Source organism: Vibrio sp. L3-7, assembly GCF_963898195.1.
Taxonomy (GTDB): domain Bacteria; phylum Pseudomonadota; class Gammaproteobacteria; order Enterobacterales; family Vibrionaceae; genus Vibrio; species Vibrio echinoideorum.
This window is the reverse complement of sequence record NZ_CAWQUW010000005.1, coordinates 57,672-115,342: the sequence shown is the minus strand read 5'-3', so window position 1 is coordinate 115,342 and position 57,671 is coordinate 57,672. Positions and strand designations below refer to the sequence as shown.

53 protein-coding genes, 4 pseudogenes and 1 riboswitch (2 of these 58 cut by a window edge) are annotated in these 57,671 nt (G+C 42.1%); of the genes and pseudogenes, 18 read left to right on the top strand and 39 right to left on the bottom strand.

From position 1 onward, the window contains the following. Nucleotides 1–1,160: the 3' portion of an alanine/glycine:cation symporter family protein gene (locus tag AACW75_RS05800; RefSeq protein WP_017072705.1), read on the top strand. 382 nt of this gene lie to the left of the window's left edge; 1,160 of the gene's 1,542 nt are visible here — the last part of the coding sequence; the start codon falls outside the window, past its left edge; its stop codon occupies nt 1,158–1,160. A gap of 229 nt (nt 1,161–1,389) precedes the next feature. Here the strand turns inward: AACW75_RS05800 and AACW75_RS05795 are convergent, their stop codons facing one another. The 3 genes from AACW75_RS05795 to AACW75_RS05785 form a co-directional block, all read right to left on the bottom strand. Then, nucleotides 1,390–1,554 carry a hypothetical protein gene (locus AACW75_RS05795; RefSeq protein WP_186437092.1) on the bottom strand — a complete coding sequence of 55 codons (165 nt, stop codon included), beginning with the start codon at nt 1,552–1,554 and terminating at the stop codon, nt 1,390–1,392. A 430-nt stretch (nt 1,555–1,984) separates the two neighbouring features. Continuing rightward, entirely contained in the window at nt 1,985–2,719 is a 735-nt protein-coding gene (locus tag AACW75_RS05790; protein ID WP_145564441.1) for a chromosome partitioning protein ParA, read from the bottom strand. 145 nt (nt 2,720–2,864) lie between these two features. Continuing rightward, a complete protein-coding gene (locus AACW75_RS05785; protein ID WP_017072708.1) occupies nt 2,865–3,023 on the bottom strand; it encodes a hypothetical protein in 159 nt (52 codons plus the stop codon). Nucleotides 3,024–3,324: 301 nt separating this feature from the next. Beyond that, nucleotides 3,325–3,458, top strand: a riboswitch (glycine riboswitch). A 128-nt stretch (nt 3,459–3,586) separates the two neighbouring features. Between AACW75_RS05785 and AACW75_RS05780 the strand changes: the two genes are divergently transcribed. From AACW75_RS05780 to AACW75_RS05765, 4 genes are all read left to right on the top strand, one after another. Continuing rightward, complete coding sequence (locus AACW75_RS05780; RefSeq protein ID WP_145570217.1) at nt 3,587–4,957, top strand: alanine/glycine:cation symporter family protein; 1,371 nt, start codon at nt 3,587–3,589, stop codon at nt 4,955–4,957. A 381-nt stretch (nt 4,958–5,338) separates the two neighbouring features. After that, nucleotides 5,339–6,124, top strand: a complete 786-nt coding sequence (locus AACW75_RS05775; protein ID WP_135456380.1) for a winged helix-turn-helix domain-containing protein — start codon at nt 5,339–5,341, stop codon at nt 6,122–6,124. Further along, nucleotides 6,121–6,582, top strand: a complete 462-nt coding sequence (locus AACW75_RS05770) for a hypothetical protein (RefSeq protein ID WP_102552869.1) — start codon at nt 6,121–6,123, stop codon at nt 6,580–6,582. The genes AACW75_RS05775 and AACW75_RS05770 overlap by 4 nt, the downstream gene beginning before the upstream one ends. 381 nt (nt 6,583–6,963) lie before the next feature. Continuing rightward, the gene (locus AACW75_RS05765; protein WP_145570215.1) at nt 6,964–8,439 is read left to right on the top strand and encodes an aerolysin family beta-barrel pore-forming toxin; all 1,476 of its coding nucleotides are present in this window, start codon (nt 6,964–6,966) and stop codon (nt 8,437–8,439) included. A gap of 154 nt (nt 8,440–8,593) precedes the next feature. Here AACW75_RS05765 and AACW75_RS05760 read toward each other — a convergent pair whose 3' ends face one another. Further along, entirely contained in the window at nt 8,594–9,229 is a 636-nt protein-coding gene (locus AACW75_RS05760; RefSeq protein WP_145570213.1) for a LysE family translocator, read from the bottom strand. A gap of 312 nt (nt 9,230–9,541) precedes the next feature. Here AACW75_RS05760 and AACW75_RS05755 point away from each other — a divergent pair, with 312 nt between their 5' ends. Further along, nucleotides 9,542–11,014, top strand: a complete 1,473-nt coding sequence (locus AACW75_RS05755; protein WP_237297669.1) for a carboxypeptidase M32 — start codon at nt 9,542–9,544, stop codon at nt 11,012–11,014. A gap of 133 nt (nt 11,015–11,147) precedes the next feature. Here AACW75_RS05755 and AACW75_RS05750 read toward each other — a convergent pair whose 3' ends face one another. Next, on the bottom strand, nt 11,148–12,152 hold the full coding sequence (locus AACW75_RS05750; RefSeq protein ID WP_145570211.1) for a metal-dependent hydrolase: 1,005 nt from the start codon (nt 12,150–12,152) through the stop codon (nt 11,148–11,150). 269 nt (nt 12,153–12,421) lie between these two features. Then, the gene (locus AACW75_RS05745; RefSeq protein WP_145570209.1) at nt 12,422–13,231 is read right to left on the bottom strand and encodes a sulfite exporter TauE/SafE family protein; all 810 of its coding nucleotides are present in this window, start codon (nt 13,229–13,231) and stop codon (nt 12,422–12,424) included. A gap of 343 nt (nt 13,232–13,574) precedes the next feature. On the opposite strand from AACW75_RS05745, the gene AACW75_RS05740 reads away from it, so the two are divergent. Both AACW75_RS05740 and AACW75_RS05735 read left to right on the top strand, forming a co-directional pair. Next, entirely contained in the window at nt 13,575–14,552 is a 978-nt protein-coding gene (locus tag AACW75_RS05740) for a DUF1852 domain-containing protein (protein ID WP_029224723.1), read from the top strand. Nucleotides 14,553–14,597: 45 nt separating this feature from the next. Further along, entirely contained in the window at nt 14,598–15,626 is a 1,029-nt protein-coding gene (locus tag AACW75_RS05735) for a methionine synthase (RefSeq protein WP_017081032.1), read from the top strand. A 94-nt stretch (nt 15,627–15,720) separates the two neighbouring features. Here AACW75_RS05735 and AACW75_RS05730 read toward each other — a convergent pair whose 3' ends face one another. Continuing rightward, a complete protein-coding gene (locus AACW75_RS05730; protein WP_017072718.1) occupies nt 15,721–16,158 on the bottom strand; it encodes a MarR family winged helix-turn-helix transcriptional regulator in 438 nt (145 codons plus the stop codon). 84 nt (nt 16,159–16,242) lie between these two features. Here AACW75_RS05730 and AACW75_RS05725 point away from each other — a divergent pair, with 84 nt between their 5' ends. Further along, nucleotides 16,243–16,689, top strand: a complete 447-nt coding sequence (locus AACW75_RS05725) for a hypothetical protein (protein WP_135456400.1) — start codon at nt 16,243–16,245, stop codon at nt 16,687–16,689. A 44-nt stretch (nt 16,690–16,733) separates the two neighbouring features. On the opposite strand, the gene AACW75_RS05720 is transcribed toward AACW75_RS05725, so the two are convergent. The 16 genes and pseudogenes from AACW75_RS05720 to AACW75_RS05650 form a co-directional block, all read right to left on the bottom strand. Next, the gene (locus tag AACW75_RS05720) at nt 16,734–17,216 is read right to left on the bottom strand and encodes a tetratricopeptide repeat protein (protein ID WP_145570206.1); all 483 of its coding nucleotides are present in this window, start codon (nt 17,214–17,216) and stop codon (nt 16,734–16,736) included. Nucleotides 17,217–17,237: 21 nt separating this feature from the next. Next, nucleotides 17,238–17,789, bottom strand: a complete 552-nt coding sequence (cyaB, locus tag AACW75_RS05715) for a class IV adenylate cyclase (protein WP_145570204.1) — start codon at nt 17,787–17,789, stop codon at nt 17,238–17,240. Nucleotides 17,790–17,792: 3 nt separating this feature from the next. Next, the gene (locus AACW75_RS05710) at nt 17,793–18,167 is read right to left on the bottom strand and encodes a hypothetical protein (protein ID WP_145570202.1); all 375 of its coding nucleotides are present in this window, start codon (nt 18,165–18,167) and stop codon (nt 17,793–17,795) included. Beyond that, a complete protein-coding gene (locus AACW75_RS05705; protein ID WP_017072723.1) occupies nt 18,160–18,609 on the bottom strand; it encodes a GNAT family N-acetyltransferase in 450 nt (149 codons plus the stop codon). The genes AACW75_RS05710 and AACW75_RS05705 overlap by 8 nt, the downstream gene beginning before the upstream one ends. Before the next feature lie 85 nt (nt 18,610–18,694). Then, a pseudogene (locus AACW75_RS05700) lies at nt 18,695–19,201 on the bottom strand (GNAT family N-acetyltransferase). Nucleotides 19,202–19,283: 82 nt separating this feature from the next. Then, complete coding sequence (locus tag AACW75_RS05695) at nt 19,284–19,865, bottom strand: DJ-1/PfpI family protein (RefSeq protein ID WP_145570200.1); 582 nt, start codon at nt 19,863–19,865, stop codon at nt 19,284–19,286. 106 nt (nt 19,866–19,971) lie between these two features. Then, complete coding sequence (locus AACW75_RS05690; RefSeq protein WP_135456411.1) at nt 19,972–20,397, bottom strand: hypothetical protein; 426 nt, start codon at nt 20,395–20,397, stop codon at nt 19,972–19,974. Between the two features lie 185 nt (nt 20,398–20,582). Then, the gene (locus tag AACW75_RS05685) at nt 20,583–20,990 is read right to left on the bottom strand and encodes a GFA family protein (protein ID WP_145570198.1); all 408 of its coding nucleotides are present in this window, start codon (nt 20,988–20,990) and stop codon (nt 20,583–20,585) included. A 54-nt stretch (nt 20,991–21,044) separates the two neighbouring features. Next, nucleotides 21,045–21,167: pseudogene (locus tag AACW75_RS26550) on the bottom strand (opioid growth factor receptor-related protein); the annotation flags it as partial. Nucleotides 21,168–21,245: 78 nt separating this feature from the next. Then, nucleotides 21,246–21,599 (bottom strand): YkgJ family cysteine cluster protein, encoded by a 354-nt coding sequence (locus tag AACW75_RS05680; RefSeq protein ID WP_145570196.1) that lies wholly within the window; start codon nt 21,597–21,599, stop codon nt 21,246–21,248. A gap of 244 nt (nt 21,600–21,843) precedes the next feature. Next, nucleotides 21,844–22,374 carry a GNAT family N-acetyltransferase gene (locus tag AACW75_RS05675; RefSeq protein WP_145570194.1) on the bottom strand — a complete coding sequence of 177 codons (531 nt, stop codon included), beginning with the start codon at nt 22,372–22,374 and terminating at the stop codon, nt 21,844–21,846. A gap of 120 nt (nt 22,375–22,494) precedes the next feature. Then, a complete protein-coding gene (locus AACW75_RS05670) occupies nt 22,495–22,968 on the bottom strand; it encodes a GNAT family N-acetyltransferase (protein ID WP_145570192.1) in 474 nt (157 codons plus the stop codon). 82 nt (nt 22,969–23,050) lie between these two features. Beyond that, the gene (locus AACW75_RS05665) at nt 23,051–23,431 is read right to left on the bottom strand and encodes a hypothetical protein (RefSeq protein ID WP_186437184.1); all 381 of its coding nucleotides are present in this window, start codon (nt 23,429–23,431) and stop codon (nt 23,051–23,053) included. Nucleotides 23,432–23,785: 354 nt separating this feature from the next. Continuing rightward, nucleotides 23,786–24,247 carry an RDD family protein gene (locus AACW75_RS05660; protein WP_145570190.1) on the bottom strand — a complete coding sequence of 154 codons (462 nt, stop codon included), beginning with the start codon at nt 24,245–24,247 and terminating at the stop codon, nt 23,786–23,788. A 146-nt stretch (nt 24,248–24,393) separates the two neighbouring features. Next, nucleotides 24,394–25,020, bottom strand: coding sequence for a LysE family translocator (locus AACW75_RS05655; RefSeq protein ID WP_017072731.1), 627 nt, complete (start codon nt 25,018–25,020; stop codon nt 24,394–24,396). Nucleotides 25,021–25,327: 307 nt separating this feature from the next. Then, nucleotides 25,328–25,678 (bottom strand): annotated as a pseudogene (locus AACW75_RS05650) (NUDIX hydrolase). 9 nt (nt 25,679–25,687) lie between these two features. On the opposite strand from AACW75_RS05650, the pseudogene AACW75_RS05645 reads away from it, so the two are divergent. Beyond that, nucleotides 25,688–26,029: pseudogene (locus AACW75_RS05645) on the top strand (transposase); the annotation flags it as partial. Between the two features lie 128 nt (nt 26,030–26,157). Here the strand turns inward: AACW75_RS05645 and AACW75_RS05640 are convergent. The 6 genes from AACW75_RS05640 to AACW75_RS05615 form a co-directional block, all read right to left on the bottom strand. Beyond that, nucleotides 26,158–26,631: a response regulator gene (locus tag AACW75_RS05640; protein ID WP_010438444.1), complete on the bottom strand. Its 474-nt coding sequence runs from the start codon at nt 26,629–26,631 to the stop codon at nt 26,158–26,160. Beyond that, entirely contained in the window at nt 26,618–27,973 is a 1,356-nt protein-coding gene (locus AACW75_RS05635; protein ID WP_145570188.1) for an ATP-binding protein, read from the bottom strand. The genes AACW75_RS05640 and AACW75_RS05635 overlap by 14 nt, the downstream gene beginning before the upstream one ends. Nucleotides 27,974–27,979: 6 nt before the next feature. After that, complete coding sequence (locus AACW75_RS05630) at nt 27,980–29,398, bottom strand: SLC13 family permease (RefSeq protein WP_145570186.1); 1,419 nt, start codon at nt 29,396–29,398, stop codon at nt 27,980–27,982. Between the two features lie 413 nt (nt 29,399–29,811). After that, complete coding sequence (locus tag AACW75_RS05625) at nt 29,812–30,702, bottom strand: hypothetical protein (protein WP_145570184.1); 891 nt, start codon at nt 30,700–30,702, stop codon at nt 29,812–29,814. 164 nt (nt 30,703–30,866) lie between these two features. Next, entirely contained in the window at nt 30,867–32,195 is a 1,329-nt protein-coding gene (locus tag AACW75_RS05620) for an SIR2 family NAD-dependent protein deacylase (RefSeq protein ID WP_237297667.1), read from the bottom strand. Nucleotides 32,196–32,319: 124 nt separating this feature from the next. Continuing rightward, nucleotides 32,320–33,756, bottom strand: coding sequence for a DUF2971 domain-containing protein (locus tag AACW75_RS05615; RefSeq protein WP_145570182.1), 1,437 nt, complete (start codon nt 33,754–33,756; stop codon nt 32,320–32,322). 611 nt (nt 33,757–34,367) lie between these two features. Between AACW75_RS05615 and AACW75_RS05610 the strand changes: the two genes are divergently transcribed. After that, nucleotides 34,368–36,191, top strand: a complete 1,824-nt coding sequence (locus AACW75_RS05610) for a M4 family metallopeptidase (RefSeq protein WP_145570180.1) — start codon at nt 34,368–34,370, stop codon at nt 36,189–36,191. A gap of 325 nt (nt 36,192–36,516) precedes the next feature. Next, nucleotides 36,517–37,737, top strand: coding sequence for a DUF3103 domain-containing protein (locus AACW75_RS05605; protein ID WP_145570178.1), 1,221 nt, complete (start codon nt 36,517–36,519; stop codon nt 37,735–37,737). Between the two features lie 183 nt (nt 37,738–37,920). On the opposite strand, the gene AACW75_RS05600 is transcribed toward AACW75_RS05605, so the two are convergent. Both AACW75_RS05600 and AACW75_RS05595 read right to left on the bottom strand, forming a co-directional pair. Further along, a complete protein-coding gene (locus tag AACW75_RS05600) occupies nt 37,921–38,238 on the bottom strand; it encodes a Dabb family protein (RefSeq protein WP_135456439.1) in 318 nt (105 codons plus the stop codon). Nucleotides 38,239–38,473: 235 nt separating this feature from the next. Continuing rightward, the gene (locus AACW75_RS05595) at nt 38,474–38,713 is read right to left on the bottom strand and encodes a hypothetical protein (protein ID WP_114633641.1); all 240 of its coding nucleotides are present in this window, start codon (nt 38,711–38,713) and stop codon (nt 38,474–38,476) included. A gap of 272 nt (nt 38,714–38,985) precedes the next feature. Here AACW75_RS05595 and AACW75_RS05590 point away from each other — a divergent pair, with 272 nt between their 5' ends. Continuing rightward, nucleotides 38,986–39,861 (top strand): LysR family transcriptional regulator, encoded by an 876-nt coding sequence (locus tag AACW75_RS05590; RefSeq protein WP_145570177.1) that lies wholly within the window; start codon nt 38,986–38,988, stop codon nt 39,859–39,861. A 135-nt stretch (nt 39,862–39,996) separates the two neighbouring features. On the opposite strand, the gene tnaA is transcribed toward AACW75_RS05590, so the two are convergent. The 3 genes from tnaA to AACW75_RS05575 all read right to left on the bottom strand — a co-directional run bounded on the left by tnaA (nt 39,997) and on the right by AACW75_RS05575 (nt 45,002). Beyond that, nucleotides 39,997–41,466 carry a tryptophanase gene (gene tnaA, locus AACW75_RS05585; RefSeq protein WP_145570176.1) on the bottom strand — a complete coding sequence of 490 codons (1,470 nt, stop codon included), beginning with the start codon at nt 41,464–41,466 and terminating at the stop codon, nt 39,997–39,999. Between the two features lie 772 nt (nt 41,467–42,238). Beyond that, nucleotides 42,239–43,903 carry a GTPase family protein gene (locus AACW75_RS05580; protein ID WP_145570175.1) on the bottom strand — a complete coding sequence of 555 codons (1,665 nt, stop codon included), beginning with the start codon at nt 43,901–43,903 and terminating at the stop codon, nt 42,239–42,241. Continuing rightward, nucleotides 43,890–45,002, bottom strand: coding sequence for a YcjF family protein (locus AACW75_RS05575; protein ID WP_237297666.1), 1,113 nt, complete (start codon nt 45,000–45,002; stop codon nt 43,890–43,892). The genes AACW75_RS05580 and AACW75_RS05575 overlap by 14 nt, the downstream gene beginning before the upstream one ends. A gap of 236 nt (nt 45,003–45,238) precedes the next feature. Between AACW75_RS05575 and AACW75_RS05570 the strand changes: the two genes are divergently transcribed. Beyond that, complete coding sequence (locus tag AACW75_RS05570; RefSeq protein ID WP_145570173.1) at nt 45,239–45,763, top strand: peptide-methionine (S)-S-oxide reductase; 525 nt, start codon at nt 45,239–45,241, stop codon at nt 45,761–45,763. Between the two features lie 180 nt (nt 45,764–45,943). On the opposite strand, the gene AACW75_RS05565 is transcribed toward AACW75_RS05570, so the two are convergent. After that, nucleotides 45,944–47,560, bottom strand: a complete 1,617-nt coding sequence (locus AACW75_RS05565; protein WP_145570172.1) for a polysaccharide lyase 6 family protein — start codon at nt 47,558–47,560, stop codon at nt 45,944–45,946. Between the two features lie 85 nt (nt 47,561–47,645). Beyond that, nucleotides 47,646–49,418: a sodium:solute symporter family transporter gene (locus AACW75_RS05560; RefSeq protein ID WP_145570171.1), complete on the bottom strand. Its 1,773-nt coding sequence runs from the start codon at nt 49,416–49,418 to the stop codon at nt 47,646–47,648. 529 nt (nt 49,419–49,947) lie between these two features. Here AACW75_RS05560 and AACW75_RS05555 point away from each other — a divergent pair. Together AACW75_RS05555 and AACW75_RS05550 are read left to right on the top strand one after the other, a co-directional pair. Continuing rightward, entirely contained in the window at nt 49,948–50,559 is a 612-nt protein-coding gene (locus tag AACW75_RS05555) for a toxin-antitoxin system YwqK family antitoxin (RefSeq protein WP_145564505.1), read from the top strand. A gap of 1,161 nt (nt 50,560–51,720) precedes the next feature. Beyond that, a complete protein-coding gene (locus AACW75_RS05550) occupies nt 51,721–52,470 on the top strand; it encodes an oligogalacturonate-specific porin KdgM family protein (protein WP_135456453.1) in 750 nt (249 codons plus the stop codon). Between the two features lie 163 nt (nt 52,471–52,633). On the opposite strand, the gene AACW75_RS05545 is transcribed toward AACW75_RS05550, so the two are convergent. The 3 genes from AACW75_RS05545 to AACW75_RS05535 all read right to left on the bottom strand — a co-directional run bounded on the left by AACW75_RS05545 (nt 52,634) and on the right by AACW75_RS05535 (nt 56,199). Next, entirely contained in the window at nt 52,634–53,350 is a 717-nt protein-coding gene (locus AACW75_RS05545) for a 3'-5' exonuclease (RefSeq protein WP_017076726.1), read from the bottom strand. Further along, nucleotides 53,350–55,212, bottom strand: a complete 1,863-nt coding sequence (locus AACW75_RS05540; protein ID WP_017076727.1) for a DUF294 nucleotidyltransferase-like domain-containing protein — start codon at nt 55,210–55,212, stop codon at nt 53,350–53,352. Before AACW75_RS05540 ends, AACW75_RS05545 begins: the two co-directional genes overlap by 1 nt. A 267-nt stretch (nt 55,213–55,479) precedes the next feature. Continuing rightward, nucleotides 55,480–56,199, bottom strand: coding sequence for a FadR/GntR family transcriptional regulator (locus tag AACW75_RS05535; RefSeq protein ID WP_135456459.1), 720 nt, complete (start codon nt 56,197–56,199; stop codon nt 55,480–55,482). 342 nt (nt 56,200–56,541) lie between these two features. On the opposite strand from AACW75_RS05535, the gene AACW75_RS05530 reads away from it, so the two are divergent. After that, the gene (locus AACW75_RS05530) at nt 56,542–57,318 is read left to right on the top strand and encodes an SDR family NAD(P)-dependent oxidoreductase (protein WP_145570170.1); all 777 of its coding nucleotides are present in this window, start codon (nt 56,542–56,544) and stop codon (nt 57,316–57,318) included. Between the two features lie 257 nt (nt 57,319–57,575). After that, nucleotides 57,576–57,671, top strand: partial view of a FadR/GntR family transcriptional regulator gene (locus AACW75_RS05525; protein ID WP_017076730.1) — the 5' portion only. The gene runs 627 nt beyond the window's last position; the window shows 96 of its 723 coding nt (coding positions 1–96); its start codon is at nt 57,576–57,578; its stop codon lies beyond the right edge, outside the window.

Here is a 57,671-nt window from a genome sequence, read left to right as displayed (position 1 = left end):
GTAATATTGCAGGTGTAGGTGCTGCACTCGCGATTGGTGGCCCGGGTGCAACATTCTGGATGATCTTGTGTGGTCTTCTAGGTATGGCGTCTAAATTTTGTGAGTGTACTTTAGGTGTAAAATACCGAACTATCTTACCTTCAGGTGTCGTTTCGGGTGGTCCAATGTACTACCTAAGCCAAGGCCTGAGCGAAAGAGGACTTGGTGGACTAGGTAAAGGTCTTGCTATTGGTTTTGCATTAATGTGTATTTTAGGCGCATTGGGCGGCGGTAACATGTTCCAAGCTAACCAAGCACATGCAATGTTAACTTACGCATTTGATGTACCGAGTGAATACGGTGTTATCACAGGGCTTGTACTCGCTACCTTAGTATTTTCCGTTATTGTTGGCGGTATGCCTTCTATTGCCTCTGTAACAGAAAAAGTTGTTCCTTGGATGGCTGCTCTGTATATCGGTATGGCTCTCATCGTTATCGGTTCTAACCTTGATCAAGTTGGTCCTGCGTTCAATGCAATCTTTACAGGTGCATTTACCGGCGAAGGTGTGGTTGGTGGGTTTATTGGCGCCTTAATCCAAGGCCTGAAACGTGCTACGTTCTCAAACGAAGCGGGTGTAGGTTCAGCAGCAATTGCTCACTCAGCAGTAAAAACAAAAGAACCAATCACTGAAGGTCTTGTATCACTACTAGAACCGTTCGTTGATACGGTAATCATTTGTACAATGACGGCATTGGTCATCACTATCGCTGGCTTAAACGTAGGTCCATATGATGGGACTGGTTTAACGGGTGTAACGCTTACTGCTGCATCGTTTACTGAAACTGCAGAAGTGTTCAAATACACACTCGCTCTCGCAGTAATCATGTTTGCATTTTCGACAATGATTTCTTGGTCGTACTACGGTCTTAAGGCGTGGACTTACCTATTCGGTGAAGGCAAAACAACTGAGCTGATTTTCAAAGTCATATTCTGTGTGTTTGTTGTTATTGGTGCCACAATTCAATTTGGTGCGGTAATCGACTTCTCTGATGCGGCTATCTTTGCGATGTCTATCTTCAACATTCTTGGTCTGTACTTCTTGATGCCTGTTGTGAAGAAAGAACTGCAATCATTTGTTGCGCGTGTAAAATCAGGCGAAATCAAGACTTACGATAAATAGATTTTCATCAATAAGTTATAGTCAAATAACACTGTTCTAAAAATTTTTGTAATACCCTTTGCTTGAGAAAGCGAGAACAGTACTGCTACTAATCTAAACTCCCTACTGGCTTATGACTTAGCTCGTAGGGATTTTTTATGTCTGAATCAAAATCTACAATATGCCTATCCGTTTTAGTACCTATCTGTTTTGGGTACCTATCCGTTTTGGTACCTAGCCATTTTAATATCTAACTAACGTCTATACTGTCTTGTTCAAGCCGATCAGGATCTTCGCTTACTTTTTTTCGGTCAAGTGACTCTTCGACTTCAATCATTTCTCTTTTTGCTAGCAACGAATGACAATCATCAAAGCAATAAGCTACGGTACAAGTCTCACACAGGTATTCAGGCATAGCTCCCTCCTTTGCCCATGTCCATTGAGATGGTCTAATCACAGAATGACATCAGACCGCGTGTTCATCCTAGAACACCACCATTATGCTATTTACCCAACGTATAAATATGCGAGCAAAATCATCAAATACTCAACCAATCACATATAAAAGGCAATTTTACGGTTCTAATCACGGATAGCCTTGGTAACTGGTTGCAAACGGATCTTAGCTACCCGTGACGAAACGGTTTAGTTATCTGTGAAAAAAGCACTTAGCTACCTGCGACGAAACGAGATAGCTATCTGAGATAAAACGGCATAGCAATACAAGACCACACGTTTAGAACGAAATACGCCCACACCATTTTCATGATGTGGGCGTTTGAATATTTGCTATCACGCATTCATTAGCACACAGGCTTACCTATGAGTGGACTAAGCGTTTAAGCTTACAAACCCATCTCTTCGGTTAACGTTTTGATTTGCTTGAGATCCATAGTATGAACTTCAATCATTTGTCTGATATCACTCAATCGAGAGTTAGCATTATCTTGTTTCTCACAAGCATCAGATTTAGCGTCCCATGACGTGCCATCTAAGAAGACATCACACGCTTGCTTCAAAGGGCCAAGTTTCTGTTCGATGTCATCTCTTTCCTTCTCAAGTTTTTCAAGCTCTTGGGATATCTGTAATTCTTTACGGAAAAGTTCACGCGAGCGTTCAAACAAAGTGGACTGCATATCAGCCTGATGATTGAGTTTTTGATTGTTTTGCTGAGTTTGTTCTAACGTTTGCTTTTGTTCATTTAACTGCTGTTCTAACGAGTAGTTCGCCTTTTCTAAAACCGAAGATTGTTTGGCTAAATCTTGAAGTTCTTTTTGATGCTCTTCTGCCTGTTTCGCTAGCGCAGTTTCTACTTTTTTATCGATTTCTGTATCGACTTTCGCCACCTTCGCTTCAACTGACGTCATCAACTGTGTTTTACTGTCGCTCAGTTCTTGGTAACGCGTTTCGAGTACCTGATAACTGGACTCCCACTTCGATGCCGTGATTGTAGAACCGACCAAGCCACCTAAAGCCAGACCAATAACCGCAGCAATGCCGATATAAAGCTGACTACGCTTATCGCGTTCTTCAATAACAACCACTTCATCTTGTTCGCTTTGTCCAGATTGCTGGTTCACTAGCGGGCACTCCCAAAAATATTTTTAACGTTACACTGTTACTGATTTTGACGGCTCAGTTAAACCGAACACGGCCACTTAAACCGTTCAATACATCGCTTAGGTTTATATCCGCTCGTCCGCTATCGTTTGAACGTCACCGCGTCTAACGAGTTAGCTCCGAAATCATCAAGCTAGCCGTATACAAAAGGAAACTGCTAACGATAACTATCACCACCCCTTTCTGCACCTTTTCGTTCGTCCGGAAACGAAACAGCACAAATGCCAAAGCCAATAAAAAAACAATCGCTATCAATCGAGTCATAACTCCTCCTTGTTTCTCTATTTTATACCATTTAAATAAGCAAGTTACGTCAGAGACTCGTTGTTTGATCATTTAGTTGAACAACATTTGAGCAAACAGATATTTTGTAGCTGACATCACATTTTATATGATCTAGGATACGGCTACAGATTACCTAATTATTTAGGCAATTGTTCCGATGAAGACTGCAGGAGAGTGGTTTTTAACTAAATATTAACATTTAGTTAGATTAACCCGCCGAAGAAGTAAATCTTTCAGGCGCTTTATGCTGGAGAAATCCAGAAAAGTGAGGACTGTCGTTGGAGGAACCTCTGGAGAGAATCGTACTACTTTGTTGTAGAAAACGGTCGCCGAAGGAGCAAGCTTAGTGCCCGTTACTTATCTATAAGTGATTCGCTAAGTGAAACTCTCAGGCAAAAGGACAGAGGAGTGGAAAGCAACAGCCTTAATTAACAAAAGAATTCTATCTAGAAATCCGTATGTATTAAGTGGTGTTATCGATCCCTGTGATCTGCACTGCCTTCCCTCTTCTCCTTAAATTTTTAATTTATTAAGGGGAAACCATGAACCATCTACAAGCTACACTTCAAACCATCAACCAATTCGTTTGGGGACCACCGCTACTCATCCTATTAGTTGGCACCGGTGTTTACTTCACTTTTCGTTTAGGCTTACTCCAGTTTAGACATCTTCCAACTGCGCTAAAAATGGTGTTCACCAAAGACAAATCCGGCACGGGTGACGTATCAAGCTTCGCCGCTTTGTGTACTGCGCTTTCCGCAACGATTGGCACAGGTAATATCGTAGGTGTAGCGACCGCAATCAAGATTGGTGGCCCTGGTGCCCTATTCTGGATGTGGCTTGCCGCTGTCTTTGGTATGGCGACCAAATACGCAGAATGTCTACTTGCTGTTAAATACCGTAGAACCGACAGCAATGGTGAAATGGTTGGCGGTCCAATGTACTACTTGCAATACGGTGTCGGCTCACGAATCTTAGCGGTGATGTTCGCTGTCTTCGCTTTGGGAGTTGCCTGTTTCGGTATTGGTACTTTCCCACAAGTTAACGCTATCTTAGACGCGACTGAAATTTCATTCGGTGCGTCTCGTGAAATGTCTGCTGTTGTTCTTACGATATTAGTGGCGGTTGTCACTCTTGGTGGTATTCAATCGATCGCTAAGGTGGCAGGAAAAGTCGTGCCTACCATGGCTATCATGTACATCGTTGCGTGTTTAAGCGTTCTGGCTTCAAACGCCGATCAACTACTGAATGCTATTACCCTTGTGGTTACCTCTGCGTTCACCAACACAGCGGCAACAGGTGGTTTCTTTGGTGCTAGCATCATGCTTGCTATCCAATCAGGTATTGCTCGCGGTGTATTCTCGAACGAATCAGGTCTGGGTAGCGCGCCTATGGCAGCAGCAGCGGCTAAAACCGACTCGTGCGTGAAGCAAGGCCTTATCTCTATGACAGGTACCTTCTTTGACACCATAATCATCTGTACGATGACGGGTTTGGCGCTTATCTTAACGGGTGCTTGGCAAACCGATCTCTCTGGTGCTGCAATGACTACTCATGCATTCGCTGTGGGTTTGAACGCCGATACTTTAGGCCCAATGCTAGTTTCTGTTGGCTTAATCTTCTTCGCATTTACGACCATCCTAGGCTGGAACTATTACGGTGAGCGTTGTGTTGTATTCCTGTTGGGAACGAAAGCGGTCCTACCTTACAAAATCATCTTCATAACATTGGTTGCTTCTGGTGCGTTCTTAAAACTCGACATGATCTGGCTAATGGCTGATATCGTGAACGGCCTAATGGCTATTCCTAACCTAATCGGTCTTATCTTGTTACGCCACGTTGTAATCGAAGAAACAAAGCTATTCTTCAAACCTTTAACTTCTTCAAATGATTGTGAAGCCGTTAAAGCATAACTTGAATTGATTGAACACCAAGCCCGTAATAAAATGCGGGCTTTTTTGTATTCATTCAATCGTTAAACTGAACAAATCATTACTAACACTTATACCCCTACATATAGCAGGATATTAATTAGACTGTTGTACGAATTAATACCCCTAATAGAAAGCTAATAAAAGGGCCACTAATAAAACCAACACTTAATTAGATATTACTTATATTTAACAGACTATGTATAGATGGCCGTTTTTTAGTCATAAACGAATAAATAGCATTTTGTTTCAACCACACAAAAAAACACTAGATTGGAAAATGTGACTTTAATTCATATATTAGTAAGCTTATAGTCATCTACATTGTTGAGAGAATTATAATAAAAATAAAACGTTGGTTATATGATCAGATTCGACCCAATTAAAAACCGTATTTATAACGACGAACGTTCTATTAAAATAGGATATCGTGAGACTCGCGTTTTAGAGTTATTACTTAAAAACTCGCCCGAAATTGTTAGCAAACAAGATATTATTAACTTCGCATGGGGAAGCGAATTCATAGGGGATACTTCACTTGCGAAAAGCATAAGTTTAGTTCGCCAAGGGTTTGTTAGACTCGGCATCAAAGAGACTCCAATTGTAACTGTGCCAAAGATCGGTTACCGCCTTATCGATGAATGCGTATTTGTCGACTCGCAAGCAAGTAGCGTAACCTATATTCCTCTAGTACCCGTAAGCGACCATGTACCCATCAATACTCACGAGATTGACGCTCTTAGTGTTGAACAAACTTTATCTGACCACCAGCAATCCGTCTCCAACCGAAATAGGCTGTGCTACTTCACAACGGGTTGTTTACTGCTGGCATCGGCACTGCTGGCTTTTGCTAAAATTAACGATAGAAGCCTCGGTGATATCTACCCCGTCAACCGACTCAATGAACAGTGGATTGGTCAGATACAGGTTTTCCAAGAACACGATATCGTGTTAAGCCCTGAATTAGAAGCCATTCTCTATAAGTATCAATGCGATTGTGTGGCTTATATTAGCGAAGAACCGGGGCATTCTGAACTTTCCTTACTCGATAAAGCCACACGTCAATCCGTCAATATTTTTTACACACCTGCGCAATCGGACAGAGTCAGTGCTGAAATAGCATTATTCCTAAAGAGAGGCCAATTATGAAGCCATTCGTTGCGCTATCTTCTGCGTTACTTTTATTCGTTAGCATATGGCTTATCCCTTCCCCCCAACCACAGAAAGAGCACCGCTATCAGCATAGTGTGGTAGACCTTATGTTAGAAGGAAACGTATTACGTACCGATGGATTAACAAAGATAAGCAGCAATACCGTCTTACATCTCGTATCAGTTCAAGACGATCACATGCCCGATCCCATCGTTTTTCGATTCAAAGGTAGAGCAAGGCCTTCTCAATCATTATATTTTTCCATTTTAGGTACCATCGACTTAGTCTCTGTACAAAAAATAGAGAAAGCGATGAATGACACTCAATTCTCGCCTTACCTCCTGCTTAATAATGACCCATTAACGTTGAATATTGATGTTTTAAGTTCAAATGAATTATTTGCCATAATTCGAACCTGTAATACGGGTCGAACACAACTTCTAGCTAAGCGATAACTTAAGTTAATACCTATTATATTCATTATCAACTCTATTTAAACGCCGCGTTTCTTGGAAAGAACACCTCCTCCTCTCTTTAACCATTCATATAAAACGCAACAGGATTACGTCAAAATAAAATGACGTTAGAGTGCAGGTAATAAAATATAATTTTTCTAAAAATGGTTTGAGCTTTATCAAAAAAATTTTCTTTAGTTGCATACCCTTTCATTTAAATACAAAAACAACATTACAAGCCATTGAATTAAATCGGTAAATTAATTCAACCCTTTTCAGTATCTATCTATTTATCAACATGAAAAAGTGAACTTGTCTTGTTAAAAGCACGACGCACAAAACATTATCAAAATAGAAAAATTACAATAGAGGGAATTGTTAATGATTAGTATAAACAGAAGTCTCTTAGCAACCGCAGTGTTGTCTGTTCTATCAACCGGTGTAAACGCAAAGGTTTACCCAGACCAAATAGTGTTTGACCAACTTGGTGAAGATGTATGTCGCTCTGGTTATCGCCCTTTAGACCGTTATGAGGCTGAAGAACAAAAGAGTGCTTTGGTCGCTCGTATGGGCACTTGGCAGATCACAGGGCTGAAAGGAAACTGGGTGATCATGGGGCCTGGCTATCATGGCGAAATTAAACAATCGAGCAGCGGATCAACGTTCTGCTATCCCAACAATGACCAATCTGAAATTCCAAACTACTCTGCTAAAGCCGTCACAGAAGGCAGCGAGATAGATGTTGAATATGACTTAGTAAACAACCGCAATGATTTTGTACGCCCTCTTAGCTATCTGGCTCACAACCTAGGTTATGCGTGGGTTGGCGGGAATAACAGTCAGTATGTTGGTGAGGACATGACGATTAACCGCTCAGGCGACTCTTGGGTAATACAAGGCAACAACAGTGGTTCTTGTGATGGTTATCGCTGTAACGAAAAGACTAAGATCACCGTCGACAACTTTACCTACACCGTCAACGACAATAACTTTTGGCACGGCGATGTCGTCGAGTCCGATCGTGAACTGGTTAAGACCGTTTATGCAACGGCCAGAAACAGAAGTAACATCGCGCAACAAGTCGTTGTCGACCTCAAAGTTGATGAGTCAACAAACTGGTCTAAAACCAACAGCTATGGGTTCTCCGAAAGTGTTCAAACAGAGAATACATTCAAATGGCCTTTAGTTGGCGAGACTAAGCTAACGATTAAGTTAGAAGCAAACCAGAGCTTCGCTGAAACCAATGGCAACTCCACTAGCGAGCAAGTAACACTTCAAGCTCGTCCTATGGTTCCTGCGAATTCAGAGCTTCCGATTCGAGTTGAGCTGTATCGTTCAACCATCTCTTATCCTTACCGATTCAACGCTGACATCAGTTACGATGTTGAATTTAACGGCTTCCTTCGTTGGGGTGGTAACGCATGGCACACCCACCCAGACAACCGCCCGTACAAAGCTCACACCTTCACTATGGGCCGTAGCAGCAATGAATCAGCCGATATTCGCTACCAATGGGATCACCGATACATCCCAGGCGAAACGAAATGGTGGGACTGGGGCTGGGCTATCAAAGAAGCCGGTTTATCAAGCATGCAGTACGCGACTGGAGGAAGCTTACGCCCATTCCACTCTTACGTATCTGGCGATTTTAACGCTGAATCTCAATTTGCAGGCACCATTGAAATTGGCCAAGCAACACCAATTACCAACAGTGTTCGTAGCAAAAGAAGCGTTGATTCAGTCAATGAAACCACTGAGCGCATTGGCGATATCGAGGTTACTACCAACTTCAATGCCGATGAGTTGAGTGACTTAGGTTTCGAAGGCGCTGAGATGAACATCAGCGTTGTTGAATAACGCAGTAGCTCACATCTAACACTCGGTTTAGCAGTAACAAAAAAGCCCACGGCAGTGTTTATATACAAACCTAACGTGGGCTTTCTTCTTTTTAATTCAATTGTGTAGAGCCTTTAGGACGACTCTCAATAACCTATACCCAAAACGGTTCAGGTTATACTGGCTCTTCCATCAGAAGTTTAACGCCAAGCCCCACCAGCACCATGCCCGTCACACCTTCCATCCATTTCATGAAACTCGCATTCTTGAGCAAATTTTTAGCGGAGTTCAATGCACCTGCTAGGCTGCATTGCCACACCATCGCAATCATAAAGTGCACCGAAGCCATCACCATGGATTGCAATAAAGGTGAACCTTCAGGGTTTACGAATTGAGGCAGAAAAGCCAAATAGAAAACCGCCGTTTTCGGGTTCAGCACATTAGATAAGAAACCTTCACGCAAAGAACGCTTGGCGCTGTATGCTTGCTTGGCCTGCTCCCCGACCTGCATCCCTCCGCCATTTTTCATCAAAGCTCGTAAACTGCTTAAGCCAAGCCAAATCAGGTAAACCGCACCCACCATTTTAACGGCTTGAAAGAGCTCAGCTGATTGAGCAAGAATCGCAGAGATCCCCACAGCAGAGAAAAAGGCATGCACATAAAGGCCTCCACAAATACCTAAGCTGGTCATAACACCGTCAGCTAAGCCCGAGCGGCTAGTATTGCGGATCACCAATGCCGTATCTAAACCCGGCGTTAGCGTTAAAATAGTGATGGCAATCAGAAATGCCTCAAAGTTCAAAATATCCATATCATTATCATCTTTGTTTAGCGATTTATCATCAATACCGTGTATCTGAACAATTCGCAAGCAACAATTGTCATCAGCTATACAAGTCACTGATTTTGTGCACAATGGAACAGTTTAATTTGTTAAGAAATAGTAAATTCAAGGCATCTACCGCCTCAAGCTTTTATCGCTGTATCTTCTATCGCTGTACCTTCAACTACGAAGCACAGCGTCACTAAAAAGCAGAGCCATAATAAAAGTACATTAGAGATGAACCTTAAAGCCAACGCAGTCCTAAGGATCATTTAAAGAAACCAAATTAAGAGTAGTCAAATGAGCGCATTCAAAAAACTAGTCGAGCACTCTCAAAAATGTTCACGCTTTCAACATCTAGCCTCTATTTGTGGTTGGGACCAAGCTTCAATGATGCCATCTGGTGGTAATCAAGCTCGTAGTGAAGCGATGGCCGAGCTTTCGGTTCATATTCATGGGTTAATGACTCAACCACAGCTTGGCGATTGGATTTCAGACGCTGAAAACGAAGCTTTGAATGGCGAGCAACAATCGTCTCTGCGTGAAATTAAACGCCAATGGCAACAAGCCAACCTACTTCCTGAAAAGCTGGTTGAAGCTAAGTCTCTAGCGGGTTCAAAATGTGAACATGCGTGGCGTAGCCAACGTGGTAACAACGACTGGGTTGGATTCGAAAAGAACTGGCGTGAAGTGGTTGAGCTGTCTCGTGAAGAAGCGCAGATCCGCGCCGATGCAGCGAACCTAACACCTTATGATGCCATGCTGGATATCTATGAACCGGGAACGAGCTCTGCTTCACTTGATACCTTGTTTGCAGACGTTAAAACATGGCTACCAAGCCTGATCGACGAAGTGATCGAAAAGCAATCGAGCGAGCAATTTAACGCACCATCGGGCATCTATTCTACCGAGAAGCAGAAAGCTCTTGGCTTAGAAGTCATGAAGCTGCTTCAATTCGATTTTGAACACGGACGATTGGATGAAAGTGTTCACCCGTTCTGTGGTGGTGTGCCTTCAGACGTGCGTATCACGACTCGCTATGACGAAGCTGAATTCGTTCAATCATTAATGGGTATCGTGCACGAAACTGGGCACGCGCGTTACGAACAAGGCTTACCAAAGCACTTAGCTGGACAGCCAGCGGGTGAAGCTCGTTCTATGGGTATTCATGAATCTCAATCTTTATTTTTTGAGATGCAAGTTGGCCGCAGCGACCCATTCATTGGACACCTAGCAAACCTAGCGGGCCAACAGTTTTCTGGTTCTGAGTTTGAGCAAAAGAACTTCCAGAAGATCTACACTCGCGTGAAGAAAGACTTCATCCGTGTCGATGCCGATGAACTGACCTACCCTGCACACGTTATCTTACGTTACGAAATTGAACGTGACTTGATCAACGGCAACATCAAACACACCGATGTCCCAGAATTGTGGAACACTAAGATGCAGTCATATCTTGGTTTAAGTACTCAAGGTAATTTCACCAACGGCTGTATGCAAGACATCCACTGGACAGACGGCGCATTCGGTTACTTCCCGTCGTACACATTAGGTGCGATGTACGCGGCTCAGTTCATGGCTTCAATGAAGAAAACGGTAGATGTGAACGCTGTAATTGAAAGTGGTGCTCTTTCACCTATCTTCACTTGGTTAGAATCAAATATTTGGAGCAAAGGCAGCCTGCTGACCACCGACGACTTAGTGAAAGGTGCAACGGGCGAAACCTTGAACGCTCAGTATTTCAAAGACCACCTAAGAAGCCGTTACCTATAGTTTTCTAACAAAGAGTATTCTCAAAAAGAGCGTTCTAACAATGAACTCTCTAGCAAAGAAAGCTAGGTAATAGCCGAATAAAAAAGGCTGAGCAGATTATCTGACTCAGCCTTTTTCGCTTTTTAGACCTAGATCATTTATCGCCAGTGAGCATACCGAAGAAGATCTGTCTCGACTCTGGTGTATTGTCTCTATGCGTTTCGTATTTCACGTGTGTATCTGCATTAGCGGATGGCGATAGCTTAATGCTCCAAAGCGCTTTCAGTTGGTTCGGTACGATTGAATATCGGACATCGATAATACGCAGTTCATCCATTGGATCTTGTGCCACATAGCCATTCGAAAACCATCGAAACCGTTCAATATCTCTCGCTTGTTGTGAATTCGGGTCGATCCAAGGGAAATCTCGGCTAACATTGAGTTTAGCGATCGATTCTCCAGGATATGTCTTAACCGAGGTGCCGACCCGCACAGCATCTACATAGTATCGATGCTCTGTTTCGTACACCACTTTCCAAACTAAAATGTTCGCAAAGCTCGGCTTAGCCTCTAACCGAATCGGCTGATGTTGTCTTTCTTCCGCTAATTGCCATCCAACTGCCTCCGCCCTGTCTCTCTGAATCATCCCTAATGTTGGATAAATTAGAGCCCAAACAAACGCAACACGTGCAAGCCAAGGCGCTCGTTTCAACGTTGCAAACGCAAGTAATACTAAGATGGGAAGCGTATAAATAGGATCGATGATTGAAATGGTATTCCAAGCAAAACGGGCGTTGGTGAAAGGCCAAAGTAACTGGGTGCCATAAGTGGTACAAGCATCTAACAGTGCATGAGTACCATAACCCAGAGCACAAAAAAGCCAGCTTTGTTTGAAAGAGAGTCCACGCCTTTTTGCAATGAGATGATGCAAAACCAAGGCACAAATCAAACTGCCAATGGGAATAAAAAAAAGTGAATGGGTAAATTGCCGATGGAACTCCAAAGCCAACAGAGGATCGCTCTGTGATCGAATAAACGCATCTAAATCCGGCGCCATTCCAGAGAGTAATCCTAATACCCCAGCGACAACCAAGTTCTGTTTTTTGCTTGCCGACTGTGACAAAGAAGCGCCTAGCACGCCCTGCGTTAAAGGATCCATAAATCACTCATTGATAGCATTCCGTTGAATCAAACAAGATACATTTAGCTATAGCAGTGAATTGGGTTAAACAGCAATATTTTCTGAACATACTCATGCACATAACCGTAAAAACATCGGCTACACACATAAAAAAAGCAGCACAAGGCTGCTCTTTTCTATTTGTTCATGTTGAGCTATCTATTCATAGCTACCTTATATCTACAGTTGCCTTATACCTACAGCTGCCTTATATCTACAGACCTAATAAATAGTCTGACGAATGGTAACTAACTAGCCACCATACTTACCGCAATAACGAGCAACAATACTGAGAAGATTTTCTTAATCGTTGGAACCGGTAAATGATTGGTTGCTTTTGCGCCTAAAGGGGCCGTAAACCAAGAGGTACACACGATACCCAGCAAAGCAGGCAGATAAACAAAACCAGCAAATCCATCGGTTAGAGCAAACTGGCTGCTGCCCGAACTGATATAGCCGATTGAACCAAATAACGCGATAACAATGCCACAAGCAGACGCACAACCGATGGCCTTTTTCATATCGACAGAGAAAAACGTCAACAGCGGAACCAATAATGCACCACCACCAATGCCAATCATCGCAGACAAACCGCCCGTGATCGTTGTCAAGACGGTTAAGATGCCCTTATTTGGCAGTTTTCTTTCTTTAAGCGCGTCGTTTTTGCTGCTTAAGAACATCTTTATTGCGATAAGAACCACACTCACTGCAAACACAATACGAACAACTTTTTCTGGCAACAAAGCCGCCATAAAGCCACTAACTAATGCGCCAAGAGCAACACCGAGCATGATCCAAGGCGCCAAATCCCAAGGCACGTTTCCATTCTTGTGGTGAGCAAGTGCAGAAGAAGTTGAGGTGAACAGTATCGATGCCAACGAAGTAGCGATGGCCGCAACAACCACTTGATCCGCAGGTAAAATCTCTAAGTGAAGTAAAATGCTGCTTAGCACCGGAACAATGATCAGCCCTCCGCCAATCCCCAAAAGCCCGGCAAGAAAACCAACACCACTGCCTAATAATGCACAGTATAAAATCAACAACAGCAATTCACTCATTTCATCCATCTCTTAATTAAATTAATTGTCTTAAATAACGCACTATTAATGTGGTTATATTTCCATCAAGCTAATTAATATAACTGACACCGACTTAAACATTCAAACAGAATAGATCATGAATATTCCTCATGTTCAATGTGAAGTAATACCATTGTTAAAGGTGAACCTATCCACGTATAAAAACCTTAAGCGATTAACTTTATACGACAGTAATGCTACTAAGCATTAATTTCAGACAGCATAGCCTTCGATTCTTAATCCGGTCACAAGCAAAAAATAAAAGCCGTTTTAATACTAAAGACCGAGAGAATCAGAAAACAAATTGGGATACCAAATCAGCATGAATAAAGAATTTAATTTTACGATTAAGAGCATTAGCCTCGACGAAAACTACCAGCCTGCAGACAGCACGCGTATCACAACCAACTTTGCTAACCTAGCTCGCGGTGACAGTCGTCAAGCGAACTTACGTAATGCACTACAAATGATCGATAATAGTTTCAACGCGTTAGCACACTGGGACAACCCTAAGGGCGACCGTTACTCTGTTGAGCTTGAAATCATTTCTGTTGATATGGACATTGAAAGCAACGGCGAAGCATTCCCTTCAATTGAAGTGCTGAAAACCAATATTCTGGACCGTAAAACCAACGAGCGTATTGAAGGCATTATCGGAAATAACTTTTCTTCTTATGTTAGAGATTATGACTTTAGCGTACTTCTGTTGGATCATAATAAAGGCCAAGATAAATTCAGTATTCCAGAAGATTTTGGTGATTTACACGGCAAGCTTTTTAAATATTTTGTTAACTCTGAAGCTTACAAACAGAACTTTAATAAACCACCTGTTATTTGCTTAAGTGTGTCAGATAATAAAACCTATTACCGCACTGAAAACCAACACCCAGTATTAGGTTTTGAATACCAACCGAATGAGTCTTCTTTAACTGAGCAATATTTTAAGAAGATGGGCTTACAGGTTCGTTATTTCATGCCGCCAAACAGTGTTGCACCTTTAGCTTTCTATTTCTTTGGTGATCTGCTGAACGATTACTCTAACCTCGAGCTTATCAGCACCATCAGCACCATGGGTACGTTCCAGAAAATCTACCGACCTGAGATTTACAACGCGAACGCGGTTGCGGGCAACTGTTACCAACCAAACTTGAAAAACTTGGATCACTCGCTAACTCAAATCGTGTACGACCGTGAAGAGCGAGGCCAACTAGCGGTTGAGCAAGGTAAGTTCGCAGAAGAGAATTTCATTAAGCCATACCAATCAGTTCTCGATAACTGGTCGGCAAATTACGCACTTTAATCGTCTATTGCGCGCTCAAATCATCCAAGGATAGGCAGTATTATTATGAAAACACTATTACCGACTTCAACAGCGGGCAGTTTGCCGAAACCGTCTTGGCTTGCACAACCAGAGACGCTTTGGTCGCCATGGAAACTTCAAGGCGCTGAACTCACAGACGGCAAACAAGATGCGCTGCGTGTGTCTCTGCACGAGCAACAGCAAGCAGGCATTGATATTGTGAGTGACGGCGAACAAACACGTCAGCACTTTGTAACGACCTTCATTGAACACTTGAATGGCGTTGATTTTGAAAAGCGTGAAACCGTTAAAATCCGCGACCGTTACGATGCAAGTGTACCTACAGTGGTTGGCCCAGTTTCTCGTCAGAAATCCGTGTTTGTTGAAGATGCAAAGTTCTTACGCCAGCAAACCGACCAACCGATCAAATGGGCTCTGCCGGGGCCTATGACCATGATTGATACACTTTACGATGCGCATTACCAAAGCCGTGAAAAACTGGCGTGGGAATTTGCGAAGATCCTCAACGAAGAAGCGAAAGAATTAGAAGCTGCAGGCGTTGATATTATTCAGTTCGATGAACCTGCGTTTAACGTGTTTTTTGATGAAGTGAATGATTGGGGTATTGCTTGCTTGGAAAGAGCCATTGAAGGGCTTAAGTGCGAAACAGCAGTGCATATTTGTTATGGCTACGGCATTAAAGCGAATACCGATTGGAAAAAAACGTTAGGCACAGAGTGGCGCCAATACGAAGAAGTGTTTCCTAAGCTGCAGCAATCGAATATCGATATTATCTCTTTAGAGTGCCACAACTCTCATGTACCACTTGAGCTACTAGAACTGGTTCGAGGCAAAAAAGTGATGGTCGGAGCGATCGATGTAGCTACCGATTCCATTGAAACTCCGGAAGAAGTGGCCAACACTCTGCGAGAAACACTTAAGTATGTTGATGCAGACAAACTCTACCCTTGCACTAACTGCGGCATGGCACCCCTGCCTCGCGAAATTGCCTCAGCGAAGCTTAATGCGCTAAGTGCAGGAGCAGAGATCGTTCGTAAAGAGCTTTCAGCTTAACGCTTCCCCAACGAACAAAACTATGCTCTGAAGCCTAAGTATCACATTGATGCTTAGGCTTTCGTACTATTCTCAACTGCCATTCTCTATTTATCTATTTATCTAAGAAGGTAGCCATCTTCTTCAGAGTGATTAACGCCTTATCAAGCTCGTCTCTTTCAATGCCTTCAGCGCCACTTTCAGCCCATACTTCCTGTTTTTTATCTAATAGCGAATACGCTTCTTTACCCTTTTCAGTCATATTAACCAATTTTGCTTTCTTGTGATTTGGGTTATCAAGCCAAGTCAGTAAGCCATCTTTCACCATGATGTCGGTAACACGCTGAGTCGCTTGTCTGCTTTGCCCCATAATACGAGCAATTTGAGAAACCGTGACCAGATCATCCGACTTTTCGATCGCCCCCATCACCTTCCATCTGGCACTGCTTAACCCTAACTCTTCGGTTAATTTGTCACCCTCAGCATTCAATAGACCACTGACCTTAAAGATCTCAAGTGCGATCTTTGTGAAAACTTCTCCATTCGTATCCATAACACTCACTTTGACAACATGCTGTCATTAAATTAGACTTAAACCAAGTTGACAACATGTTACCGAATTAAAGGCGTAAATGATATGAAACCAATAATCCACAGAACAGCAGCATTAATATCAACACTTTGTGTCGCTACATTCTTTACCAGCACGTTGCTTGTAGAACTGTTTGGCACTTTGGAATCAGTGAAGCTAGTCAAGTCGATGATCGTTTTTCCCGGCTTGTTTATTCTTGTCCCATCCATTGCTATCACGGGTGCGACCGGTGCAGCTATGGCAAAACAACGTAAAGGGAAAATAGTTGAGCGTAAAAGTAAACGCATGCCAATTATCGCGTTCAACGGGATCGTTATTTTGATTCCGGCCGCGTACTTTTTGAATCAATGGGCAAGTTTAGGAGAGTTCGACTCAGTGTTTTATGGCGTTCAGGTTTTAGAACTGATAGCAGGCGCGACCAACCTAACACTGATGTCTTTGAATATTATGGACGGTAGAAAGTTTCGCCCTAAGAAGGTAAAACAAGGCTAAGACCATCGTGTTTAAGCAAACAGATGAGCTTTATACGCGGCTGTTTACCAGGTTTTATCTAGGTCTTGAGCATATAAAGAGATCGCTCGTTGGTACTCTTTGATCGCTTCACTATTAGTCGTGGAAACCAAAAGCTCAAGTAACAGCGATGTCGCCTCTCTATGGCGACCTAAATTGTACAAGCACATTGCGTAAAAAGGTTTCACTTCTATCGAGTCAGGATACTCAGCCATAGCCTGTTCGAAATAGCTTAAAGCCTCTGCATAAAGGCCAAGGCTTCGATAAGTACTCGCCAAACCAAACAGCGCATCAAAACGCTCTACTAAAGAAAGCACGCCAGACAGAGACAACACATAGTGCTCTATGGCCTGTTGCTCTTTACCTTGGTTGTCGTAAGACCACGCAATCTGTAAATGAGCTTTTGCTGCATAACTTTTATCGCTTAGCAGCGTCGCCAATAAGTCACGAGATTCTTGATACTTTTCTTCTTTTCGCAATTCGATTGCTTGTTTGATAATCGTATCCATACTTCCCTCTGAAACGCTTTGCTATGCGAGTATTTCTTCAAACATTTGCTTATATGATTTAGTCTGTAACGTAGATCGCCTTAGCCCGAATTGACTCGCCAATAACTCAAGTTCATCTTTATAAGCGGATAGCTTAGACTCATCATTCGTCATGATAGCAAACTCAGCAAAATCACCGATACCCGCAAGAGAATCGACCGTGATATGGAACTCTCCAACAAAGTAAATACTGCGAGTTTTCTGCGCTTTAAGAATCACTTCGTATCCCAAGTTTTCTAGCATGCTCTTGGCATTCGTCGCATCGGTGATATTTGTCGCTTCGCATCGATCAGGCTCAGGGCCTTTTACAATCCATAACTTGATGCCCGACGGCTCCATAGTACGAATACACAAGCTTTTGTTCTGAGCCTGTAAGCTTCTATCAGGGCTATCGAAATACCAATCGCATTCTAGGTTGTCTTGCAGCATTACTTCATGAGGAATTAGGTTCAAAGTTTTCAAGAACTCAGACTTAGAGCTAAGTCGATACTTCAGCTCAACCTCATATTTACCTTTGAAATGATCGTTAGTCATAGATTAGCTCGATGCAAAAAAGGCGATACTAGCACCTTTAGGAAGGTAGATATTGCGTTTTTGCATCGCTCCTTTCGTGTATGAAAGCTTGATAACTGACCCGATATCAAAAGGAAGAATATTTCCCTGTAACTTGATATCGCAAGCGTGACCATCGAAACAGACATGATTGTTCGATATTTCAAAAGAGCTATTGCGAAACTGCCACCATAGCGTCACGACTTTTAATACCGCAACAGAACTGAGCATCAACCCAATAGTAGGCAGTGATTGAGGGTTACCATCAAATAGCCAATAAACAGACAACAATAAGAATGCAGCGAGTGTGAACTCAAGCAGTGTATATTTAACAAAATTTAATTGGATACGGTTATCCATGACACCCTCTCAATGATGATCCTAAAAGCAGCTCCATTTCAACGAGCCCTTTAACTTCAGAAACCTTTGTAAAACCTTTTGATTGATATAGCTTAATAGCGGGATTCTCACTGAACACTCGTAACACTAACTGAGTCGATGATTGATTGTTCGCATGTTCAATCACTAAATCCAAACATTTAGAACCAAAGCCTCTGCCTTGGTATTCAGCTAATATCTGCAAGTCCCTAAGAAACGTTGTATCACTGGTGTAACTGAAGCGAATAACACCAATACGGCTATCCCCCACATAAGCCTCATAGTTATCCAGCTCATCCCAGCTACGTAAAAACTGACTATGGCCCCAAGCGATACCACGAGCTTGGTAGTAATTCGTCATATTCGTTTTGGTGATCGATTCAGCGAACTTAGGATCGGAACCTTTGACTAACCTTACTTCCATATAGTGTCCTTTGTTTCTAAATCAAACATTGAGCAATACGTAATTAAAGTACCAAGAGTATTGCATCGTGTTTGAACCATCCTAATCAATCTGATTCCTTGTTTAACGCCTTCTCTAACCACATTGAACTGATGTATTGACCGTTTTTCTTTGCATATTCATTGAACACTCCGACTTCTCGAAATCCAAAACTTTTATGAAGTGCTATTGAAGCCTCATTAGGTAAAGCAACACCTGAGAGTACGCGGTGAACACCATAATCACTAATCGATGCAAATAGCTGAGAATAAAGCTTAGAGCCTAAACCTTTACCTTGAGCTTCTGCCGCAAGATAAATAGTGACCTATGCGGTATCTTCAAATGCCGATATAGCCCGGTATTGCTGAGAACACACGAAACCTAATAACGCACCATTTTCTATCGCGACATAAAGTTGATGTTTGCTGTTGTTTGAAAACTGAGCGAACCACTGCTGGCGATTTTCCAACGAAAATTTCTCTTCTTCAAAACGCGCGTTGGTATGTTCAATATAGAAGTTGAATATATCAGTAATTCCTTCAACGTCAGACAAGGTTCCTATTCTAATGTCCATGTAATGTCCTTTTTCATTTGTGCTTTAAACACCCAAACCAACACATAAAATACACAACACACATAGAGTCATCTTTGGAGGGTTAGTATGTAGACTCTTGCCAGTTGTACTCCATTTGCCGAGCGACTACCGTGGCAAATTCTAAACCATAGCGCTCAGATATCAGATGTAAACTCATGTCGATGCCTGAAGAAATGCCTCCTGAAGTTGTGTACTTCTCCGACGTTACCCATCGTTTATCACTAACCACATTTAAATCAGGAAACTGTAATGCCAAATCGGAAATATCTTCCCAATGGGTAGTGACAGTTAACCCCTTAAGTAAGCCAGCTTTAGCCAATAAAAACACGCCAGTACAAACTGACACAATTTGTTCAGCATTTGGCTCAACGGATACCAACCAATCCAGTACATTCGACTTGTTCATCTCGTCAGTATGCACACCGCCAACTACCATTAACAAATCTATCTCTGGATGATTTTGTAACGAGTAGTCAGTCAGAACCTTAAACCCACCACGGGCGACAACTGGCTCGGTGTGCTCAGAAACCATGAATACATTTAGATCTTCAGCACCTAAGCGCTTTGCCGTACTAAAAACTTCAAATGGGCCAGAGAAATCGAGAACTTCTGCTTGATTATAAATATATATACCGATGTTCATTGTACCTCCATGTACAAAATGATGAATATTTTGGCCTACCTTCGCATCTTATTTAACTAATTAACACACCTGTTTAAAAACTCGAACATGTAGATAATTGACTTGTTTACAGCTGCCTATTTTCAACTGCGATAGAAAGAAGATGTGCCTGTATAACAGAGATCGTGAACACGATTAACGGCACGACTATTGAAAATAACGAGACGAAAATTATAAAGCCAGACATAAACAACTTCTCAATGTAACCAGTGCTATGAGCCCAATCCGCAACGTGGCCGTCTGCAAAAAGACCGAATGCACCATAATAATAAAATGCATAAATCACAGCAGACTTATGCCATGAACCTCGTTGAAGGTCATCTATTGTATAAATCGATGCGAAGCCAGCTAAAACAACGCCCAACCATAAGAACACAAAGTCGATCGGGTAAACTGACGCTGTAGCTAGATAGTCTCCTCGAGAAATTAGCCATACAATTCCAAATCCTATAGTAAGCGTAATGAACGCATTTTTAATTATTAACCATCTCATACTTTCCTCCTGGATTTAGTATGGATAGATGCCAATATAGGATTGTATGAAAACCCGATCTTTTCGAGCTGCCTCAATAAATTTGGAGAGAGGCGTCAACGTGCGTTAGGAATTGGGCAACACCAAGCACGTTAACCATAATCACTGTGCATTCAATATTTGCGATTCAAAGAATCGAAGATCGATTAACTTGTTCGCCCTTCTGAATGCGTAGGTAAGTCTGGTTGTAATTCACACCAATTCGCTTTGTAGTTTGTATAAATCTGAGCATCAATTTTGACTGGAATATCCACGTCGAATGTCGATATCGCTAGTTCGATGTTTTCTAAAGGTTCCCCTTGTACTCTGAAGCCTAAACTTGAACCACAGTTGGAACAGAATGTTCGTATTGTGCCGTTTGATGCCACAAACTCTTTGAGTAAATCAATGCCGGAAAGCCAGCTCAAGCCTTGAACACCAACTGACGTACCAAAAGCTGCGCCGTGAAATTTTCGGCACATTGAACAATGACAGTTTGCTGCCTTTTCGCTGAATCCATCAACCGAAAAGCGAACACTTCCACACAAACACGAACCTTTAAAAGCTGTACTCATCCTGAGTCTCCTTCCCTTTCATATACTGTGTTACCCACTGGTTAAATTGGACTTCTAACCATTTAACGCATTACGCCAATATTGCACTGTTTTATCCGAGACAGAACCTGTTTCACTGGCCGCGGCGATAAAAAAGTCACATAAGTTAGTCGCCACTTCTTCATTGCCTAACAAGTACGAAACTGAAAATGCTATTAAGTGAGCTATCTTTAATGCTAACGTGATTGTGGTTCGATCTGTCGGCTATTGAGCCAACTACACTAAAACTTGGCGAGTGTTCCTGATGAAGTAATGCACCTGACGTTCAATTTTTAAATCGACCATCTCTGTTGGACGACACCCATTTGGACATGCCATACGAGGTGTTGTGCCAAATAATCGACAAATTAATGGTCGCTCTTCATATACCTCACAGCCATTGGGCCCTAAATGCACACAATTATATTCATTTAAGGCAGCTTCATGCTCAGCGTCAGACTTCACTGGTAGCCGCGACATTTCTTCAGAAGAAGTCGTTACGGGCCCACAACAATCATGACAGCCCTTAACGCATTCAAACACCGGAATACTCTCGCGGAGGTATGCAATTATTTCTCTATTATTGTTCATCAATATCTTCTTCTCATGTAATACGCGACCATTATAGAGCAATACATAATTCGCTAGAAGTTGAGAATTAACCTAAATCTAAGGTACCGCAGTCATAGAACCATCAGCATAAGTTTTATGGATATTTGATAATAGAGAATCCATATAAGTCAGCACAAACTTGAACTCACAACTACGCACCGATTACACTAAACTAAGTTGAAACAGAAAATATCATCCGCTGACTGTCGGCTTGAACCGTTTGCTATAAGCATGTTTTTACATAGATAAACGTGCTATCGAGTTCCCCTGATGGCAAACGCCTAGTATTAACTAACTGTGCTTCAAGATAATAACCGCACCGCTTTGCAACAGCCTGACTTTTAAGGTTTGATCCTGCCATTTTGATCTCAACTCGTATAGCACCTTTATCATCAAATGCATATTGTTCAACTAAACGAATGGCTTCAGTTATGTAGCCAAAGCCTGTTTTTGATGTTTGTAACCAATAACCAATTTCAAAATACGGCACAGATTCATCTCTAATGATAAAACCTACAACGCCTATAAACGAACCCGTTTTCTTTTCGATGATATTAAACCAAAACTCCCCGGTAAAATTGGAGAAGTTAATGGCAGCTTCTTTGATATTACCTTCAAGAGTTTTTGTAGTTAAAGAGTTTGAGACCCAAGGTAAAAACTGGGAAAACTCCGGCTTACATTCCTCAATAACGACATACATAGCATCGGTGAATTTTAATGATGGAGGCATCAATTTGAGTCTTTCACTTTCCATTTTAACTCCTAGGAGAGGGAATGTTTGTAGCGTCTTATTTCGATGACAAATACTCCTGTCGACCAAGTGGGAGTCTCGTAACATCAACATTATCGAACAGCACCTAAACTAAAATTATGGTTAGCCGCAGGTGGCCCAATAATAATACGGTCTCTGACCATCCATTCGCTCGACCTCAGCACCTAACATTTTGTAGAATTCATGGGCTTTCTTATTGTTTGGGCTCGCAGTCCATGAAATGTGCGAAACCAACGATGTTTCAGCTTGTGACCTTAACGCTTTCATAAGTTCACGACCATAACCCTTTGACCTTTGCCCTCCCGAAACCAAGAGATCGTCAAGCCAGATTGATGGCTCACCACGAAAAGACGAATATCGATAATGAAATAGAGCAAAGCCAAGAACTTCATGGTTCAGTTCCAATATCAAAGCATGAGCAAATGGATGATCACCAAATAACGTGCGTTCAATTTTTTCTACATTTGTAGAGATCTCACCGCTGAAGCCTTTCATACTTCGATCAAACTCAGCTTTTTGCTCAATAAGCTCTAGTAACTTGCCAGAGTCTTCTTTTGTCGCAGTCCTTACGATCATTATCTAGTCCATAGTTGAAGGTATTACTTACCTGCTTTAGTGGCTTGTTAGGCTACAAATTACTTGGTTACAACTTTGTATTTCATCGTTTTGTCAGGCAATTATCCAAAATCAATTGACCGTAATAAATAATAACCAACATCCCTATTACACCACCTAAAAGTGTTGTAAATAATGGTATATAAGTCTGTTGATAGGCTAATTCATGCCATTCAGGATATGAAGCAATGGAAAGGTATTTCCAAGATACAAAAGAACCGAGAAGCAATACAACCCCGGATATTATCACTGGATATTTAGGTGCTGTGACATAGGCAGTAGAAACAACGAGGAATGCTGTAATAAAGCCAACAACTGGCTCAGGCCATAAACCAATAAACTCGTCAAAAAAGAGGAAGCCACTGATTACACTAACGACCATTGCTCCGATAGTTGCAAACACCATAATTATCCATGAAATCATTGTTCTACCTTCAATTTCCTAACGAATAAGTCACCGCGGCCGCGTAAAGCCATCAAGGTTACGACGTAAGCGAATCGCAAATGAATAGACAGAATGCAGAGCGACTGTCCAAAAAAACCATTAACATAAATTTAGCGGATGTAGATAATTTTGAGCGTCTATGCAGGAGCGTTAAATAGTGTTCAAGGCTACTAAGACACACTCAAATTCACTGCCGTTACTGGCTACTGGCCCTTATTGAAGCACTTAAGATACTGAGTTAAAAATACCGCGTGTTAAATCACTCTTAACGTATTATCTGAAGTGATAGATAACGATTCACGCGTTATCTATCAGTTGGAATTATTCTTAAGCTCACTTTCCAAACCTTACGGGTTCAATGCCCTTATTTGTAGGCCTAACAACGACTGTATTGGCAATTAAATCATGCCAACCTTGTTTCTTTCCGCTAAACGCAATCCAAACAAAGCCAAAACACAGTGGAAGAATACTTACGTAATACGCAAGGTACCTTAAAATTGATTTGCCCGTAGAAAGCGCCTCTCCGGTCTCCGCATTCACAACTTGAAGCTTCAAAGCAATTTTGCCTGGAGTGCCAGACCGATAAACCCAGAATATAACCGTTGCGATAAAAGGGAACACCCAATTTAACAACATATCCCAGCCGCCTAAGATGAACTCATCTGAATCAAAATAGTAGTCACCATATACCCAATACAATAAAGGCATAGTCACCAGCAAGAACAGGAAGGTATCAATCAACGCAGCTCCTAATCGCACCCAAAAGCCTGCATACTCTAATTGCTCATTGTCCATAAAATATCCTATCTGTTTTGTTTAAATCACATTGCAGCCGAGCGCTCTGTTGAACTGTGATTACGACTATCAACTAAAACGATTGGCACCCAAAGTAAAAATGCCAAACGTTGTGAATCTTACCAAATCAATGCCTAGCGCACAGATTATCGCTGCTTCATAAACGCCACAGCTAACCCAGAAGAGACGAATGTAATACCTGCACCAATATTCAACCCTGATACTAACTTCGGCTTGTTCCTGAACCACTCTGATAATTGAGACGAGAAAACCCCCATTAAGCTAAAGCCAACTGCCGTTAATAAAGCAAACCAAACGCCATAACCGATCATTTGAGTTGTCACTGACCCTAAACTTGGGTTTACAAATTGAGGTACAAAAGCAAGAACAAACATACCTGGCTTTGGATTAAGCGCGGCAGATAGAAAACCCGTAGAAAAGATGACTTTTAGAGGCTGTTTTTTCGCTGGTTCTAATGTGAACAAATTTCTCGTACGAAGCACTTTCACACCCAACCAAATTAGGTAAGCTGCGCCAACGAGTTTGACAACGTAAAACGCTACTTCAGAAGTTTGAATGAGAAGGGTAAGCCCAAAGGTCGCGGCAACGACATGAAATAGAATACCCACCCCAGAAGACATACCTGACATTATTGCTGCCAATCGGCCTTGGCTTAAACCTCGACCTATAGCAAGCAAATTATCCGGCCCCGGCGAGATAACTAGCAGTAAACAAGCCAGCGTGTAAGTAACAAATATATCTAATGGAAACATAAAACCTCCTTGTAGTATGGCTCTTAGTGCTAACGTCACGTTAGTTAGTGAGAGACACATCCACATCAACTGTTTCATCGTACACACAAAAATCGACTGAGACGTGAGCCCGTATTACGCAAGCACGACGAGTTAGCCTATTATGAATCCAGCCTCACTTCAAAACATATATATCGGCGTTAATGTGGTAAGTCCCTGTTAGATATTCACATCCGTCCACCAGACTTATTTTTACTCAATAGAACAAGTACAAACTGCGAATCGCTCACGTTAGCCGAAGGTCGCTTGTCATGTTTCCTCCGTGAAACTAACGATGAATAAAGATGGTGGTGATGTGCTGGCGTATTTGAGAAGCAAACCGGCTCAAATGGTGTTCTATAAACTCGAGATCTGCACGATAAAAATCACCAAGACGTATAGCTGAGGGATCTAGCCAACAGAAAGTTTGTTGTCTTTCTGCTTCGACCATTTTAGGCTCATCATTCTGATCCGTATTCAAAACCACATAATGAATCTCACCACCGACGTTATTCAGAGCTTGATGAGTGCCGAGCAGTTGTAAATCTTCAAGATCCGTTTATTCCCACAATTCTCTAATTGCAGCTTGGCTACCCGACTCACCGGAATCAACTGAACCTCTAGGGAATTCAAAAACCATACCTTGACCATGCCTAAACCTCATAACAAAACGACCAACTGGAAGCAATACAACCAATCACTCATTAACCGCGGATCTCTGACCGTTTGGATTAGTGAAGAAGCGATAAGCGGGTGGGCGCAAAGCAAACATAATAAGCACGGGAGGCCACGTCGGTTCAGTGATTTAGCTATCACGACTGCGTTCATGGCGAAGCGAGTTTTTTCTATGCCACTGAGAGTGCTGCAAGGATTTATCGACTCGATATTTAGACTTGCCAATGTTCCATTAAGTTGTCCACATTACACCTGCATCAGTCGTAGAACCAAGCAGGTTGAGGTCTCATTTAAGACTAAAATGAGAGGAGCAATATATGCACCGAATAATTACTTCTTTCAAAGACAAACGCCTTCAGAAAGCTTCCTTCGGTGCATATAATTTCAAGCGACTGACATAAATGACTAGCGCAAGAAACTAACGTAAATGGCTAACGCAAGAGACTAACGTAGGCGTCTCAACACAACCTGTTGGTCGAGCTCATTCTGATAGTCCGTATAATCAAGCCCTTGATCAAATATGTACTCAGTGACAAGAGTACGAATGCACTCAACTAACGTGCTTGCTTGCCACGGCTTCTCAAAGTAACGGTCGATACCTGCTGCATTAATCGCATTAATGGTATCAGTATGAGTAGCCTGCCCCGTAAGAAGAATTTTCTTTGTATTCGGAAAGCGGCTGTCATGGAACACGTCAGTGAGTAACTCCACACCCGTTTTCCCGGGCATCACATGATCAGACACGATGACGGTAATGTGTTCGCCTTCTGCGTCAAGTTCATCAATGAGATCAAGCACTTCTTGCGCTGATTCACAATCTTCAATATTCAGCCAACTCGCCAGCGGCTCTAAGTCTTGTACCACTGCGCTCAGTACTTCTCTCTGGTCATCGACACAGATTAAATTAAGCTTCTCCATGTTCACCCTCTACTGGTAACTTGATTCTAAATACAGTTTTAGAAGCATCACTTTTCACAATAATACTTCCGCCATAACCCGCCACAATCCGCTTAACGATTGATAAACCCAAGCCCAATCCAAACGATAAACCACCTTTTTTAGTGGTGAAGTTGGGCTGAAATACCTTTCTACGAGTCACCTCGTCTATCTCAGGGCCGTTATTTGTGATCGTAACTAATATTCTTTTCTTACTTAATCTGGTTTGAATTTCTATTGCAGCATCGTCTGAATTCGACATTGCATCACAAGCATTCTTTACAATGTTGACCCAAATCTGAACGAGCTCTGTTTTCGAGCCTTTAAAGGTCGGCAAATCTGCAGGGCTCAATCGCACAGATACTCTACGTAACTCACTTTGTAACAACGATAAGGCATGGTTAATGGAGTCGTTAATATCAACCGCTTCTTCGGTGTCAATATCAACTCTGCCAAGTTGTTTAACCGATTTTACGATGCCAACGGTGTGTCTAGATGCCAAACGTAAATCATGTAAATCACAGCCCATCTGCCAAAAGCGAATCGCTTCTTCTGGGTTTTTCAGCCAATGTTTTGAAATAACGTCTGTTGCAGATGAAGCGTCAATTGGAATCGCCTTCGCAAGAGAGCGAGCAATGTTTTTGTCTAAACCATATTTTCTTTCAAATTGTCGCCCACGTGTTCGCGCTTCTGACGACGACGTTTTCTGACCATGCATTAACCCAAAATCGAAAAATTGACTGGCTTCTGGATGCACTTCTTCAAGTAGCTCCATGATGACCGTTTCAAGTCGGCCAGATTTACTATTTACTACACCAATAGCGTTGTTAAGCTCATGGGCAATCCCTGCTGCCAATTGACCCAAGGTTGTCATTTGCTCAGCAGTATGTAACTTCTCTAGCGCTTTTTGTTTCGCTATCGCTTCTTGTGTTGCACGGCGTTGACGACGCGACAACTCATTGACAATCACAGGTGTAAACTGTGCGGTAAGAGGGCCAAATTTACGTTCATCTTCTGCTGGCGTATCTTTATCGATCCACGCTAACTCAACATCGGTTTTAGCAACAACCGTTGAAGATGCTGTCCAATTACCTGAAAAGAAGCTATGAACGCCTATAAAAGCCCCACTACCCGCGCTAAACACGCGTACTCGCGGTGCATTCGCTTCGGTATAAAAACCTTCCAGTTCTCCACTAAACACATAATACAAACGAGTGTTTAACGCTGATTGTTCAATAATGGTGTTACCGGCACGGCACGTCACCCGACGTTCTGTCTGATTAAAATAACGATCGATAAGTGCTTCTAGCTTCTGTTGATACACGTATCGTTATCCTATGTGACCAATTGAATGTAGCACCCACACCATAACAAAACTCAGTAGCACACCAACCACACCCAAAATAATACCGATTCTGGCCATTTGATTACTTTGCACATGACCCGTGGCATGAGCCAACGCATTCGGAGGCGTACTGATTGGCAGCGACATACCTAATGAAGCGGCAAAAGTCACCACCAGAATTAACGTTAACTCACCGCCTAGTGGCGTGAGTGAAGCCATAGACGAACCTAATGCAGCCATAATTGGCATCAACAAGTTAGCCGTTGCGGTATGAGACATAAAGTTTGCCATTACCAAACACAAGAACGCCGCTCCGAACAACACCACATATGGTGAGTAAGCATCAAACGGAATGCTGTGTACCACGAGCCTTGCTAAGCCAGTTTTATCGAGTGCTAAACCAAGCGCAATACCACCTGATACAAGCCACAGTACGTCCCAAGAAATCTTTTTCAGGTCTTCTTTATTGATGATCCCTGTGAGTGAGAACACAGCGACAGGAATCAGAGCGACGGTATAAGAGTTCATGCCATGACTTGAGCCCATTAACCAAAGAATGATGGTCAGCGCAAAAGTGACGTATACCGCAATGGCTTTGGGTGTTTTAAGGAATTTACCTTTGATGCTTAGCTCGATTTTCTTTTGGTCAGCTTTGTACATAAAGCCTATTAAAAACCACGCTAACGCCATCATAATAATGACAAACGGCACACCAAATGCCATCCATTCACCGAACGTAATGAGGTTGTCACCAACTAAATATTTAAGTGCGATAGCGTTCGGGGGGGTACCGATCGGGGTACCAATGCCACCGATGTTAGCGGCAACAGGGATACAAAGCGCAAACGCTATACGTCCGGGGTCTTTCGGGCCAAACACAGCCAGTACCGGCGTTAAAATAGATAGCATCATTGCCGTTGTTGCTGTGTTAGACATAAACATCGAAAAGATACCAGTGATCAGCATTAAGCCGAGCATCACAAACTTTGGGTCTTGTCCAAATGGCTTCAATAATACACGGGCTAAGTTTACGTCTAATCGATACTTAGTGGCGGCCATAGCTAAGAAAAAACCGCCCAAAAACAGCATGATGATTGGGCTGGCGAATGTCGCCATGATATCGCTGTATTTTAACAACTCACCAAAATGTTCCTGCCCATGCTCAAACCTTAAAAAGATCAGCCCTTTATCCGACAACATCAATAATTGCAGAACGATAACAACAACAGACGTCGCGTAGATCGGGATAGGCTCGAACACCCAGCACAATGCCGCTAATAAAAAGATCGCGATAACGCGTTGTTGAATAATCGTAAGGCCTTCAAATGGAAACGCTGATAGCGGCATTACGAGGATAATGAAAGGAATTAAAATAGGGATAATGTATTTAATATAGGGGCGCATAGCACAAAAACTCTTCCTGAGATAACAACTACTTAGAAATTAGATTTAAAGTTCTAATTTAGATCCGACAACGAATTATCGACCTCTTATCACTATCTCACTATCGGCTAGATCAATGATTACGTAATCGCGATATCCCCTTTTTCGTTTCTGTGCGCTACCTCTACGTTTGTATGTCATTTACTGTTGCAATTAAATTCCGAGAAACAAAAGGCAAACGTTCACCTTTGCGTGGGAGACCCGTAATATGTGAGCTATATTTGACACCTGACTGGTTTTCAGAAGTAAAGAACATAGCTGCATTATCGAGTAGCGCTTTTTTCAATTTGAGATCTGATTCGCGTGTAAGTTGTACTTCTGCGCTAACTAGACTGATAACGTTGCATAAGTTAAATGCAACGTCCTAATTAAACTCACTTTTCTAACAGACGACACTGATACTCGGCAATGTGCTTTAGCTCCGATGTATGTGCAGGGAATCGTTCGTGAAGAAAGCACAATGCATCCGCTAGCGTTATTTGGTGTAGATTCAATGTATAACCAAAAACCAATCGGTGGATATTATCATAGAGCTCACCTGAATTATCTGAGCTTTGACACTGCGCTAGGATAGCTTGATCAATCTCATCGTCTGGATCTTCCAAAGGGCTATTGGCCTGTCGATAAAGATTAGAAAGCATCGAGTCATATTGCTCTTTCGACAGATCTTCCTTACAACGCAATATCCACGTAAGCGTAATTAGGTTGTGTCCAAAGAAACCAAACTGTTTGCAGCATGCTTGTAATACCTTGTCGAGCTCTACGACTTCACTTGTGTCAGCGCTTCGGTCGCCGTCAGAACGGGTCGATGTGACAAATTCAGTGAAGCGGTTAAGGAATACGGGAACTTGAGACGGCTGTAACTCACTGTAAACACGATTCAGCGCCAATAAGATAGTCACATTGTGGGAAAGGTATTCGCTTGTTTGAGAAGCCTGCGAAACGTAATGCGAGAAAATATCTTGAAAGCCCTTATTCTCATGCCACTGTATTAATGCAGCATACGACGCTGGGTATACCCCATTATCCAATATCCTTTGAATACGAAAATCCGTAAACTTTGGCGCTTGTAGCATTGCAGAGTACTCGCCTAAAACTTCAATCTCAGTTTGGTCTATCAACTCACTCGTTTTAAGCCACACATTGTCTGTTGTGCTGAAATAATCATTAAGGTGATTCGTTGCCAAATAAGCTTTTAAAGAATGAGGTTGGTGGATGCTGGCACTACTATAAAGTGCCTTATCCAATAATTGGTCGCTTGTCATGTTTCCTCCGTGAAACTAAGACCGAATAGGTTTGGTTGTTATATGACTAGCGTCTTTGAGAGGCATATCGGCTCAAATTGATGACACCAACCGTCAACTACTGAATCGTTAAGATAAAAAGTTATATTCAATACCCTGTGGCATGCGCATTTTAGTGTTTTATTTTATGCTGTTTTCACGACTTTATGAGCATCAGGCCACACAGATTTTTCGAGTACATGTTGGCGTATCATCGATCTATTGTGAGAAGTAATTGACGTCCAACTACTCTCCCATACTTTGTATGCATGCCACGAATAACCGATGTATAACTCTTTTCGCATTGTTTCCATGGAATGTACAACTGTTTCTAAATAAACACTTTTTAAAGGTGTTGACCCAATATCAAGAATACTACCTAAATGCACCAACCATTTTGCCAGTTGCTCATATTGCTCCCATGCGCCAGATTCTCCCGTCAACTTCTGTTTAACTGAAATAATAGATGCTAACAATGCGATAACTTTCTCATTAATCAAAGATAGGCCTGTTGCATTTATCGATGCTACAATCTCGTAAAAAGAATTTTCAATTCTTATGTATTCTTTTTTAAATGAATGGCCTCGATAGAGAACATTTTTCAAATTATCTAAACTAGTTTCGTGCTTATCTTTAACCTTAGGCAACTCTAAATTCAATGTTTTGAAGAACTCATGAGTTTCAATACCATCAATTACGCGGATCCCAAAGCAATAAGAATAGTAGTCTTTTAAATATTGGGAAATTTCAGAGCGAGAAACAAAAATCACACTTGAACCTATTGCATGATTACTCGTGAATTTTTTATAGTCATTAATGATGGACTTTAGATTAGTATCGCCTAATGAATAACCCAAAATTACTACAGTATTTTCATGAAATACTGTACTCAGTTTTCTAGAGAAATAAGACTCAGCATGGAAAAAGTTAAAATAGTCTTCCGATGTAATGATCATATCTTTTGGCGAGTCTATTGAACCATGTACATGGTAAACTTTTACCTTTGATTTAGATCTCGGAATAGGCAATCCAGGTGCAAAGGAATGAACTTGGCTACCACAGAGTTGTTCTGCTAGTTTATCGTAATTAGTTGTTACTATGCGAAAAGAGCGTTCTTTAAAAAAACTTATTATCTCTTCATTGCCACCAGATGAAATACTAACGCCTTCGATTAACTTTGCTGTTTCTTCGTGAATACTTATCCCCGCTTTTTGCAATTCAATTGCGATAACTTGCGCGGCTTCATCCAAAGTCAAAGGCATTGATTTATCTGTAGGGAACAAAGATACTTTGAGCTCATTACTGGAAGAAAGCAAATCACATAAACTTTCTAGCAGTCCTTGCCAACTAGGCGCTAAATTTCCAGTAACAGCTTTTGAGAATCCCGTGCCCGTAAATATACATAACCTGTCAGATTCTGCTGCATAAGCGATCTCATAAAAATAACTCAAAATGGCTACCTTAGGTCTAAACATCGTGTTGCTACATTAGGGTGCTAACAAAATCAGCACAACACTAGGCATCACAACTTAAGCTGGAAACCCAACGATGGGGCAAACTCCAAGCGTTGGGAATAATTCTGCACACTCGTTAAGCTTTTTACTTTTGCAGTGCCTTGATCAACTTATCGGCCTTAGGATGTTTTAATGTTCTAGCCATAATTAAGTATGGTAACGCTTCATTATCGTCACCGCCGAGCTTAAGCGTTGTTACACCAATATTGTAAGGGATGCTCGCATCTTCATGCGGCAATAAATTTGCCTCTTTTAACGCTGCAAGAGCTTCACTCGCTAAACCGCATGCATCAAGAGCACAACTGATCTGGTATAGGATTATAGGATCATTAGGGCAAAGCTTGTCTAGTTTTCTAAACTCAGACAAAGCTTCTTCATGGAGCCCTTTAAACCCTAAAGCTCTTGCCTTCAATGAGATAAGGTGCGCTTGGTCAGCACTCTCAGCTTCTTCTAGCGCCCTTTCAACTTGGAAAAGAGCGTAATCAAAGTCACCTTGTTTAAAGAGTTCTTCAACCGCATATGAAAATTGTTCAGCACTTAAAACATGCACCGTTTCACCGTGCTCATTCGTTGATTCTCGCTTATCCAAGGTAAATGCTGGTGTTGTTTTCGGCGTTGAGTAAGGTACTTTTACAACTTCATTACCACCTTCTTTCTTTACCATTTCATATAGAAAAACTTCATTTGGAACATTCCTATTCGCTAGCGATACATAATATTCCCTGCGTTCTTCAGGGCATTTCAATCCAAAAACAATTTCCTTTATTTTACTTGGCCAATCATATGCCCCTCCAAAGGGTTCAACGTATCGCCATTCATTCTCATATTCCCATGACTTTGGTTTTGTACTAATAATTTTTTGAAGAGTACTATCAGTAAAAGATAATTGAAAATGGCTGTTCTTAAGTTGACCATCCTTTCCCATGCTCATACCAAGCTCAGTCTGAAACCCTCCATCAGACATTTTAGGAAGCTCGTCCGAATAGCGCACTTTTATGCATGAGTCAGGGTTACTAAGCTTTACACCTGACTCTTTATCATCAAAACCGATACAAATTCCGTAATGTTGACCACCGTAGTGTGACCACATAAGTTGATTCGAGGAACTTTCAGCTAAACTAAAAATACCAACACGCTCTAACTGTTCATTAATATTAGAAAAAAAGCGATCTACATTAGATGTTTCATACCCAGTATTTTTTAAAATAAACTGCCGGAAGTATTTATACTGCTCATCTATCGAGCCCTTCATCGCTAGTTTTTTAACCACTTTTGCCATTTTTTTGTGTGAAACACCATAAGAAAAACTTTTACTCTCAATAGATTGAGAAGCACTCACAATAAACCCAGAAATAGCAACTTTCTTCATGTCTTCGACTTCTTTTTTGATCCAGTCTGCACCTATTTCTTTTAAGTTACACTCAAACGGATCATTAAGAGCACTCGCGACAGAAAGGTGAACCTTACCAGTAGTGAAGATCATTTCGGTGTATTGACTATCAGCTCTGTACTTATATAACACTTTTTAACCTTATATTATTAATTTAACTACCTAAAACTATTAGAATAAGTTTTATATTCATTATCAATATTTTAACACACTATATTTTACTCTATTAAAATTAATCATAACAATCGATTATCGTTGAAAGCTGATAAATCAACGAAAAGTTATCTAAATATCACTTTCAATTTAGATAAATTCGTACATTTTGCGAAATTTACACGGTAGTAATGTTAATGAATCATTACTACTGATAATGAACTCAATATACCCGCACCCAAAACTCAGTTATTTACAATTTTATAATTAATATAAAATCAGAAAAATATCGAATTCAACTTAGACATTTTCATTCTACAAATTAAAACAAAACGGATTTTAATAACTCCCGCCTCTTCATACGTTTACGATAAATAACAAAATTGGATTTTATAAAAACAATTTAATCAATAAGAGATTTTGTAAACTTTGAATTACATACCATAAAATTCAATCTCCTCGATAAACTTGTCATAAATCCAAATGCTCTTCCAATCTTGATTCGCAACACATGGCACAGATGTGTTGCATATAGACTTCCTATAAAGCCGTTGGGAAGAAGGAGTTTATATTAAAATCAGGAACGAAAAATGAACCAACAACGTCAACTAAGCTGGAAAATAGCAGCTATTCTAGGTACATCTTTTGGCTTTAACGCACACGCTGCAGAAATGGTCAGAGTCGATAATGATGCATTACTACAGCAAAGCCTCGTCGCGCAGTCGAAGAGTGTTGCCCCACTAGAATTAGGTTTTTCTGAAGTTAAACGGGTGGTATTGCCCAATGGAAAAACGAAAGTCCGTTACCAACAAACTCACCGAGGTTTACCCGTCTTCAATACTTCGGTTGTGGCCACCCTTTCCAAGAACCAACCCACTCAGGTGTTCGGCTCCATGGCACAAGGGATCAGCGGTGACCTATCCAGCATCGCGCCAAAGCTGAATCAAGAACAAGCGATTGAAGCCGCACTGTCTGCTCATCGCACGTTTACCGTCGGCAAAAAGTCCATTGAAAACAAAAATGCCAAACTCATGGTGAGACTGGATGAGAACCAAGTCGCCCAAGTGGTGTATCTGGTCGATTTCTTTATCGCATCCTCAACGCCAGAGCGCCCTTTCTACTTTATTGATGCCACGACTGGCGATGTGCTCCAAAAATGGAATGGACTAAACCACGCTAAAGCATTAGGTACTGGCCCAGGTGGCAACCTCAAAACCACTCGATATGAATATGGCAGCGACTTCCCTAGCTTTCCCATCGACAAGACAGGCACGACTTGTACGTTAGAAAATGATTCAGTTAAGACCGTCGATTTGAGGAACGGAACCTCTGGAAGTTCAGCTTACAGTTACAACTGTGCCGACGGCACCAACTACACCGATCACAAATACATTAACGGGGCTTACTCGCCTCTTAACGATGCGCACTATTTTGGTAATGTCGTATTCGATATGTACAAAGAGTGGATGAACACATCACCTTTAACGTTCCAACTGACGATGCGTGTTCATTACGGTACCGATTATGAAAATGCTTTCTGGAATGGTACATCAATGACTTTTGGAGATGGCAAAAATACCTTTTACCCATTGGTCGATATCAACGTGAGTGCTCACGAAGTCAGCCACGGCTTCACTGAGCAAAACTCCGGCCTTGTGTACCAAAACATGTCAGGCGGTATGAATGAAGCCTTCTCCGATATTGCGGGCGAAGCGGCTGAATACTACTTACGTGGCAATGTGGATTGGGTGGTCGGTAGCGATATCTTCAAATCTGAAGGTGGTTTGCGTTACTTCGATCAACCTTCAAAAGATGGTCGATCGATTGACCATGCCTCTCAATACTACGATGGTTTGAACGTTCACTTATCTAGCGGTGTTTACAACCGTGCCTTTTACCTTTTAGCGAACAAATCGGGTTGGAATGTACGTAAGGGCTTTGAAATATTCACAGTCGCAAACCAATTGTATTGGACGGCAAACAGTACCTTTGATGCCGGAGCTTGTGGCGTAGCGAAAGCCGCAGCAGACATGGGCTATGTGGTTGCCGATGTTGAAGATGCCTTTAACACGGTAGGCGCGAATGCGAGTTGTGGTGTCACACCTCCAACTGGCAATGTACTGACGAAAGGCACACCGATTGCGAACCTAAGCGGGAATCAATCTTCAGAGAGCTTCTACACGTTCACTGTGGATTCTGCATCCAGCGTGACGGTTTCAATGTCTGGCGGTTCAGGCGATGCCGACCTTTACGTGAAATCGGGAAGCAAGCCAACGACATCGAGTTACGATTGTCGACCTTATCGTGCCGGAAACAATGAGCAGTGCAGTGTGAGCGCTCAGCCGGGCGTGACTTATCATGTGTTACTGCGCGGATACTCGAACTACTCAGGGCTAACATTGCGTTTAGATTGAGTTAGAACGAGCCTCTTAAACAGGTTATAAAACGAAGAACTAGCGGTTAACCGCGAAATAAAAACCTACTCACTTTGAGTAGGTTTTTTCATGAAACACCAGTGTAGTTAATAATATTGTAAATTATTTACTGATACGTTTATTAATTTATAAATATCAAGGTTACTTAGGCATTGTTTTATAAAAACAGTTTAAATTGAGATCCTGTGCTGCACAACGAAACAAAAATAACTGACTAACTTTTGAACACATTCACGTTACTGATAGGTTAATCCTTATAGGGCAAATGCTCTATTAATGATAAAAATTAAAATAAGGATTATTTATGAGACCATCTTTTTCTACCAGTATGGTGCTTGCAACGACAGTGGTTGGCTTCCAGTCCTATGCAAACAATATCGACACAGTAAACTCACGCTCTCTTTCGGAGAACGCCTCAGCACAAAAGCAATCTTTGGCTTTACAAATCAGCGAGCGTTATTCCGATCTAGAGCTTTCCCTAAAGGCTCAGATCTCAGAAAAGAACTTATCCGCGCCTGTCGACAAATTGAGCTCTACTCAGCCCTACTCTGCATTTTCAAGCAGGATGCAGAAAGCGGACCTTGGTTATCGCAAGATGAAAGGGATCAACGACTTCAGCGACTCTGTGTTAGAAATTCGCATGGCTGATGAAGCGATGATTGAAGCCTGGAAGAACGGCGAAAACCCATTATTTGCGTTTGAACCATCAGGTGATGATTCGAATTGGCAATACATTGAAGCGTATGACGTGTACGGACAGGTTCATGAACTCGATGTGTACCAAATGCCAGACGTCCCAGTATTTGTCGTTGATAGCAACGGTGCTGAAGAGCTCAAAGCAGGCTTAATGGCGATGCAGGCCGAGATGCAGAAACTGGGTACAACAACGCAAATCAATTCCGGCTCCAAAAACACAAGCAGCAACAGTGAAAGCCGTAGCACTAAGACACAAACATTTATTGGTAAGGCTACGCGCTCCATGGCTATGTCAGAACCTGAGCCGTTGAATACCACTCAGTTAAAAAAGATTCGTTTGGCTGTAGACCAAGAACCGTGGATCTCTGGCAAAGCTGAAATCTATGCCATTGTGACAGGGGTAGATTCAAGCCGCTTAGAGCCTCAAATAGATCTAGTAGAAATGCCTTATCTGGATTATGACAAACAGACGTACTACCCAAATCAAACCGTCATTTTCTGGCCTCGCTACCGCTGGGGCGCTGCAGATATGATCTTAATGGAGCACGATGATGGAACAGACTATAAAGCGCTAGCAAAACTCTTAGTTCAAGCCGCAGAAGAGATACTGAAGATGATTCCTGATCCAGAAGTTCAGGGTTACGCGATCATCCCTCAGATCACAGGCAAGATTATCGATGTGATTCCTGATGGTGTATTAGTGAATGATGATGACTTTGTGGACGTGTACTACACCTTAATGCAAAACACCTCTTATGTTGATCACCCAGGTGCCGGCGGAAATGCAGTAGCTTCGTTCGCCCCGGTGACTATCTCTCCTACAGAGTAGTTGGTACTTTCTTGATTAGGGCTTTCTCGGTTAGGGCTCTGCCACACAAGCCCTAACGCTTAGTTATTCGAGATGACTCAGCGTATATACCTTGTGTAAATAAACTTTAGGTATATACGCTTTTATCGCTTTAGGCTTTAGGCTTTAGGCTTTAGGCTTTAGAGAGCATACAGAGAGGACTAATTATAGGGAGTAATCAAACACGATGATGTCGTCTAACAACGGACGAAATACATCTTTCAGCGCATCATGCTCTGGGTGTGGAAGATAGTTCTGACGCCCCTTTTCATCCTTAAACGTCATTAAAACTGAATGGGTATAGCCTTGGTTCTTATTCTCTGGGCTATCATTTAACCCCCACTCTACTGAAGTTACCCCGTCAACCTTGTTTGGCATCGCTTCAAACAGCATCTTTAGTTTTTGAACCTCTGAAGCCTCTGCGTTTTCTTTAAACTTAATCAGTAGAATATGACGAATCATTCCCGTTTCTTTTTGAGTCATTCCTAGTCCTTTTCGAATCGTTCGCTTACTGGCTTGTAATGCTTAACCAACACCTAATAGCGATCTAGAGTTAGAGTTAGAGTTAGAGTTAGAGTTAGAGAACAAAATGCCACACGTTACACAACATGCCAAGGCTAGATCACTAGGTTTTATAAAACACTCCAAATCCCAAAACAAAAAATGCTGCACCCGAGGGCGCAGCATTTCTTATGACAATGATAGTAAGGTTAATACATTAATCTCGGCGGCCATTCAACTGGATCGCTTGGTCTTGATCAACGTTCTTTTGGAATTTTATTCCACCATTAGCGGCTTCATTTCTTCCTTCAAGAGTAGGGTTAGACTCTACACGCTCTGCGTTTACCTGATTACCCTCGCTTCTTGTCATATCGATGGTTCCTGTATAAGTTCCATCAGCAGCAAAAGCAGTATTCATTGAGATAGCCATCAAGCCTAGTGCGATTAACTTTTTCATACATCACCTCTTATGATTTTTTAATATTATATTTGTTTGATTGTTGAGTTTCTTTGTTGAAATAACTTTAACAACCGAATATCAGCTTTTCGAGGAAAACCAATATTTACTAAATGGAAACTCGTTGATAAATCAAAGAAATAGTTCACATCTTGACGTTGTGCTGTCTTAAAAGCTGGCAGTGATGATTATGATATTAGAGTCAGATGGTCTTTAGGCTTTCACTGCGCCAAAGATTAGCATCGTTATCATCTAAGCAATTCGGAGTGCTTGTGGACATCAATCTCGATATTCAGAATATCTTGGTCATCAAACGTATGTATGAGCTTCGTAATGTTGGCTTAGTTGCAGAATCGCTAGGAAAAACCCCAGGGGCGATCAGTAAGAACCTTTCGAAATTAAGAGTACAACTGGACGACCCACTGTTCATTCAAACCAAGCATGGGTTCGAACCAACGACATTTATTGAAAACAATATTGATAATTTTGAGCAGATACTAAGCAGTGTCGAGGCGATAAAGCATCAAGAGTTCTGCCCTGTATCTTATCAGGGAGATGTGAAAATCTACGCCAATACACTTTTTTGGGAGCGCTTTGGTTCTAAGCTTTACCTCACTCTGAGTAAAGGAGCCCCGCATGTTCGCTTCTCACTGGAGAGATGGAGCACTAATGTAAAAAACAGAATCATCGAGGGTGAAGACGCAATAGCCGTTCACTACTTTGATGAAAGCCTGCCGCAATCCATTTCACAGAAAGAGATTGGAAAAGGAAAAGTCGTATTCTTTGTGAGAGAAGATCATAAAGCACAAAGCTTTAAATCGCTCGTCAACTATCCAATCATCCTATTTAAAACCCCGGGTTGGAATGACAATAAATACCCTATTCTCGATCGCCTTCGAAATATCGGATTTCATGTCGATCCAAAAGTGGAAGCCGATCACCCCGCAATGATCCACGATATTGTGCTGAAGTCCGATTATTTTGGAATCACCCTAGATGGCAGTGTGCCAGAAGGGTGTCGCAGCATTGATTTACCAGAAAAGCTCACGATTGATGTGAGTTATGTGATGAGTTGCCGTCGTTCTCAGAAAGATGCTCCATTGAATCAATGGCTTTTTGATACGCTGAGATCAGTATTAAAACAATAATAATCCTACGGTTTTAGTTCTGCTTGCTCAAAAAAAGCAAAGGCTCCAACAGGAGCCTTTGTGTTAATGACTGTTTAGCTTTCGCTGAAAAATCAGTTCGAAAATTCAACAGACCTTAATGTATTTCCTTGTACTTTAAGCTTCTTCTAGCTCTGGTTTACTCTTCTTTATAGGTTGTTTGATACTGGTTTCTAACTCTTTCAAGCGCGCTGTAAAGTGTCTTAACACAGGCGGTTCATAGGTAAAGTCGAGCCCTTTTACTTTCCCAGCATTCTCTTTTACTTTCTCGAATGCTTCGATAATGAAATCCATGTGGGTTTGTGTATACGTCGCTCTTGGAATAGTAAGACGCAATAGCTCCGCAGGGCATGGGTGCTGTTCACCTGTTGCGGGGTCGCGGCCTTGCAGCAATGAACCAATCTCAACCGCTCTGATACCTGCAACCTTGTAAAGTTCACACGCTAAAGCATGCGCTGGGAACTGACCTGCCGGAATATGAGGAAGCAGTTTACCCGCATCTACAAACGCAGCATGTCCACCTGCTTGCTGGCACACGATACCCATTGCTTCTAGTCCATCAACAAGGTATTGAACCTGACCAATACGGTACTCTAACCAATCTTGGCGCATGCCGTCATACAGGCCAACCGCAAGACGCTCCATCGCGCCACCTTCTAAGCCACCATAGGTTGGGAAGCCCTCTTGAACTACACACAGTGTTCGACACTCTGTGTACACATCCATGAAAGAATCGTCTTTGAAGCACAACAAGCCACCCATTTGCACCATCGCATCTTTCTTAGCAGACATAGCTAAGCCATCAGCGTATTTGTAAGACTCACGCGTGATTTGCTCGATTGTCCAATCTTGATAACCCGCTTCGCGCTGTTGAATGAAGAAGGCATTTTCAGCGTAGCGAGCAGAATCCATAATCACTGGAATATCGTACTTCTGAGCCACGTCATACACAGCTTTCAAGTTCGCGATTGATACCGGCTGTCCACCAGCCGAGTTACAGGTAATGGTACTCACGATGTAAGGAACGTTGGCAGCTCCCGCTTCTAAGATCGCTTCTTCCAGTTTCACAACGTCGAAGTTGCCTTTAAAGTCGGCATTCACTGAAGTATCGAACGCTTCTTTGGTGTAGACGTTTTTCGCTACACAACAGTTCACTTGAGTGTGACCTTGTGTTGTATCGAAGAAGTAGTTAGACAGGGCGACCATTTTGCTGCGATCCAATCCCTTTTCCATTTCACGCTTCTTGATAAGAACAGGAATGTAGATCTGCTCGGCTCCACGCCCTTGGTGTGTTGGAATCGTCAGTTGGTAACCAAAAATATCTTTCACTGCATTCGCCAACGCATAGTAACTGCGGCTACCGCTGTAAGCTTCATCCCCCATTAACATCGCTGCTTGCATACGCTGAGTAATAGAACCTGTACCACTGTCGGTCAGTAAGTCGATAAACACATCATCACTATCCAGTAAGAATGGGTTCATGCCCGCGTCAACAATGGCTTGCTCACGATATGCAGAGGTTGTTCTTTTTACTGGTTCTACAACGCGAATACGAAACGGTTCTGGTAGATGCTTGAAGTTTTCCATAATAGTACCTTTCAACAAATTCAGCCTAAACGGGAAAAGCCAAATTCGTTATTTTTAAATGTCACGAGTCATCACCATTAATTTAATTTCACGCACGATCACTCTCGTGATAATTACGATGAAAAATTAATAGCTAGAAATAATTTATTTAATCAATAACGTATTGATTAGGACCCAATTAATAATAACTAAGAGATAAGAACTTCATGCACAACAACACAAATAGCGGCCGCATGGGTTACGAAGCTTCTTAAAGACAGAATTAACCGGATTGGCAAAGCTCAAGGGCTCTGCTGGCGCGTGACGCCTAGAGGGTACTACTCTGAAGAAAGGTGAAACGAGAGCTGGTGATCTAAAGTATACCAAGCTAACAAGGTTAGCCATGTGGTTGATTGCCATTTCAGATACATGTTCACAATATATCCCTACGTTGAAATCAAGGTGATCCGAAATTTAAATATAGTGTAATTGTTTTATAAATACAGCGAAAGAAAGTATAAATGTGATCAATATTTAGAATGGCAATTAAATACCATAGCGTGTCATATAAACTGTGAATCCCATCAGCTTATATACTATTAAACTAGTTCGTTGAGTTACTTAATAATATCGAATCTCTTTTAAACTCAATACTTATCTAATAAGGGGCGAAGATGGCTGTTTTCTAAAAAGCTCTCATCTAATAAAGCCAAGCACTAAAAATCGCCGATCTAGAATAGCTAAGTTCTGATGAGCCTCAAGCCCCACCAGAACCGTATTCGCAGTGAATGACTTACTTTTTCTTCACAACTTGCTTGATGGCCATTTCAGCCAGTTTTGGTGTCGCTGCCTTCAATGCACTTGGTGCGACCTTCTTACCGGCCTTCACTACTTTGTTCAGTTGACCTTTAACCGATGTTCCCCGTTTCATTGCCTCCAAACGTTGGCGGTTTCTTTGCACATTATTAGCATCAGCTATGCCTTCGATTAGCATCTGCTTGAGTGCTTCTAAACCAAAAATCGTCTTTTCTGGTGCAATAGCGAGCGGCAACACGATATCAGACTGCAGCAATATATGGTTGTATTCGAGTGCTTGAGCAATGATCTTTGCTTTGGCCGATGTTGGGTTCTCTAAGTCATACGGAGGCTGCCACTCATCAACAGGCTTTAATCGGTCGACCTGATTCACAACCGAAACAACGATTGGCTTTTTGCGTGAGATGTTTTTAGGATCGTCATAAAAAGCATCAAACTTACCCTTCAATTGCTTATCCAGTTCACGAGCCGATTGATTGGCTTTAAGAACCCAAAGTACAACATCGGCTTGGGTCATCTCTTTAAGCATCAGAGCTTCGGTTTTGGCATTGCCATCCAGCCCTTGAAGATCAACAACGCGAACATCATTGTCATCGACAAACGCGTTGTATACGGTTGAAGTGTCGGTTGATGGCAATACATCCACCTCGGCAACGAGCTCCTGCTTGAGCGCATTAATCAGTGAGGATTTCCCAGAGCTTGTTTGCCCCACCAGCACAATTCTTACTGGCTCTAATTCTGGTGCAAAGCGCTGTTCATCTATTTCAGAAACATCAGACGCTCTTAATGCTTCATCTTCAATGCTGAATCGACCGCTATAGAGATCAATCGCTACCGCGGCCACCTCATCGAGTAAGGCTTGTTTCGCGGCGTATTGCATGTCATCCACCACGCCTTTGGTCATGGATGATGTCGCTTGCTCTCGACCTAAATCAGAAATCACTTTCAATGGATTCAAATACAGGTTCTTAAGGTGATTGCCCCAGATAGCGGCTTTAACGATCTTCTGCCCTAGCTCACCGTACTTGTCATAGGCTTCGTAGCCCGCTTTGATATAGGAAACCTTAAGATACTCAATTCCCGGTATATGTTCCCGTACCACTAACTTGTATCGTCGGCTCACTTCTTCAAACAGCTTCAGCCCTTCAGGGATTGAAAAATCGAGTGATTTCTTATCAAACTTTTTGGCGACGAACTCAAGTACCTCTAAACCGGTTTGGTCGAGATTACCCCACTCAATGTCGACCATTAACTGTTGTCGTACATGGTGTTTCGAGTCGTTCCAGATTGATAGCTCTGCTTGAGACCATTCATCGGACGCTTTGACCAACGCATCATTGATGTCTGAATTCTTGGGCGATGCTCCGGCTTCAGGTTGAACATCACTTTCATCATGTGAAGAAGAGTCGCTATAAGTTGGTTTACGCGAAGAGCGGCTAGAAATGAATAAAGGAATCGTGAACACCAAGGTACTCACCGCAATGGCAATCGACATTTCCAATAGGTAGCCATATTTGATCGCCAAGAAAAGACCAAAGGCCATCATGATAATGCTCGGGAAGATGGCCGAAATCAGAGCAATGCCCCAACGTCCACTAGACAGAACGGCCAATAATCGAAATAGGTTTCTAATTTTCTTCATAGCCCGACGCCGCCTTACCTTTTTTCAGGGATTCTTTGTAAATCTTTTGCATCTCTTTTTCAGAGACTTCTTCGCCTTTGTTCTTATGATAGAAGTAAAAACAAGCCGCGCGACCTAAACCATAGCTGGTACCGAAACTCATGGCGGCTGCTGCAACCGCTCCGACCGTTTGACCATAAACCGGAATCAACTTTATCAGCTGTCGAGTGCCCAGCTTCATTCCGTATTGCAAAGCAAAGCTGCTTCCCAAAGTACCTATCAACTCACTGAAGACTCTCTTGTTCCATTCGACCCCATATTGGTTGGCCAAACTGTGAAGCATTTTCGCTTGAATCGCGGGCACCGACACCAAACCAACACCCGGAATCAGGTCACTGGCCGCCGCACTTCCCGCGTACCAAAGTACTTCATTTTCGACTTGGTCAAAATTGGCTTCTTCTTGAGTGGAATGCTCTTTGTCTACCACCATCATTCCAATAACAGGGAGGATGTTGGTCAGCTTTTCTAACAAAACGTCATAGTTGTAAACTGAGCCACTGTTATTGCTCAAGTCATCCGTTTCGAAATCCACCGCGACCGATTCCAATCCCTTACCCCAAACCGTTTCTACTTGGTTGATGTTGAATTGAATTAGTCTTGCGCGGTCTGTTTCATTGGAAGACAAAACCGCCGTATGAACAAGCAACAAGTGTTTAATCTTCTTTTGTTTCTTAATCTGTTTCAGAGCCGCAAGCACGGAGGATTGCTCAGGCTCATCGGCTTTCATCACCACGACTAACGCATTACCCGCTTGGCCGATCTCTTCTAGATCCTCTTTAGGATCATAATCCGCCTCACTCAACCCTCTGGTATCGAGGAATCGCATTACCGGCTTAATTTGAGGAAACTCATACGACATTGCCGTCATAGTGCATGGAGCAAAGCCATTCCCCACTTCAATAGAGGAATCACCAGTGACCGCTTGGATAAACGATGACTTGCCCGCTCCCGTTTTGCCCAACAGCCACAGCGTCGGCAAATGCTGACGTTGGTATTCCTGAGCCTGTGTGAGGTCTGGATTCTTACTCGGATTGATGAAATCTTTTATTTGATCAAACATGGTTGGCTAACGCTCACTTAATCTTGAAATTCGGGGTGGTGACAACGCAATACTAGCTTATATAATCACAAATCCTATTAGACTTATGTTTGTTCAGTCGCACAGGTTTACAATACCTAAACACTTGTTTTTATATGCACACTTATTTTGTATACACGCTTTTTTATACGTGCGTGTATCACTATATTGATTCATGCATCGAACGAACAACAAACACAGAGAAGTAAAAGGTAAGTATGGAACAAATCTATTTGGCGGGCGGTTGCTTGTGGGGTGTACAAGAATTTATCAAATACGTTCCGGGTGTCATCAGCACAGAAGCAGGCCGTGCGAATGGAAACTCCGCACAGACACAAATCGATGCCGTAAAAAGTAATACAACAGAAAACGGTACATCAAATAATAGTGACTATGATGGCTACGCGGAGTGTGTCCAGATAGAGTTTGACCCAAGCATCACTTCAGTAACCATTCTGATGGGACATCTGTTTGAGATCATCGACCCATACAGCGTCAATAAACAGGGCGTCGATGTGGGTGAGAAATATCGCACGGGTGTTTACAGCACTAACGCCCTGCACTTAACTGAAGCTGAGCACTATATTACCTCTCGTGTTGATGCAGACCGCATTGCTCTCGAGATCTTGCCATTGACCAGTTATGTCGCCAGTGATGATATCCACCAGCATCACCTCAGCCAGTTCCCTGAAGACCACCACTTGTGCAATATTCCTTGGGATCTGCTGCATAAGTATAAATAACAGTAGTCACGACGTAAGATTGAGATGGTCACGACGTAAAATCGATAAAGCCTCAACAGGCATTACCCGTTGAGGCTTTTTAAGTTTTAATGACCCAGACAGCTATCGTAAATTTGTTTGATAGCTCAAACCATTAAGCGTTTAGCGTTTAGCGTTTAGCGTTTAGCATTAATAAATAAGTTACTTAGTTGTATTCTCAAGCACGTAATCTGGACCCGCTGTTTCAGCCGTCACGACCGCAAGTTTAGACACGTCTGCACCTTCGCCTTGGTAAGCGTTAATGCCGTTCTCAACCGTCATTTTTGGCAGCTCAACTGAGTAGCTCGAAATCTGCTCAGATGCTGTCACTTGGCCAACATATGTTTCATTGTCATACGTTGCACCCACTAACGGGTAATCTTCCGTTGCGCGAACACTGACAAACTCTGGAGACTCTGAATTATCGACAACGTTATTATTAAACGCGATATCAACACCGGCATAAATCTTTTCAACTTCGGCATTATTGAACAGGCTCACACGGTGAGTTTGATTGCCATAGATAATGCCCCACTGTGTATCAACCAATGAGTTGTTCTCGATGGTGATGTTTTTAGGCGTCCACTGTTTGTTAAGCTCTTTACCTTTAACCGACTGATCTAGCTCTTCGCCGTTTGCCACATCAATGATACCCGTATTAATCACGATACCACCACGTAGGTCAGCATTGCCTTCAATTACACCGTCACGTCCACGTGTATTCGCAATGTAGTTATTACGGATAACATGGTCTTCATCATAGATTCGAATGCCACCAGTTAAGTTCTTTTTATTACCTAGAATAATGTTATTTTCAACACTACTTCCTTTACCATGACGCAAAGAAATCAAAGCAGAACTTTCAAAAATTGTATTACCAGAAATTGTGTTGCCACCCGACTTAACTGAGACAAGCTCGCGCTCGCCATCCATGTCGATCATCAAGTTATTCACGAATTTTGAATTGGAATCCCACTGAGAGGATTTTGAATCACCAATACGAAGTGCTTCCCAGCTGTTGCCGTTGTAACGAATCGCTTCTTTGATGTCGAATTCATTAAACTGATTCGGTTTCTGATCCATGAAGATGTTATTAGCAATCAAGTGATTGTCTGCAGAATCATCTTTCTGTACACCAATCAACGTACCGCGCTTTTGTTTGCCTTCAAAGCGGTTGTTGATCACTTTGCCGTCTTTACCCCACAGAGAAACCCACAGGTATCTCGGGTATTCAGAACGACGCTCATCCGGTTGATATTCATAAGCGTGGTTAAAGTAGTAAAAGGTTGAATTCTGTAAAGTGTTGTTGTCGCCCATCATTCGAACGCCGCCAAATCTTTCGTTCGGACCACCTTCGGTAAACACTAAGCCATCTAGCGTGATGTCATCACCTTTAAGTTCAAACTGAACCAGGCCAGTTAACCATACAGAACCGGCTTGCTCTGCTTTAACGGTAATGTCATTCGCGGTAATAGTTACTTGACCTAAGTTCGCGTATTTACCGTTAGGAATAACAACTTCGTCGCCATCTTTTAGGTTTTCAAATTGTGCTTTAAGCGCGGCTACTTGCTCTTCTGATGCAACGTTTATTGTATTGCCATCCACCTCAGTTAAGCGGTCACTACTCAATAAGTAACTGCGGTCGATTTCGCTAATAGCAGGCGTAGCTTGTTCAGCGACACTGACTACCGGTGCTGTTTTTTCTTGTGTTGTACAGCCTGTTGCAAAAGCGAGCGTGAACGCGCTAATAATGCTTACCGATAATAGTTTTTTGTTCATCGTACATCTCACGTTAAAGTTTGGATTATAAAAATGACGACCACCCATTTAGGTGACCGTGATGTTATTTAGGATGCGTATTAAATTAGCCTTCGGCTGGAGTCACTTCGTCTTGTTGCTCGACTTTGTCATCGACTGCTTTAACAAGTAACAGACCAACAGAGAATACAATCAAGCCACACAGAACGAATACCATGCGTCCCCACATTGGGTTTGGCAGTACAAACATAGTCATTACGCCCACACCCGCTACCGCGATAAGTGAACCCAACATACGACGTTGCTTGTTATCCAGTTTCTTCTGTTCATTACTTTCAGCAACTAATGGTGTCGCTAGGTTGTTGAAGAACTTGTCTACGTCTTTCTCACGGTGCGCCGGTAATGGCTTGTAGAACAGCGTTGAAAGAACAAAGAAGCCAGCAGTAAATATGATGTGACCGATAAGACCGATAGCCACTTTTAGGTCAGACCATTCACGGCCTGTCAGTTCATTCAAACCGAACCAGTTTTGGATCATGTCCGCTGTGATAACGAAACCAACGAAGTAAGAAACCACACCACCGACTACTAGCGTGCCCCAACCGGCCCAATCCGGTGTTTTACGGATAAAGAAGCCACAGAATGCTGGAATCGTCATTGGGAAGCCGATCAGTGCACCCACGTACATCATCGTATCGAAAAGGCTCAATCCTTTAAGAGAGTTGATGAACAGTGCAACCAAGATGATCGCGATGCCGAAGAAAGTAGACGTTATTTTAGAAACGACCATTAGCTCTTTCTCTGTCGCTTTAGGGCGAAGAATCGGCTCGTAGAAGTTCTTAACAAAAATACCTGAGTTGCGGTTTAGACCAGAGTCCATTGAAGACATTGTTGCTGCAAACATCGCGGCAATCAGAAGACCAACCATACCAACCGGCATGTACTCTTGAACAAAGTAAAGGTAAGCGAAATCAGCGGCTTTGCTGCCGGCGTCAGGGTAAGCAGCGGCTAAATCAACACCTTGACCTGCCATGAACCATGAAGGCATGAACCAAATGATTGGACCAAGCGTCATCAGTACACAGGCAAGTAGTGCCGCTTTACGCGCGTTGTTTGAGTCTTTAGCCGCAAGGTAACGGTAAGAGTTCAGCATATTGTTCGTGATGCTGAACTGCTTTAAGAAGATGAACACTGCCCAGATGCTGAAGATGCTTAGGTAATTAAGGTTATCACCCGTAATAAATGAATCAGTTGGGAAGTCGTTTATAATTTGTGTAACGCCGCCACCGTGGTAAACCGCAACCACTGCACACGTTACTGTCACAGCCATGATAATCACCATCTGCATAAAGTCAGATGCGATTACTGCCCATGAACCGCCTGTTACTGACATTACCAATACAACCAAACCCGTTAGGATAATCGTTGTCGTCATGTCAAAGCCGAAGATACCCGATGCGATGATCGCAAGGCCGTTCAGCCAGATACCCGCAGAGATAACACTGTTTGGCATACCCGACCAAGTAAACACTTGCTCATTAACCTTACCAAAACGCATACGAATCGCTTCAATTACCGTCACAACACGCAGTTGGCGGAACTTAGGAGCAAAGTATAGGTAGTTCATCAAGTAACCAAATGCGTTAGCGATGAAGATAATCGCTACTGCAAAGCCATCAGTAAAGGCTTTACCTGCTGCACCGGTAAATGTCCATGCGCTGAACTGGGTCATAAATGCGGTTGCACCTACCATCCACCAAAGCATGTTACCTCCTCCACGGAAGTAATCACTTGTCGTACTTGTAAACGTTCTGAACATCCACCCTATTGCAATTAAGAATAGGAAGTAGATGCCAACTATCAGGGTATTGAGTTCCATCTTGAGACCTTTTATTTATGTTTTTTTGTTAGGTTCACTATAGATAGATGACAAGTACATTTGTACTACAATAACTTAAATGCGTGACGACGATCTTAGACTATTACACACTAATAATCATACAAGTGATCGAGTTCAAAGTTGCACCGTTCGGGAGCGTAATTCATCAAGCCAGTGCAGTCTCTGGCAACCAAAGTCTTTACATTGAGGCGAAAAGCTCTCTAAATGTGAATTAAATCTCAAAAAAAGACTAAATCATCATTAGAAAATTTTAATCGTAACTAGAAAATCCACGACCAGACATCATGACAAGCATTTCATATAATTTATAAAGATGATTCAATCCAACTCATTTGTATTACAAATATGACAATCTTAACGTCCAATTTCGCTTTAAAAAGTTCCCTTTATTAGACCGTTAATAATGAAAACTTGAAAACCAGTAATAGGTGCTGACAGTTATTCTCGGAAGTGAAATGCTTTTAACACACCGACTACACTTTCCCCCGTCCAATGAAAAGGTGTCATTATGAAGAAATACATCCCAATATTGATTGCTCTTAGTACGATGTCTTCTATGAGTTACGCAGCTACACCGCGTGAAGACGCTGTTGATTATCTACAAATGCGAAAAGGTGTCGCTTATCAAGTCAACCACTCAAAACCATTTACTGGTCAATTTGAAGAGGCATTCGATAACGGCCAAATAGCAACTCAAGCGCAATTCGCTGATGGCCTGCAGCTTGGATTAGAAACCAACTGGTATCCGAATGGTCAGATCGCTTCTAAAGTGAATTACGAAAAAGGTGAATTGCAGGGCAAAGCCGAAGCCTGGTATCCCAATGGGCAGAAAAAAGCACAGCTCAATTATGAAGATAATGAATTGTCAGGCGTTGCCTCTCGATGGTATCCAAACGGCGAACAGAGCCTTACTGCTCAATACAGCAAAGGGCAAAAAGATGGGTTGGTAACGGATTATTACCCGAACGGTCACAAGGCCAGTGAGACCAAGTTTGATGACGGTGAAATTGCTAATGGTACATTAACTCGTTGGAATCAGAACGGAGATAAGATTGAGGAGCTGACCTTTAAAGGCCACAAAATTACGTCCAAACAAGTATGGATGCCGACGCAAAGTTAACCTTTTATAGACTAGACCTACTCCAAGACGCATTCATGTCATCATGCATGAGTGCTTCTTGTCGGTTAGTTCAATAGAGTTTGATAGAGTTTGATAGAGTTTGATAAGCACACAAGATCATCGATATTAATACAACGATATCAACTCCAATGATTCTGAAAATTTAAAAGAACATCCCGCCTCAGTTCTACCACCTACTAACCCATGAATTCAAAGCAAAAAAAAACGCCCATGTTGCCTGTATCAACATGAGCGCAAAGACAGATCTTCACTGTCATCTCCTACCTCTCTAAAGGAAAGCAGAAGTTATAATTAGAATAGTTGGGAGCAATAATCAAAATGCTCTTACGAGCATTTCAACGATTTCTTCTTTTGTCATCAGTTTAGAGCGACGGTTCCCAATCGCACCAAAGTCAGACCTATATAGCAGGCTATGTCACTGACTTGCCTACTACACTTCAATCCTTCTCTGTTTGAGGCTTTCAATCACCTCAAGCAAATGCCGAATGCTTTTAAGCTACTTTAAGTTTCAAAATGTCGTAGGTTTTCAAGTGCCGTAGGTTTTAAATCACTACAGCTTTTAAACCACGTTTAGCTTTTGCACCTTTATAACCTTTCATAACCTTTCATAACCTCTCAACCGCTTAGAGCCTTTAAACCATGTTCGCTTTTAAAGCGTTTTAACTTGTAATCCACTCTTGGAAATTCAGAGATGAACCATCAGTTCACCTATCCACGCTCTACATGAGCATACATTCAACATGTCAAACATATGTATCGCCGCTGAAAGTTAGTAAATAATAATGTATTACAAATAAAAATGGTAATTAAAGATTCGAATTTTTGCTGTAGCGCACATTTATTGACAGAGAAAACTCTATAAATCGACGAGACTGATTTGACAAGTCACTTTAAAACAATGAGTTATATTATAACCCTTACTTTGTAACCCTTTGTAAATAGGGGGTTTATCATGACAACACGATCTAATTCACAGAACCACAGCACTCTAATCGTTAGCATATTTGTATTATTTAAATGCAAATAAATGTTTGGTAATTAAACGATTATCTCTACAACCAAATGCATTAAAGACAAGAACTACTCTATTTGGCTCGAAATTAGGGCCAATACTCAACCTATAAATATGGAACTAATACCATGAATAAAACTAAAATCGTGATTGCTGTGGCATCTGTACTCGCTGCTGGCTCTGTATCTGCGGCGTCTTTCGATATGAGACACGAATACAAGAGTCACACAGATCAACACGCTACTCGTGTAAAACTGGGCGATAGCATTGGCAACTTCCTTGTAGATATCGAAGCAAAATTCAAGGGAGAAGACGGTAAATTCATGGAAGACTTGAAGAATAATGGCTGGGAGCTTGGTCTAAACTACCGTCACGTACTTAACGACAATTGGACGATGACTTACGGTATGCCGATTGAAGGTCGCGAATCTGGCGTTACGTATAAACCTCAAGTTCGTGCAACATACAAAGTGGATAGCATTGACGGTTTAAGCCTAAGTGCTCGTTACCGTTACGATATGAGACAGAACACGAGCAGCTCAGAGTACCAGTTCGATAGTAATGGCGACGTTATCGTTGATAGTGACGGTGTACCAATCACGGTTGATAAAAACGTTTCTAATCAGCGTCGTCATCGTCTAACGGCAAACGTTAACTACTCAATAGAAAACTGGCGTTTCGGTTTTGAAGGTAACTACTACAAAGCTGACGATTACGACATCTACGATAACGATGATACCAACTACGAGTTGAACGCAAGTATTCGCCACATTATGGGTCAATGGGCACCGTATGTAGAATTTGGTGATGTGAGCACTTCTTCAACAAAAGCAACTCGTGAATTACGTAGCCGTGTAGGTCTTACTTACAGCTTCTAAACTGCACCCAATATGAAGAATCTAAGATAATTACTGTCCTAATTTTCTAAGACCTAAACAAAAGCCAGCGCAATCGCTGGCTTTTTTGTACCTTCAAATCTATGCGTTCGTAAATGAACGAGCAGAAAACTTTCTAGCGCTTACTCTAATTCTAGCTCTAACTTTAGTGACTGATCCGATACAAAAATGAAAGTGTCACTTCATCGTTCGGAACCACTCGTTTTTGTTGAGCCAAAAGTAGCTCAGCCGTTGAAACCGCATCGGCTAAGGCATTGTGGCTGTTGTACTCAGGAAGCCCATATCTTCCACGTGTTCCTGCTAGAGTTAAATCCACTTCTTCATGATTACTGATCGCTTTTTCCATCGTCTTTTCAATACGCAATGTATCTAACCAAAGCAAAGGCACCGCCCTCAATCCATAACATCTAAGCAAATATTGATTAATAAAAGTCTCTTCTACGACACAAGCGTGCGCCACAATAATTTTACCTTTTGCTGCTTCAAAAAAAGTCAGCATTGCATCATGAATCGAGGCACCCTCTTCCAACATTTGTGGTGTGATGTGGTTAATGACTGCAGTTTCTGCGTTGATCTGAGAATCGTTATTAAGGTAAATATGCTTGGCTGATGCTAAGTCAATTCTCCCCTTAACCACATCAACCCATCCCATGGACAAAATAAGATCTTGTTCGCTATCTAAGCCGGTCGTTTCAAGATCCAACACAATGTAATCGCTGTCTTTAGCTTTATCCGTCATCTCTGGACAAGGTTGTTCAACAAGATCGTGTAACGCTTCTGGCAACTTAACCGTACCCAGATATTGTTTACGCTTGCGTTTAATTCGTTCAAGCGGGTGAAAGTAGTTCAACAAGGCTTTCATTAACGCGCTCCGAAACGAATTTTCGCCGCTTCTTGAAGGTCGGCAATGATCCTAAAGGCATCTTTCAAGTGCTTACGCTCAAAGCTACCAAAACTGTCTGGGTTGATGTTGTTGTCTGGCACATCTCCATTCTTCAAAGCTTCAAGTTGATGGCCGAAACGGAAAGACAGAATGAACTGATACGCACCAAGGATGTTCTTGAACGCGTCATCACTCAACATGCCTTTTTCATTGGCTGCAGCAAAGCGTTCATCGGTTGCCGACAAATCACATTCCACCGCTAATCCGTAAATACGCGCAAGATCGATAATCAAGTTGATGGCGTACTTCTTCACATTGAGTGTTTTCTTATTCTCACCCGATTTCTCTAGAACCAAACTGTTGAAGATACCCAGTGGCGGGTTGGTGTTCACCGCATCTTTCACTAGTGTGCTTAAAAACTCACGGTTGCCGCGAATATTAGAATGCAGCTCATCACGAAGAATGCCTTCGAACTCACTGTTGCCATAGATAGTACGGATTTCTAGGAACACACTGATGTTGAGTAAGCGTTCGTACTCAGGGTTTGCGACCCACTTTTTATAGTAGTGCTTCCAAACACCAAGTGGCTGGCACCATTTTGGTGTCGCCGCCATGAATTTACCCGGACACAGTGGATAATCACAACTCGCTAACCCGTTGGTCACCATCATTGCTAGGTGTTTAAAGTAAATTCGGTCGCTGTCGGTTGCATCGTCAGCGAGTACAATCGCACTGTCTTGGTCCGACAACATATGAACTTCATTACGCGCGTGCGAGCCCGCCACGATCCAAGAAAAATCGCAAGGTGGTGGGCCTAACTTATCAATCGCTATCTGAATCAATCGGCGCGTGTAGGCATCCATAATCATGGTCATTACCTTACCCACCGTTTCAGGTGCCACTTTGCCTTCCACCAGCGCTTCAAAAATAGCCTGTCTTTCGGAAGTAAATGAAGACATGGTTTTCACGCTGCCCGCGTATTTAATTTTCTCGATTAAGAAGATCGCTTGAACACGGTGGTTTTGAACCAAGTGAGACGTAGTAAGAAGGCCAACGACTTTGTTTTCTTTTACTACTGGAAGGTTACGAATGTTGAATTGCATCATGATAGACGCGGCATGCAACACGAGATCATCCGGTTTAACCGTCAGCGGAGAGTGCGTCATCACCTCAGAAATCAAGCTATCGGTACTGACACCATGCGCGATGACTCGCTTGGTCATATCTCGATCGGTAATCAAGCCAACAATGGTTTCACCTTCATAGATCACCGCACACGGTGAGCGTTGGTGCAACATTTCAACCGCGACCGATTGAATGGTTTGTTCAGACTTAACGATTGCAACCTGTCCGCTTGCGACTTCTTCAACCTTACGAATGAACAAGCCTTTCTCTTTGTTTGACCACACCACATCGAGTGCCGACTTCAAGCGAACCTGAGCCTGTGACGCAAAATGTTCAGCGCAGCTTGGAAATGCCTTGAACAGCGCTTGAAGTGCCGAGTGTGGAATCACATAAAGTAAGGTGTTTTCGATTGCGATCGCTCTGTAGCCTTTCTCGTCGTTAACTTCAGAATCTAAGAACGTAAAGCCGAACAAATCTTCACTGCCTAAACGCGCACGAAGTACACCGTCTGACTTTCTTTGTTCCATAGAACCGGTTCGAATGATGTAGAGCGACTTTTCTTTACCCGACTCACACAGATCAACCACATCCCCTTTGCCGAGATAAGTGATCTGAACATTAGAGGCAAGTTCACGAAGCGCTTCTTTAGGGATCTTATCGAAAGGGTCTATCTGACCGATAAATTGAAGAATATTTGGCAAAAGAGACTGAGGCATAATCACACTCGCAATAATTTAATTAGTATTATTATATAACCAACAATGTCAGTTACTAGTGCTTTTAACAAAACAACAAACAATAGGTTAAATATTGGACATTGGTCAGGTTTTCATCAATTTTGGATGTAAAAAAAGCACGTATCAAACGTGCTTTTTTAAATGTGTATCTTATTTGGACAATGATTTTAATCTTGGTTGCCCTAGTTCTTCAAATCTATAGACAAAAACGATTAGAACTTCAGATTTAAAACCTTTTAAAAACAGTTAGCTAGCTATTGGCAATCTATGATTGGTATCTAATAGGTGGCTTGCCGACGCTTGGCGCGCCTTATCACTGTTGCCAGCCATGATTGCTTCATAAATTTGGCGATGCTCGTTAATACACGTACTTCCCTCTTCAGAAGAGTGAGAAATAAAGTTAACAAACATAGTCGTTAAGATATTACCAAATGGCAGGTAAAAGTCGTTACCCGTTGCATTGAAGATAAGGCTATGGAATTTCATATCGATATCTAACCAACTTTCTTGGTTAAACTCTTCAGCACCCGATATTTCTACCATTTGTTGAAAAATACCCGATAATTCAATACGTTGATCAGCGCTAGCGAACTGAGCTGCTAGCGCACACGCTTCAGGTTCAATCGCACGACGTAAACCCAAGAACTGATGGCAGAATTGATCGGTGTCTGCTAATCCATCCATCCATTCAATCAATTGCGGATCTAAAAAGTTCCAGAATGCGCGGTCAACAACGCGAGTACCTATTTTTGGACGAGATTCTAGTAGGCCTTTTGAAGTCAGAAGCTTAACGGCTTCTCTTAATGCCGTTCTACTTATCCCAAATTGCTGACACAACGCCATTTCACCAGGGATAATGGAACCTTGAGGCAATTTGCCCGACAAAACACCACGAGCGATTTCACGTGCAACTTGCACATGAAGGCTTCGCTTAGAGCCTGAAATCGAATTGAAAGAGCCAGCCATGTGTCTACTTACTTATTAGATATGTATTATTTAACGCGGACTATAACACTGATTTATATCTGCACCAACTCAGTATAAGAATAACGTGAGGTCAATCCTGATATAGGCTAAGGCAATATTTTGTTAATCTTATAAAGATTGACCACACAAACCATAACCAAGCCATTAATTCATACAAATAGTTCTTATTTACACTGATTTTGTATGCGCAAACTCACAAAACCACCTTTACCCCGACTATTAATCTCGTTAATGATCAGTTTTGAGATAGCCACACTTGAATATAGCAAGTGTTATTGTATGATTTATTAACGCAAATAATCTACAATATAGGCGACGCTGATGTTTAATGACTTAAAGGGTAAACGCATTCTAATTACTGGCTCTACCGCTGGTATGGGTTTAGCTACCGCACGTGTTTTCGCAAAGTACGGTGCAAAGATTGGTATCAATAGTCGAGCTCTCAGCCCAAAAGTTGATGGCGTTCTATCTGAGCTCACAGCACTTGGCGGTGATGTTGCGTTTTTTCCAGCAAACTTGATGGAAACATCAGATTGCGAAAAATTAGTCAAAGAATTCACCGATCATTTCGGTGGCATGGATGTGTTGATTAATAACGCAGGTGGCCTTGGCGGTCGTGCAAACCTAGAAAATATCGATGACGAATTTTATGAGCGTGTAATGAATCTTAACGTTCGCTCTGCATTGATGACAACCAAGTTTTCTATCCCTCATTTACGCGCATCTGCCATTAAGTCTGGACAAACATCGTGTGTTATCAGCACAGGCTCGATTGCTGCTCGTGAAGGTGGTGGTGTGGGTGCTGGCGTATATGCCGCATCAAAAGCGTGGCTACACGATATCCACCGCAACTGGGTGAAAGAGTTTGCTAAAGACAATATCCGTTTCAACATTGTTTCACCGGGTACTATCGACACCGCATTTCACGATGGCAAAAGTGATGAACTAAAATCGACCATTGCTAGCAATATTCCTATGGGACGCTTTGGCAATATTGAAGAAGTGGCTCCTACTTTTGCTTTCTTCGCATCGCACGCTTGCAGCGGTTACATCACAGGACAAATTCTGGATGTAAACGGCGGACAAATAGCGCCCTAGCTTTCTAATTAAAAAGGCGAGCTAAGTTATATTTAGCATGGTCGCAAAGTTAACAAGGTCTCTAAGTTAATAAGAGCGCAGAGTTATATAAAGTCGCGAAGCTAATCGGCTCACAGAGCTATAAAAGCGCATTACATTTGGTCAATAGACCGTAGTAGATGAGGGAAAACCTCACGCAACATAGACGTATACACTGACACCAAAAGCCAGATTCGTCTGGTTTTTTTGTTTTTAAATTTCAATTTCAGGTGGTTTAAATGTCAATATTTACATTGGTGGAAGATTCAAGCCGCCGAATTCACGTTCAAGTAGCAAGGCAAATTGCTCGCAAGATCTTGTCTGGCGAGTTAGAA

Excerpts from the sequence above, each read along its gene's own strand:
- AACW75_RS05795 (WP_186437092.1), bottom strand. The coding sequence starts at position 1,554 with ATGCCTGAATACCTGTGTGAGACTTGTACCGTAGCTTATTGCTTTGAT.
- AACW75_RS05785 (WP_017072708.1), bottom strand. The coding sequence starts at position 3,023 with ATGACTCGATTGATAGCGATTGTTTTTTTATTGGCTTTGGCATTTGTG.
- AACW75_RS05780 (WP_145570217.1), top strand. The coding sequence starts at position 3,587 with ATGAACCATCTACAAGCTACACTTCAAACCATCAACCAATTCGTTTGG.
- AACW75_RS05775 (WP_135456380.1), top strand. The coding sequence starts at position 5,339 with ATGATCAGATTCGACCCAATTAAAAACCGTATTTATAACGACGAACGT.
- AACW75_RS05770 (WP_102552869.1), top strand. The coding sequence starts at position 6,121 with ATGAAGCCATTCGTTGCGCTATCTTCTGCGTTACTTTTATTCGTTAGC.
- AACW75_RS05765 (WP_145570215.1), top strand. The coding sequence starts at position 6,964 with ATGATTAGTATAAACAGAAGTCTCTTAGCAACCGCAGTGTTGTCTGTT.
- AACW75_RS05760 (WP_145570213.1), bottom strand. The coding sequence starts at position 9,229 with ATGGATATTTTGAACTTTGAGGCATTTCTGATTGCCATCACTATTTTA.
- AACW75_RS05755 (WP_237297669.1), top strand. The coding sequence starts at position 9,542 with ATGAGCGCATTCAAAAAACTAGTCGAGCACTCTCAAAAATGTTCACGC.
- AACW75_RS05750 (WP_145570211.1), bottom strand. The coding sequence starts at position 12,152 with ATGGATCCTTTAACGCAGGGCGTGCTAGGCGCTTCTTTGTCACAGTCG.
- AACW75_RS05745 (WP_145570209.1), bottom strand. The coding sequence starts at position 13,231 with ATGAGTGAATTGCTGTTGTTGATTTTATACTGTGCATTATTAGGCAGT.
- AACW75_RS05740 (WP_029224723.1), top strand. The coding sequence starts at position 13,575 with ATGAATAAAGAATTTAATTTTACGATTAAGAGCATTAGCCTCGACGAA.
- AACW75_RS05735 (WP_017081032.1), top strand. The coding sequence starts at position 14,598 with ATGAAAACACTATTACCGACTTCAACAGCGGGCAGTTTGCCGAAACCG.
- AACW75_RS05730 (WP_017072718.1), bottom strand. The coding sequence starts at position 16,158 with ATGGATACGAATGGAGAAGTTTTCACAAAGATCGCACTTGAGATCTTT.
- AACW75_RS05725 (WP_135456400.1), top strand. The coding sequence starts at position 16,243 with ATGAAACCAATAATCCACAGAACAGCAGCATTAATATCAACACTTTGT.
- AACW75_RS05720 (WP_145570206.1), bottom strand. The coding sequence starts at position 17,216 with ATGGATACGATTATCAAACAAGCAATCGAATTGCGAAAAGAAGAAAAG.
- cyaB (WP_145570204.1), bottom strand. The coding sequence starts at position 17,789 with ATGACTAACGATCATTTCAAAGGTAAATATGAGGTTGAGCTGAAGTAT.
- AACW75_RS05710 (WP_145570202.1), bottom strand. The coding sequence starts at position 18,167 with ATGGATAACCGTATCCAATTAAATTTTGTTAAATATACACTGCTTGAG.
- AACW75_RS05705 (WP_017072723.1), bottom strand. The coding sequence starts at position 18,609 with ATGGAAGTAAGGTTAGTCAAAGGTTCCGATCCTAAGTTCGCTGAATCG.
- AACW75_RS05695 (WP_145570200.1), bottom strand. The coding sequence starts at position 19,865 with ATGAACATCGGTATATATATTTATAATCAAGCAGAAGTTCTCGATTTC.
- AACW75_RS05690 (WP_135456411.1), bottom strand. The coding sequence starts at position 20,397 with ATGAGATGGTTAATAATTAAAAATGCGTTCATTACGCTTACTATAGGA.
- AACW75_RS05685 (WP_145570198.1), bottom strand. The coding sequence starts at position 20,990 with ATGAGTACAGCTTTTAAAGGTTCGTGTTTGTGTGGAAGTGTTCGCTTT.
- AACW75_RS05680 (WP_145570196.1), bottom strand. The coding sequence starts at position 21,599 with ATGAACAATAATAGAGAAATAATTGCATACCTCCGCGAGAGTATTCCG.
- AACW75_RS05675 (WP_145570194.1), bottom strand. The coding sequence starts at position 22,374 with ATGGAAAGTGAAAGACTCAAATTGATGCCTCCATCATTAAAATTCACC.
- AACW75_RS05670 (WP_145570192.1), bottom strand. The coding sequence starts at position 22,968 with ATGATCGTAAGGACTGCGACAAAAGAAGACTCTGGCAAGTTACTAGAG.
- AACW75_RS05665 (WP_186437184.1), bottom strand. The coding sequence starts at position 23,431 with ATGATTTCATGGATAATTATGGTGTTTGCAACTATCGGAGCAATGGTC.
- AACW75_RS05660 (WP_145570190.1), bottom strand. The coding sequence starts at position 24,247 with ATGGACAATGAGCAATTAGAGTATGCAGGCTTTTGGGTGCGATTAGGA.
- AACW75_RS05655 (WP_017072731.1), bottom strand. The coding sequence starts at position 25,020 with ATGTTTCCATTAGATATATTTGTTACTTACACGCTGGCTTGTTTACTG.
- AACW75_RS05640 (WP_010438444.1), bottom strand. The coding sequence starts at position 26,631 with ATGGAGAAGCTTAATTTAATCTGTGTCGATGACCAGAGAGAAGTACTG.
- AACW75_RS05630 (WP_145570186.1), bottom strand. The coding sequence starts at position 29,398 with ATGCGCCCCTATATTAAATACATTATCCCTATTTTAATTCCTTTCATT.
- AACW75_RS05625 (WP_145570184.1), bottom strand. The coding sequence starts at position 30,702 with ATGACAAGCGACCAATTATTGGATAAGGCACTTTATAGTAGTGCCAGC.
- AACW75_RS05620 (WP_237297667.1), bottom strand. The coding sequence starts at position 32,195 with ATGTTTAGACCTAAGGTAGCCATTTTGAGTTATTTTTATGAGATCGCT.
- AACW75_RS05610 (WP_145570180.1), top strand. The coding sequence starts at position 34,368 with ATGAACCAACAACGTCAACTAAGCTGGAAAATAGCAGCTATTCTAGGT.
- AACW75_RS05605 (WP_145570178.1), top strand. The coding sequence starts at position 36,517 with ATGAGACCATCTTTTTCTACCAGTATGGTGCTTGCAACGACAGTGGTT.
- AACW75_RS05600 (WP_135456439.1), bottom strand. The coding sequence starts at position 38,238 with ATGACTCAAAAAGAAACGGGAATGATTCGTCATATTCTACTGATTAAG.
- AACW75_RS05595 (WP_114633641.1), bottom strand. The coding sequence starts at position 38,713 with ATGAAAAAGTTAATCGCACTAGGCTTGATGGCTATCTCAATGAATACT.
- tnaA (WP_145570176.1), bottom strand. The coding sequence starts at position 41,466 with ATGGAAAACTTCAAGCATCTACCAGAACCGTTTCGTATTCGCGTTGTA.
- AACW75_RS05580 (WP_145570175.1), bottom strand. The coding sequence starts at position 43,903 with ATGAAGAAAATTAGAAACCTATTTCGATTATTGGCCGTTCTGTCTAGT.
- AACW75_RS05575 (WP_237297666.1), bottom strand. The coding sequence starts at position 45,002 with ATGTTTGATCAAATAAAAGATTTCATCAATCCGAGTAAGAATCCAGAC.
- AACW75_RS05570 (WP_145570173.1), top strand. The coding sequence starts at position 45,239 with ATGGAACAAATCTATTTGGCGGGCGGTTGCTTGTGGGGTGTACAAGAA.
- AACW75_RS05565 (WP_145570172.1), bottom strand. The coding sequence starts at position 47,560 with ATGAACAAAAAACTATTATCGGTAAGCATTATTAGCGCGTTCACGCTC.
- AACW75_RS05560 (WP_145570171.1), bottom strand. The coding sequence starts at position 49,418 with ATGGAACTCAATACCCTGATAGTTGGCATCTACTTCCTATTCTTAATT.
- AACW75_RS05555 (WP_145564505.1), top strand. The coding sequence starts at position 49,948 with ATGAAGAAATACATCCCAATATTGATTGCTCTTAGTACGATGTCTTCT.
- AACW75_RS05550 (WP_135456453.1), top strand. The coding sequence starts at position 51,721 with ATGAATAAAACTAAAATCGTGATTGCTGTGGCATCTGTACTCGCTGCT.
- AACW75_RS05545 (WP_017076726.1), bottom strand. The coding sequence starts at position 53,350 with ATGAAAGCCTTGTTGAACTACTTTCACCCGCTTGAACGAATTAAACGC.
- AACW75_RS05540 (WP_017076727.1), bottom strand. The coding sequence starts at position 55,212 with ATGCCTCAGTCTCTTTTGCCAAATATTCTTCAATTTATCGGTCAGATA.
- AACW75_RS05535 (WP_135456459.1), bottom strand. The coding sequence starts at position 56,199 with ATGGCTGGCTCTTTCAATTCGATTTCAGGCTCTAAGCGAAGCCTTCAT.
- AACW75_RS05530 (WP_145570170.1), top strand. The coding sequence starts at position 56,542 with ATGTTTAATGACTTAAAGGGTAAACGCATTCTAATTACTGGCTCTACC.